The organism is Flavobacterium sharifuzzamanii (genome assembly GCF_003254585.1).
GTDB classification, from domain to species: Bacteria; Bacteroidota; Bacteroidia; order Flavobacteriales; family Flavobacteriaceae; genus Flavobacterium; species Flavobacterium sharifuzzamanii.
The window spans coordinates 115,343-173,013 of record NZ_QJGZ01000039.1; the positions used below are offsets into that span (position 1 = coordinate 115,343).

A 57,671-nucleotide genomic window follows, 5' to 3' on the forward strand; every position below is an offset into this window, starting at 1 on the left:
AGCATTGGTATGATTTCTTTTGGAATAACTCTTCAGGATTTCTTTTATTACTCATCATCAGAAGCAAACTAAAAATTTGGTTCAAAAAAAAGCACATTACAAATTTGAAAGTAATGTGCCAAGCTCCTAAAACAAGTAATTTTGTTCCATACTCATCTCAAATTAATAGTGAGGCACATTCTTTCCTCCAAATAAAAATGTAGAAAAGAAGTCATAAAATCTTTCGAATAACTTTTTCATAATAGTGTACTTTTAATTATTATTAAATAAACACCAATAAAAAGAGTAAATCTGAAAGCTATAATAGACGTGGGATTAGTTTTACTAAGTTACAAAATTCTATTGAAGTCAAAAAGACTTTAAGATAATTTTATTAACAAATAATCTGTTTATCAACACATTAATCCGATTAAAGGCGATTATACTTTATATTTTCCATAATTTCGACCAGTTCTTCCTGAACAGAAATTCCTTTATCAGCCAGATACCATAACTGTAGATCTGTTTTTATTTTTTCGTCGATAGCACCGACTTCTCTTTTATGTTTTTCCATTAATTCGGTTGCTCCTTTCGGTCTTGGTCCCCAATCGGCACGAACGATTCCTGCTTCTTTACAAATGACGATTATTTTTGGAATTGCTCTTCCGCCATTTGTTAAATAATGGCTCATCAAATCATCATTTTCATCTCGAAATGCAATTCTCAAATCGATTTTTTTATGAGAAGCCAAAGCCATTTTATTTAAAATTGGAAGTATCTGCGCTGCATCTCCGCACCAGCCTTCAGAAAGCACCAACCAGATGTAATGATTATCTAAGTGTTGAAGTTTCTCGGCAATAGCGTCTGAAATAGTTATCGTTTTTTCCAGCCTATTCATTCTGGCTTCATTCAATTTAGAATAATTGGTAAGACTTTCAGATTGTTCGTTTCCTGTAGATTTTCCTTCGGTCAATAAATCAGTAACAATTTTTCTGTATTCAGCATAAGAATGACTATTGAATAACGCTTTGGCTACGATGCTTTTCATTTTGTTTCATTTTTAGAATACAATAAAAATACAAAATTTAGGAAGACGGAGAAAATGACATTTGTCACATCTCCGAATTTAAAATTTCATCATACATATTTCCTGTTTCTACAGAATTCCAATTCTCACCATACTTCTCAAAAACCTCAACTAATGCAAGAAGAGATAAAGGGTTAAAAGCAGAAACGGTTACATTATTATTTTTTGCTACCCAAAAAAGTATTTCGTCTTTTGCATCATTCATTTCCAATGACACATAAAATCCTTTATTTTTAATTGTGAATAATGCAATGTCATATGTATTCATCGCTTCTGTTATTTTCATTGATTATATTTTATATTAAAGTATCAATAATTTCATTTACCTAAAAAACAAGATTACTACTCATTTACTTAAATATTAATTTACCAAGAAGCTGATTTATCCAAATACTTTTTTGCTTCTGACTTTATCCAACCTTTTTCAGAATTTATAATGCTTTTCATTTTTTCATCAAAACCTTTAATTTTTAATTTTCTTAAAGAAATAATTAAATGACCATAAATATCTTTATCACTTAAAAGCATTTTAATATCGTCTTTCATTAAATCACATTTTAATTCGCCAATCAATAATGCAAAAGTTTGTCTTCCTTTGCCATATTTATCATTTTTCAGAATATCAATAATTGTATCTTGAATTAACATTGATTTTTTAAAGCCCTTTTTCTTCTTTAAAAGAAGCCTCAAATCTTCTCCTAATCTCCAAATCCTATGTTCAAAAGAATACCAAATTGGATTTGAATAAATTGAATTTCCAGATTTCTCATGCTTAAACCAATATTCACACAGTTCATTTATTAAATTACTTAAATCTTCGTCTTTAAGATTATTAATAAATTCTTCGTTTTCAATTTTACTATATTCATTTAAGAATTTCATTTGATATTTTTTAAACGATCGAAGTTCTTATAATTGTTATTTTTTCCTACAAAATTAAAAAATTTAATTAATCGACGCTTCTCAAAATAATTTTGCCAACATTATTTTTAAAAATCAGAATATGTCTATATTTGCACAAATTAACGCAACACACACATGAAATATAAAAGAATTCTTCTTAAACTTAGCGGAGAAGCCCTAATGGGTGATTTACAATACGGTATTGATCCGAAAAGATTAGGCGAATATGCAGATGAAATCAAGCAGATTCACGACAAAGGAGTAGAAATTGCTATTGTTATTGGAGGAGGAAATATTTTTAGAGGCGTTGCCGGAGCAAGCTCAGGAATGGACAGAGTGCAAGGAGATTATATGGGAATGCTTGCAACTGTTATTAACGGAATGGCTTTGCAAGGCGCTCTTGAAGATAAAGGAATGAAAACGCGTCTGCAGACTGCTTTGAAAATGGAATCTATTGCAGAACCATACATTAAAAGAAGAGCTGACCGCCACCTTGAAAAAGGTAGAATCGTAATTTTTGGTGCAGGAACTGGAAATCCATATTTTACAACTGATACTGCTGCAGTTTTAAGAGGTATCGAAATCAATGCTGATGTCATCTTAAAAGGAACTCGCGTTGATGGTGTTTACGACTCTGATCCAGAAAAAAATGCTTCGGCTGTAAAATTTGACTTCATTTCTTTTGATGATGTTCTTAAAAAAGGATTAAATGTAATGGACACTACTGCGTTTACATTAAGTCAAGAAAACAAATTGCCAATCGTTGTTTTTGATATGAATAAAATCGGAAACCTTTTGAAAATCTGCGAAGGCGAAAACATCGGAACTGTAGTAAATATATAGACTGCTTAGATTGTTATAATTTTAGATTTTCTAAATTCGTGACAACCAATAGCAATCAAAAAACAAATAATATTAGTTAGTAAATTAGAAGAAAACATTTTTAAAGTCTAAAGATCTAATCTTCTAAGAATCTAAAAATCTAAACAAAATGACTGAAGAAATAGACTTTATTTTAGAAAGTACTGAGGAATCAATGAATGGTACTATTGCACACTTAGAGAAAGAATTTCTTAATATTCGTGCAGGAAAAGCTTCTCCAGCTATGCTTGGAGGTGTTTTTGTAGATTATTACGGATCTGCAACGCCGCTTTCTCAAGTATCTAAAATTAGTGTTCCAGATGCTAGAACAATTACATTACAGCCATTTGAAAAAAATATGCTGCAAGCAATTGAGAAAGCAATCTTAATCGCTAACATTGGTTTTAACCCAATGAATAATGGAGATATGGTAATCATTAGCGTACCGCCATTAACAGAAGAGCGTCGTCGTGATTTAGCAAAACAAGCAAAATCTGAAGCTGAAGATGCTAAAATTGGTATTCGTAACTCTCGTAAAGATGCTAATACTGATATCAAAAAATTAGAAAAAGAAGGAACTTCAGAAGATATCTGTAAATCGGCAGAAGAAGAAGTTCAGAACTTAACAAATGCTTACATTAAAAAAATTGATGAGTTATTGGCTGCAAAAGAAGCCGAAATCATGAAAGTATAAGTAAGATTTGGTTATAAAATAAAAATCCGTCTGGTTTATTGTACCAGACGGATTTTTTTATTGCTATTTTTGCATACGAAAATTAATTTCTTTTCGTTTTTGAAACTATATCATTCTGTATGAAGCTATTTTGTTTTTTGACTTTGTTTTTTACGCTTACTCTTCAGGCGCAAATTCAAATAAACGGAATCGTAACCGATTCAAACAACAAACCCCTTCCGTTTGCAACCATTACCACTTCAGAAAACAATAACACGATTACAGACGTTGACGGAAAATTTATTTTTAAAATTAGTTCCTCTGCAACATCACTTACGGTTTCTTATATAGGTTTTCAGTCAAAAACTATTGCTTTAATCAACAGCAAAACCTTTTATTCAATCTCACTTTTACAACAAACTGACGATTTAAAAGAAGTTGTGGTTTCTAATGAAAATCCTGCTTTAACTATTATCAAAAAAGTTATTGCCAGTAAAGCAACAAACGATCCTCAGAAAAAGCTCAATAATTTTGAATACAAAACCTATAACAAACTTATTGTAACGGCAAATCCAGATTCGATTGATGGTCGCATTGACACTTCTGCCGCTTATAAAGATTTAAATAAAAAAATCATCAACATCGATTCTTCTGATTATAAGTTTAAAGAAATTGTAAGCAAACAGCACTTATTTCAAACCGAAAAAGTCTCTCAATATCAATTCGGAAACAACAAACTGAAGGAAACGGTTTTAGGAACAAAAATAGCTGGTTTCAAACAGCCTATTTACGAAGTTCTCGCCTTCAACCTCCAATCTATTTCGATTTATGATTCTAATTATGAATTGTTCGAAACCAAGTACGAAAATCCGATTTCTAAAAATGCTCCTTCAAGTTATAACTACAAACTTTTAGATACTGTTAGCATACGAGGCCGTGATGCTTACATGATTTATTTCAAAAACAAATCAAAACACAGAACAACTGGGTTAGAAGGAGTTTTATATATTGACAAAGAAAATTACGCTGTCGCGAAAGCGGTAATGCGAATAAAAGGCGTTTTAGATATTAGTGGCATTCATGAATTTGAATATATTCCGAAGGAAAAAATCTGGTTTCAGAGCAATACCACTTTTAAAATCGTAAAAGGAAAAAATGATGATGATATTCGTATTTTAGGCGGTACCATTCAATTTGATGGAGATGTTAAGGATAATTTCGAACGAAGAAAAAAAGTGGCTTCAGACTTTACTTATCTACTTTCTGAAAGCAATAGTTTTGATATTCGCGTAAATACTGACACCCCAATAAAAAGCCCTTCGCTTTATATCGAAATTAAAGACGATGCGGCCAAAAAACCTGAAAGTTTCTGGGAAGCTTACCGAAAAGAAAATCTCGACTTAAAAAGCCAAAAAACATACTTATTATTAGACAGTCTTTCTGTTCGAAACAGAATTGAAAAACGCTTAGGAATTGGTCGAAAAATCATTAACGGCTTCTACCCTATTGGCCCTGTTGATTTAGATTTAAAAAAGATCATAAGTTATAACAATTACGAAGGCTTTCGTCTTGGTATAGGCGGTATTACAAATGATCGTTTGTCCAAATATTTCCGCGTTGAAGGCTACGGTGCTTACGGAACAAAAGATGGTGTTTTTAAATACAGTGTTGGCGGAGGCGTTTTATTAGACAAACATACCAACACTTGGCTTAATGGTTATTATACTGATGATGTTCGAGAGATAGCGAGTACTGTTTTTAGCGTTGATAAACGCGTTTTTAAAATTTATGATCCGCGTCCCATCAACATTAGTACTTTTTATGAATATGTAGGATGGCGTGCTAATGTTCAAACCAAATTTATTCCAAAAACCGAAGCTGTTTTAGAGCTTTCAAGAAATTATATCGAACCAAAATTTGATTATCTTTTTAATCTAAACGGAAAACTGTATTCTAATTATATTATGACCACAGCAATGCTTTCTATTGTCTGGGCGCCATTCAGTAATTATATGCAGACTCCAACTGGAAGAAACGAAAGCGATAAAAAATTTCCGAGGTTTACTTTTCAGTATACTCAGTCTCTGCCGAATGTTTTTGAAAATGATTTTACTTTTAGCAAAATAGATTTTAAAGCTGAATACGAAAAACAATACTTAAATCGCCAGAAAACAGGTTTACTTTTACAAGCTGGTTTGGCAATGGGAGATGTTCCTATTACGCATTTATACAATACAGCGCCGAATAACTTAACCAAAGAAACTGTTGTTCAGCGTATCACTTTTGCAGGTAGAAATTCTTTTGAAACTATGTTTTTTAACGAGTTTTTCTCAAGCCAATATCTAATGTTTCAAATTAAACATGGTTTTGACCGACTTACCCTTTTCAAAAAAGTAAGACCATCTCTAGTTTTAGTTACAAGAATGGCTTGGGGAAGCATGGAAAAACCAGAACAGCACGTTGGCCCAGCTTACAAAACTTTGGATAAAGGTTATTATGAATCGGGATTAGAATTGAACAGAATTTTTAAAGGTTTTGGTTTAGGCGGATTCTATAGATACGGACCAAATCAGTTAATGAGGTTTGAGGATAATATTGCGGTTAAGATTTCTTATGTTCTTGATCTTGGGCTATAAAAGTTTAAATTTCACAACTCGTTTGTCATCCTGAGGAACGAAGGATCGCACTAGAAATTCCGTGCTGTCATTCCAAAAAGAAAATCGCCAATCTTTGTCGAGTTACGAGTGTGATCCTTCGTTCCTCAGGATGACAAAATCACATTTGTTACTTTACAAATCCGTTTTTCAAAATAAAAAAATCCCAAACTCCAATAAGTAAAATTGGAATTTGGGATTTTAAAATTTTAGAATTTCAATTTTTATGGTTTCAGAATCAAAACTGATGGAGAATTATTTAGCCAAATACTTTGAGATTCTATCAGTTTTTTCCAGCTTTCCAGACTGATAATCATCAAATCTTGGCTTTCTAAAAACTCTTTCTTCAAGGTTCTGTCATTCATAATCATGATGTGATTTGGGGCAATCTGTTCAATCGAACGAATGGTTTCTTGAATTTCTCTTGTATTTTTCACTTCTCCACCAGCATCTAAAACTGTAATCTGAGAACCGTTATTATTGATTAGTTTTTTAGCATAATCAATTAAAAAAGCATCCTCTTTATTAAAAACAGGTATAAAAACCTGATTGACTTCTTCTAGATCTTTTTCAATAAAAATTCCAACTGGCATTTTAGCTTTAGCAATAATGTGTCGTGTTCTTTCATCAAATGGAGAATTTTCAAACAATCCTTCTTTTCCGGTAAACTTATCAATCAAACGATCTGGATTTACAATTCTGGTTGTAAAACCAAGAATTTTTCCAAGCAGCGTTCCCTCAAAAATAGACTGTCCTAAACCAATTAGCAGTAAATCATATTCGCCTTGATTTGCAGTATCAATAATATCCGAATCAATATCATTAGAAACTTTAAACAAACTCACGACATTCTGATTCAAACGTTGTGATTCCTCAATTACAGGAACCAGCATTTTACGTTCGTGTTCTTTAATATCAAAAGAATGCACTTCTGTACTTAAAGACAAATGCATTGCTGTCACAATAGAATTGTCTCCTTGTTTTTTGACTAAACTATTTGCAATTTGAAGCAATTTTTTACCTCTTTCTGGAGTGGCAAATGAAAGCAGAATCTTATACTTGCTTTTGGTTCCAATCTCTTCTGGAACGGCTGTCGCTTTATCTTTAAAAATAAATCCGATAAAATCTAATGCAGGACCTGTCATAAAAGTAGTCACCAGTGCCATAATTACCATCATAGTAAAAATCTCAGTAGATAATACTCCCAAATCATAACCAATATTCAAGACCACCAATTCCATTAAACCTCTTGTGTTCATCAAGGCTCCAATTGACAAACTATCTTTCCAGTTCTGTCCCATGAATTTCGCAGTCAACGCGCTACCGAAGAATTTACCAACTACCGCGACCAAAATGATCAAACCAGTAATTTTCCATAATTCAGGATCATTCAATAATCCGATCTGTGTACGCAAACCAGTAAACACAAAGAACAATGGCAACAAAACAATAATCGAAACGTCTTCAACTTTTTCAATAAATATATTTCTGAATTTGTTGTTTTCTGGCATAATTGCTCCAGCCAAAAAAGCTCCAAATAAAGCATGAATTCCGATTAATTCTGATGCATAAGCAGAAATTAAAAGTGTAATAAAGAAAATCGCAACAACAGGTTTGTTCAAACTTTCGCGTGTTGCATTCAAATCACCCACTCTTTTTAAGAACGGACGAACGATTTTAAGCATTATAATGACATACAAAATCGCCATTCCAATTACATACAATGAACTCGCAAGCGAACCTGCTTTTACAATTGCAATAACAACTGCCAAAATACACCAAGCCGTAATATCATCTGCCGCAGCACAAGTAATGGCAATAGTTCCAAGTCTAGTTTTCTGCATGCCTCGTTCTTGGACAATTCTTGCCAGAACAGGAAAAGCCGTGATACTCATGGCAATACCCATAAATAATCCGAAAGAAGAAAATTCTACTCCCATTGGAGCATATATTTCGTAAATAAAATAAGCCAATGATAATCCTAAAGCAAACGGAATTACAATACTAGCGTGACTGATAACAACAGCATCGTGCGCTTTATTTTTAAGAACTTTCAAATCCAATTCCATCCCGATAACAAACATGAAAAGGATTAAACCAATCTGGCTTAAGAACTGTAAATTGCCTAAAGATTCTTTTGGAAATAAAGTTGCTGAAAACTCTGGAAAATACATTCCGACCAAAGATGGTCCTAAAACAATTCCGGCGATCATTTCACCGATTACAGAAGGCTGCCCTATTTTTCTAAAAAACCATCCAAATAAACGTGCGACTAAAATTATGGTAATAATTTGCGCCAATAAAATGGCCAAAGGATGTTGTAAATTATCAACCATAGAATGAAGAAAGTCTTTCCAATGATTGCTTTCAACACTCTTCTTTACAATATTGCGTCCCACTTCTAATGAAACGCCTTTCGAAATCACCCAATATATTAGCGCTGTAAAACCACCAATAATTGTTACGTAGAATAAAGAGTTCTTAATGTTATTCATAACTCGTTCTTTAAATTTATTGCAGCAAATATCAGAACTGAGTTTTAAGTGAAAAAGCAAATTTCCAGCTAATTTTCAATGTATGTAACAAGTCGGAAAAACTTTGTAATAACTTATAATTTCACCTTTTTCAAAAAATCAGAACGATAGGTTTCGCTCAGAATTAGAGCCGTATTTTTATTATTTTCTTCCAAATGATGAAGCACAATTTCATTATGATTAAAGAATTTTATCGCTTTTACAGCCACAATTTCTTTTTTGTTAATTCGGCAGAAATCGGCATCTGGCAATTCGTTTAAAAGCGTATCGAATTTTACATTTTTCAAATTCAGAAAACTTCCGTCTACAAGCAAAACCGTTTTATCACGACTGTCACTTGATGCTGTTGTGATATATTGGATTTTATTAAAATACAGCAGCGTTTTTCCTTTATCAGTATTAAGCTGAATGAATTTTTTTGAATTATCAGATTTATCGAAACGTTCAAAAGCTTTAGAAACTGCTTTTTGGAGACGTTCTAATTTCACAGGTTTTGTGATATAATCAACTGCATCAATATTAAAAGCTTCTGCCGCATATTCTTTATAGGCCGTACAGAAAATAACCAATTTGCTATCCAACATTTCGGCTAAATGCAAACCATCAATTCCTGGCATTTCGATATCAGAAATTAAGAGATCAAAATCCAGTTCGGGAATATCAGACAAAAGTTTTTCAGGATTATTAAATGTTTTCACGATTTCCAATTCTGGAATTTGCTCGCAAAGCATTTTAAGGTAAGTCAATCCTGGAATTTCATCGTCCAGAAGCAAGCATTTCAGTTTTGTATTCAAGTAAATCTATTTTTAGATGAGCAATATAAACGTCATTTTCTATAAACTTGTCAAGTTTAAAATTATTCTTGTAAATAATTCGCAGTCGATGTTCTAAAGTCGCATGGCCAAAACCGCTTCGTTCTTTTTTCAATACTTTTTTATCTGAGATTTTATTGGAAACCGTCATAAAAAAAGCATTGTTTTTAAATTCAAAAACTACCGAAATAAAAGCATCTGCACTTTGTAAGTCAGCATGTTTAAAAGCATTTTCAATTAAATCAATCGAAATTAAAGGCGCCAGCAGAGGCTGATCATACAATTTGTCTTCCTGATTGATATTGGTTTTAACTTTTAGTTCAAAAAGCGGACTGATTTTAATTTTATTGATTTCGATTAAATTCATCGCAAAATCAATTTCTTCTTTAGCCGTTACAAATTTCTTTTTGCTTTCGTAAAGAATGTAATCCAAAACATTTGCCAGTTTATCTAGAGCAAAATACGTCTGATACGCATGCGACTGAATCGAGTTTAGAATATTCTTAAACAAATGCGGATTCAGTTTTGATTCTAGATTTTCTAATTGCAAATCATTGACTTTTGATTCTAAGGCATAAAAACTTTTTTCTGCATCTTCTTTTGCTTTTTTGGTTTGCATTAATTGATACACCATAAAACAAATGATGACAACTAAAAGCAATAGAATTGCCAGAAAAATAAAAGTGGTTGTATTGTTTTGCTGCATGTTTTTTTAATTTAATTCTTTTCGTAATTGATTTATGAACCTAACTAAATCATCAAAGAAGTTACGCATTAAATTATCTTCAATCATATTTGGCGTTTCCATATTTCCATGTAGAAAATCGATTGTTTCTTCAAAAAACACTTTAAGTATATTAGCATCTTGAACTATTTTAATATAATCTTCTGAGTTAAAATTATATTCAAATAAATGTCCATATCTGACATTAAAAGAGAATAGTAATGAATAAAAGTTTTTAAATAATAAAATTTGTTTATTCAATTCTAACTGCTTTTCTCTTATTAAGTAATCGTCTAGTGGTTTTACTTGCACCTTATCTAATATTGTATTTGCTGATTTTGCAAAATCTAACAAGAACTGGTTGACTTGAGGAAAGAATGCTGTTAATTCGTCATATGCATCCATACGCCTCATCAAAATATTGTTTTTTTTATTTTCAGCATTACTCTGTTCACTTACTAAATAAGTTAAATAGCCTAAAATTATTAAACTAAAAAGTGAAATCAGAGTATTTATTGTTCCTCCCAAATAATCTCCAAACGACGCCCAATCTGAAATATCATTGGATAAAATATTCGAATTAAAATTTAAAATAAAGAAAAACAAAGGTAAAGTCAATAAAGCAACAAAAACAACAATCAAAAAAATTATAACTCTTTTATTCTTTAAAATTATAGACATACTCATTTTAGCTTAAATTCATACAAATATGAGAAAAGCTATCGATTAAATAGTAAAATATAATTGAATTATCTAAATAAGGAGACTTTCAAATTTGTGTTAACGTTAAGTAAAATAGAACGGAATATTTATGATTTCGAGCACTTTTCACTACATTTGCATCCATTTTTAAAGATTTTATGAAAAACACTGTCCAAGTTGGATTTTGGGAAAAACTTGCCCGAATTATACTTAAAAACCGAATTACGATTCTGGTTATACTTTCTGCTTTAACTCTTTTCTTTGGTTATCAGTGGAAGAATCTTTCTATGACTTATACTGAAGCTAACCTGCTTCCGAAAGATCATATTGCAAATAAAGATTATCAAAAATTCTTAGACAAATTTGGCGAAGAAGGAAACTTAATTGTTATTGGTTTTAAAGATCCTAAATTCTTTACACCAAAAAATTATGCTGCTTGGACCGAATTGATGAACGGTTTGAAAAAAGCCAAAGAAGTTGATTTGGTAATTTCTTTGAATGATTTAAAGAAGCTTGAAAAAGATACAGTAAATCAGAAGTTTGTTCTAGCACCATTTATCGAAGAAAGCAAAGCGCTTGACGCTAATTACTTAAAAAGCGTACAATATGATTTGTTTCACAATCTTCCTTTCTACGAAGGATTGTTGTTTAACAAAGAAAGCGGAAGTGTTCGTTCTGCGATTTACATGAACAAAGCCTTAGTAAATACGGCTGAAAGAAAGACTTTTATCTTAAATGATTTGGTTCCTAAAATCGATAAATTCGAAAAAACAACTGGAATCGATCTTAAAGTTTCGGGAATGCCGTACATCCGTACAATCAATGCGGATAATATGAAAGGCGAAATCGGACTTTTTATTGGAGCATCTTTATTGACTGTTTCTCTGATTTTCTTTTTCTTCTTCCGTTCGTTTAGAGCTACTTTTATTTCGATTTGCATTTTAATTGTCGGAGTAACTTGGTCGTTTGGAACGCTTGGATTATTTGGTTATAAAATCACGATTTTAACAGCAATTATTCCACCGCTGATTATCGTAATCGGAATTACAAACTGTATTTTCCTGATTAATAAATATCAGCAGGAAATAAAACTGCATAACAATCAGGCAAAAGCATTACAGCGTGTGATTTCAAAAATTGGATCTTCGACTTTGATGACCAATTTGACGGCTGCGATTGGTTTTGCAACTTTGATGATTACAGGAAACGAACTTCTTTTTGAGTTCGGATTAGTAACTTCTATCAATGTACTTTCTGTTTATACTTTGACACTTTTTATCGTGCCAATTATCTACAGTTTTATGCCATTGCCAAAAGAAAAGCACTTATATCACTTAGACAAAACTTACATTTCGACACTTTTAAATACAGTTACAACTATAGTTAAAGGCAAAAAAACAATTGTTTATTGCATTTACGCTGTTCTATTTTTTGTGAGTTTGAATGGAGTAAGACAAATGAAAGTGTCGGGAAGTTTGATTGGCGAAATGCCGAAAAGCGCTTCTTTCTTTAAAGATATTTTATTTTACGAAAAAGAATTCAACGGTGTAATGCCGCTTGAAATTATGATTGACACCAAAAAGAAAAAAGGTGTTATGAAACCGTCAACCATTCGTAAAATGGACGAATTGCAGAATACCATTTCTGAAATTCCAGAATTGGCAAAACCTGTTTCGGTTGTAAACTTGGTTAAATATGCAAAACAGGCTTTCTACAACGGAAACCCTGAATATTACCAATTGCCAACTTCTCAGGAACAGACTTTTATTTTGGGTTATGCTAAAAATGCAACTAAAAACAGCAAAGAAAACTTAATGAAAGCTTACGTTGATTCGACTGGACAATATGCCAGAATCACAACTTTCATGAAAGATATTGGAACAGATGAAATGGCAAAAGTAGAAGGAAAACTTCGCAAGAAAATTGACGAAATTTTCCCGAAAGACCGTTATGAAGTTACGATTACAGGAAAAGCATTGGTTTTCCAGAAAGGAACAACTTATTTGGCGCATAACTTAATCGAGTCATTATTGTTTGCGATTTTAACTATTGCAATCTTAATGCTGTATTTATTCCGTTCGTTCAAAATGGTAGCAGCTTCTTTGATTACGAATATTTTACCGCTTTGTATTACTTCTGGTTTAATGGGTTATTTCGGAATTCCATTAAAACCATCAACGATTTTGGTATTCAGTATCGCTTTCGGAATCTCGGTAGATAATGCCATTCAGTTTATGGCGAAATACAAACATGATCTGATGCAAAATAAAGGAAAAGTGAAGAAATCTGTTTTCAGCGCTTTAAGAGAAACTGGAGTAAGTACTTTCTATACTTCTGTGGTTTTAATTTTAGGTTTTGCGACTTTTACATTATCAAGCTTCAGCGGAACTATTGCTTTAGGAGGATTAATTTCTTGTACTTTGGTTTTTGCGATGTTTGCTAATTTGGTTGTATTGCCTTCATTGGTTTTGACTTTCGAGAAGAAGAAAACAAGGAAAGAGGAATTGGAGAGTTTGGAGAAGTAGTTTTCGTTTGCCACGAATTTCACTAATTGACACGAATTCAAAAAATATTAATCTTTGTCAAAGTTTTGACCTTTGACAAAGATTAACACACAGTTTGTCATTCCGAGGAACGAGGAATCGCACTCGAAGCTCGACAAAGATTTGCCACAATCTTGTCATTTCGACGAAGGAGAAATCTCCGCAAGTAGCTCCGCACAGTAATTCCTAGCTTTGTCGAGTTTCTTACGGAGATTTCTCCTTCGTCGAAATGACAAAAATGGACATAAAACAAACCTATAAAAAATTCAACTTCCCAAATTAATTATTATCGATTATATTTGCAGTTGTTCAAAACGAATATTATTTAATATCAATTATATATAAAAATGAAACACACAAAAGTTAGAGACTTATTAAACAGTACGACGACGTTACAGGAAGTGAATGCAAAAGGTTGGGTGAGAACTTTTAGAAATAATCAGTTCATCGCTTTAAATGACGGTTCTACAATTAATAATATTCAATGTGTTGTTGATTTTGAAAATACACCAGAAGAGACTTTAAAAAGAATCACAACTGGAGCAGCGGTTTCTGTAATTGGAACTTTGGTTGAAAGTAAAGGTGCAGGTCAGAAATACGAAATTCAGGTGAACAAACTTGAAATTCTTGGAGATTCTGATGCTGAGAAATTCCCAATGCAGCCTAAAAAACACTCTTTAGAATTTTTACGTGAAAACGCTCACTTGCGCGTACGTACAAATGCTTTTGGTGCAATTATGCGTGTGCGTTCAGTATTGTCTTATGCAGTTCACAAATATTTCCAAGATAAAGGTTTCGTTTATGTAAACACGCCAATTATCACTGGAGCTGATGCTGAAGGTGCTGGAGAAATGTTCCAAGTTACTTCTTTGCCATTGGATAATCTTCCTAAAAACGAAGAAGGAAACATTGATTTCAAAAAAGATTTCTTTGGAAAACATACCAACTTAACGGTTTCTGGACAATTAGAAGGAGAAACTTTTGCAATGGCTTTGGGACAGATTTATACTTTTGGACCAACGTTTAGAGCAGAAAACTCAAACACTTCTCGTCACTTGGCAGAATTCTGGATGATCGAGCCTGAAGTTGCTTTCAACGACCTTGACGACAACATGGATTTGGCTGAAGATTTTATTCAGTATGTAATTAAATATGCTTTAGACAACTGTAAAGACGATTTGAAATTCTTAGAAGGAAGACTTTTAGAAGAAGAAAAATCAAAACCACAGGCTGAAAGAAGCGAAATGGCATTGTTAGAGAAATTGAACTTTGTTTTAGAAAACAACTTCAAACGCGTTTCTTATACAGAAGCAATTGATATTTTAAGAGATTCAACTCCAAATAAAAAGAAGAAATTCCAATATTTAATCAACGAATGGGGAGCTGATTTACAGTCAGAACACGAGCGTTTCTTGGTTGAAAAACACTTTAAATGTCCAGTAATTTTATACGATTACCCAGCAAACATTAAAGCGTTTTACATGCGTTTGAATGACAATACTGAACCAGGAAGAGAAACTGTACGTGCAATGGATATCCTTTTCCCTGGAATTGGAGAAATCGTTGGTGGTTCTGAAAGAGAAGAGCGTTACGACGTTCTGGTTGAGAAAATGGAAAAACTAGGAATTGACAAAGAAGAATTATACTGGTATTTAGACACCAGAAGATTCGGTTCTGCAACTCACGCAGGTTTCGGTTTAGGATTTGAGCGTTTGGTATTGTTTGTAACTGGAATGACAAATATTAGAGACGTAATTCCTTTCCCAAGAACTCCTGGAAGTGCAGAATTTTAATCTGAGGTACTGAGGTACTGAGGTACTAAGATTCTAAGGTTTTAACATATAATAAAATTTGTTTCAGGTTTCAAGTTTCAAGTTGTGGCACGTTCTTCAACCTGAAACTTGAAACTTGAAACTTTTAACAAAATCAAATGCTAAAGCAATTTTTAAATTTAAAATTATCCCAAAAATTATCTCCACAGCAAATTCAGCTGATGAAGTTAATTCAATTGCCTACGCAAGCTTTTGAACAGCGTTTATTAGAAGAAATGAACGAAAATCCGGCTCTAGAAGCTGGAAAAGAAGACGATTACGAAGCTGATGAATACGCTAATGAAGACTACGACGATTATGATGATGCAGAATCTGACAGAATCGAAGCAGACGACATTAATATTGACGAATATCTAAGCGACGACGATACGCCTGATTACAAAACTCAGGTAAACAATTACAGTGATGACGAGGAACGCGAAACGCCATTTGCGGCTCCGATAAGTTTCCATCAGGATTTAATCAATCAGCTGAATACTTTTATTCTGAACGATGAAGAACGCGAAATCGCTGAATTCCTTGTTGGAAGTATTGATGATATGGGCTACATCCGCAGAAGTATTCCAGACATTGTAGACGACATGGCTTTCACTCAGGGAATTTACACTGATGAAGCAATGGTCGAAAAAATGTTGACGGTAATTCACGAACTTGAACCTTCAGGAGTTGGTGCACGTGATTTACAGGAATGTTTACTGCTTCAACTAAAACATAAAACGCCAACTGAATATGTTGATTTAGCAATCGATATTATCGAAAATCAGTTTGATGCTTTTACAAAAAAACATTACGATAAGCTTTTACAGAAATACAGTATTTCAAACGAACAGCTTAAAAAAGCAATTCACGAAATTGAAAGATTAAACCCAAAACCGGGTGGTTCTTTTGCTGGAAACAATAAAGTAACAGAAAACATTGTTCCCGACTTTGCCATCAGAATTGTTGACGGCGAACTGGAACTGACTTTAAACGGAAGAAATGCTCCTTCTCTGCACGTTTCTAAAGATTATCAGGAAATGATGCAGACGTACAAAGAATCTCGTGATAAATCGACTGCACAGAAAGATGCCGTTCAATTTATCAAGCAAAAACTAGATTCTGCAAAATGGTTTATTGATGCAATTAGACAGCGTCAGGAAACTCTTTTTGTGACCATGAATGCCATCATGCATTATCAGGAAGAATATTTCTTAGATGGTGACGAAACCAAACTAAAACCAATGATCTTAAAAGACATTGCAGATATGGTTGGTTTAGATATCTCGACCATTTCGCGTGTAGCAAATAGCAAATATGTAGAAACACCATACGGAACTAAACTGATTAAAGAGTTTTTCTCTGAAGCGATGAAAAATGATCAGGGAGAAGATGTTTCAACTTTAGAAATTAAAAAAATTCTTCAAAACACGATTGAAGAAGAAGATAAAAGAAAACCGCTTCCAGATGATCAATTGGCCGAAATCTTAAAAGAAAAAGGATATCCGATTGCAAGAAGAACTATTGCTAAATATCGTGAACAATTGGATATTCCGGTAGCTAGAATGAGAAAGAAGATTTAATATTTTCTTTTTAATCATATAAGAAATAGAAGTTCATTTAAATAGCAAACCCGACAGGTTTTGAAAACCTGTCGGGTTTAATTATAATATCTATAAACCTTTATTTATACTCGTCTGGCAATATTTTCACATCAAACAAAAAAACTTTCTTTTTGTCACTATAGCTATAAACCAAAGTATAATCGTTTTCTCTAAAAACCTTAAGCCCTGGATTTGCTTTTGCAGTACTTAAAAGACTTTTCTTGATTTCTTCTTGAATTATATTTACCTCAGCAGTTTCTTTAACAACATTCAGCAATGTCAAATTGTACTGAACTGTCTTTTCTTCATGCAAACTTACACTGTCTAACCGAATACCTTCCTGAATATTTAGAGGACAACTTTTATTATATTTTGCAATTAATTCTACTACTTCAGTGTTTACTTCATCTTCTTTTTCGCCTAGATAAAATTGAAAATAAACTACAAAAGCGACAGCAATTCCAATTAATACTAACAATAAAACAGTCGATTTTCTCATATTTTTTAATGTTTTTGTCATGGCTTATATTAAGTAAAACAATCTATTTCCCCTGATTCTTTTTCATTGCTTTAAAATACGCTGCACGGCTAAGCGGCTCGTATTCTTCTGTTTCTCCAAGCATCACCAATTTATCGTTATCGGTTTTTCTAAAACTATAATTGGCTAAATTTCCTGTTCTGGTACAAACGGCATGCACTTTCGTCACATACTCAGCAGTTGCCATAAGTCCAGGCATTGGTCCAAACGGATTTCCTTTAAAATCCATATCCAAACCAGCCACAATTACACGAATTCCTTGATTCGCCAAATCATTGCAGACCGTAATAATTTCATCGTCAAAAAACTGCGCTTCGTCAATACCAATCACATCACAGCCTTGCGCCAAAATCAAAATATTGGCAGCTGCAGGAACTGGAGTTGAGCGAATTTCGTTGGCATCATGAGACACCACCATTTCGTCATGATAGCGGGTATCAATAGCAGGTTTAAAGATTTCTACTCTTTGTTTGGCAAATTGGGCGCGCTTTAATCTTCGGATCAGCTCTTCGGTTTTACCCGAAAACATTGATCCACAAATAACTTCAATCCAACCAAATTGTTCTTTGTGATTTACTGTATTTTCGAGAAACATTTTGTATTTTTCTACCTTTAAAAATGAATAGTTTTTATTACTTTGTACTGGCAATAAATTGATGTAAAAATGTACTGTTTTACATTTTTTCAAAAGTAGAAAATTTTTAGCAAACCTTAGATTCGCGAAAGCGTATTAACAGAAATAAAAAATTATCTTTTGAATTTCCTTGAGAATAGAGACATTCAGACATCAAATACACTAAAATACCTTATTCACTATAATTTTCAACAGTTATGAAAAAAAAATTGGAAGCTGATTTAATTAGCATTGCACATCGAATTTTAAAGCTTAAAAATAAATCCGATATCAATCAATTGTATCTTGAAACTCAGAAATTATACGAGAAATTAGCGGTATTAAAATTTGTAGAAGAGAACTTCGACGCAGCAAAACCAACAATCGGACAAAATGATATTGTAGCCGAATTGGAAACTATTTTTGAAAAAGAAGAAGAGACGATTCCTGCTATAATTGAACTTGAAGCGCCAGCAGAAGAAAAAGTTATCGCACTTGAAGAACCTTATGAACCTGAAATTTCAGAGGAAAAACCAGCAGAAATTGTTGAAGTTGCTGAACCAATCGCTGAAGTTGAAGAACCAATAATCGAGGAAACTGTTGAACCTATCGTAACAGAAATTGAAGAGCCAGTTGTTGAAGAAATTGCTGAGCCAATTGCTGAAAAGATAGAAGAAGCAGAAAAAGCTATTGATGATCTTTCCTTCACGACTATAAATGAGTTGAAACCAATTCCAGATTTCAAACCAGCTTTCGAATTGGAAACGGAACCGATTATAGAAGATGTTAAAGAAGAACCAAAGAAAGAAACTCCTTCACAGCCAACTATTCAATTTGAAGATTTCGGAATTAATTATGCCGATGCGCAATTTGTTAAAGTAGATAGTTTTGAAGCCGTTCCTTCTGTTCAAGCTCCTTCTATCAATGATTTCAAAGAAGAGAAAAAAGTTGAAACTGCAATTCTTGAAACTCCTGCACAGCCAAAATCAGTAAGTTTGAATGAGAAGTTGGCGAGAGGTTTTCATATTGATTTGAATGATAGAATTGCCTTTACCAAAAATCTCTTTGGAAACAGCACTGAAGATTACAGCCGTGTTTTAAACCAATTGATGACTTTTGATTCTTATAGCGAAGCAAAAGATTTTATCGAAGACATGGTAAAACCAGACTATAATAATTGGGAAGGAAAAGACGATTACGCAGAGCGTTTCATGGGAATTATTGAGAAAAAATTCTCTTAAAGACTTTTTCACATCTCACATTTTACATTTCACGAATAAACAATTATGTCAAAATTATATATCGTTCCAACGCCAATTGGCAATCTTGAAGACATGACTTTTAGAGCCATTCGGGTTTTGAAAGAAGTCGATTTGATTTTGGCGGAAGACACACGCACAAGCGGAAAACTTCTAAAGCATTTTGAAATTGGCACGCACATGCACAGCCATCACATGCACAATGAACACAAAACCACCGAAAACTTAATTGCGCGTTTGAAAGCTGGCGAAACTATTGCTTTGATTTCAGATGCTGGAACTCCAGCGATTTCAGATCCTGGTTTTTTATTGACTCGCGCTTGTGTTGAAAATAAAATCGAAGTCGAATGTCTTCCTGGCGCAACTGCTTTTGTTCCGGCATTGGTAAACAGCGGACTTCCAAATGATAAATTTGTTTTTGAAGGTTTCTTGCCTGATAAAAAAGGACGTCAGACCAGATTTTTGGCTTTAGCCGAAGAAACCCGAACAATGATTTTATACGTTTCTCCGCATAAACTCGTTAAGACTTTAGCAGAATTCGTGCAATATTTTGGAGAAGACAGACAAGTTTGCGTTTCGAGGGAATTATCAAAATTACATGAAGAAAATGTACGCGGAACGGCAAAAGAAGTTTTAACGCATTTTGAAAAAACAGCACCGCGAGGCGAAATCGTCGTTGTTGTTGCTGGAAAAACAATAACCAAAGAACCTAAGAAAAGTAAGTTTTCTAAGGACGAAGAATAATTATCTATGCCACAGATTAAAAAGATTTAAAAGAATTATTTTTCCGCCACGAATTACTCGAATTTCCACTAATTTAATTCGTGCTAATTCGAGTAATTCGTGGCAAACTTTTATTAATCTGTGTTAATCTTTTTAATCTGTGGCAAAAAAAATCAAATTATAATCATGAGCATTCAAGCCTTTTTAGAAAAAGTAAAACAAACTCCAACACAAATCACATTTCCTGAAACTATTGCAGTAATTGAAGAAAATTACAATTTTACTCCAACAGCTTTTCAAAACGGAACACAACATAATGCTGCAGGCGAAAATTCAGGTTCTTGCAAATTATTTTCTTTCGCAAAACTGCAAAACTTAAGCAAAGAAGAAACATTAGCGTGTTTTGGAGCTTTTTATTTTGAAGAAGTTTTAGGAGATCCAAACGGAACGAATCACCAAAACATTAGAAATTTCATCAACTTAGGTTGGGACGGAATTCAGTTTGAAGGAAATGCTTTAGAAGCGAAATAGCATTGTCAGGCTGAGCGAAGTCGAAGCCTTCTAAATACAAGATATTTTGCCACAGATTAAAATGATTAACACAGATTAAAAAATCATTATAATCCTTTTAATCTGTGGCAAAAAAAATTACCAATCAGATTAAACGATTTCAGAAATCTACAATCTAAAATCAATAATCTAAAATCTAATATCAACCCACCCATGCGTTGGACCTTAAAACCAAAACCTTCTGAAGATAAAATCAAACATCTGGCGCAAGCCTTAAATGTAGAAGATTTTGTAGCAACTCTTTTGATTCAGCGTGGCATTGAAACTTTTGAAGAGGCAAAGAATTTCTTTCGTCCATCTTTAGAACATCTTCATGATCCTTATCTAATGAAAGATATGGATAAAGCTGTTGCCAGAATCGAACAAGCCATTCAAAACGAAGAAAACATTTTAGTTTTTGGTGATTACGATGTTGATGGAACAACAGCGGTTTCTTTAGTTTCTTCTTATTTAAAATCACATTATCCTCATATTGCCACTTATATTCCAGATCGTTACGACGAAGGTTACGGAATCTCATACAAAGGAATCGATTATGCAGACGATAACGGAATTTCTTTAATTATCGCTCTCGACTGCGGAATCAAATCGATTGATCATATCGCTTACGCGAAAGCAAGAAACATCGACTTTATTGTCTGCGATCACCACCGTCCTGGAGAATTTCTTCCAGATGCGGTTGCTGTTTTAGATCCAAAAAGAGAAGACTGCTCCTACCCTTACGATGAATTGTGCGGTTGCGGAGTTGGTTTTAAATTGATTCAAGCTTTAGGGCAAAATCGAAATGAAACGATAGAAGATTTAGTTCCGTATTTAGATTTGGTTGCTACAGCAATTGCAGCAGATATTGTTCCGATAACAGGAGAAAATCGTGTTTTGGCTTACTTTGGATTAAAGGTGATCAATAGCGAACCAAGACCCGGAATTAAAGCTTTAACGCATCAAGTAAAAAAGAAAGTTCTCGATATTACTGACGTTGTTTTTATAATTTCCCCACGAATTAATGCAGCAGGGAGAATCAAACACGGAAATCATGCTGTCGAATTATTGACCGAGTTCAATTTTGAACAAGCACAGCAATTCGCTTCAGAAATTGAACAATACAACGCCGACCGAAAAGATTTAGATAAAAAAATCACTAAAGAAGCTTTTCAGCAGATTATAGAAAACAAAGAAGAAGAACGTTTTTCGACTGTTGTTTTTCAAGAAGATTGGCACAAAGGCGTAATCGGAATTGTCGCTTCGAGATTAATAGAGACCTATTATCGCCCAACTTTAGTTTTCACTAAAAGTGGAGATAAATATGCAGCCTCTGCCCGATCTGTTAAAGGATTTGATGTTTATAATGCATTAGACGCCTGCGCCGAGCATTTGGAACAATTTGGAGGCCACATGTACGCTGCGGGAATGACTTTAAAAGCAGAAAACTATCAAACTTTTAAAGATGCTTTCGAGAAACAGGTTTCTGAAACGATCTTACCCGAAATGCTTACGCCAGAAATTGAGATTGATGCCGAAATCAATTTCTCTGATATAACTCCCAAATTAATTCGAATTTTAAAACAGTTCGAACCTTTTGGCCCTCAGAATATGACGCCTGTATTTATGACTGAAAATGCGATTGATACAGGTTACGCAAAAACTTTGGGTTCAGAAGATGAACATTTAAGGCTTTTTGCCAAACAAAACAACTCCGATGGAATTGCAGCAATAGGTTTTGGATTAGGAAAAAAATTAAATATTGTAAAAAATCAAAATCCGTTTCAGCTGGCGTATACAATTGCCGAAAATGAATGGAACGGTACAATTTCAACTCAGCTTATGCTGAAAGACATTAGAACAGATGGAAGAAATTAAATCCAACAAGCCAGATCCATATCAGGCACTGCGTTATAGAGAATTCAACGTGTTTTTATTATTGCGTTTTGCGATGGTTTTTGCCTGGTCAATGCAATTTATTGTAATCGAATGGGAAGTTTACAGCTTAACTAAAAATCCGCTTTCACTAGGAATTATTGGTTTAATGGAAGTTATCCCAGCTGTCGGAATGGCTTTATTTGCTGGACATATTGTAGATCAAAGAGAAAAGAAAGGATTATTGGTAAAATGTATTTTAGGATTTTCAGTAATTAGTTTTGGGCTATTTTTGCTGACTTGGCCAAAAGTAGTTGGCGGTTGGTCTTCAAACGTAATCTTGTATTCAATTTACGCTTTAGTATTTTTTGGAGGATTGGTTCGTGCTTTTATGGGACCAACTATCTTCTCACTTTTATCCTTAATTATTCCTAAAAAAGTATACCCAAATGCGGCAACTTGGAGCAGTTCGGTTTGGCAAATTGGAGCCGTTATGGGACCGGCATTAGCAGGATTTTCAATCAACTGGATTGGCGTTCACTGGTCAATGTGTTTGGTTTTCGGATTCTCAATTCTTTCTTTAATCGCATTATCACAAATCAGTGCAAAACCAATCATCAATCCAAAAATTGGAGAATCAATAAAAGATAGTCTTACAGAAGGTTTAACTTTTGTATTTAAAAACAAAATTGTTTTGGGTGCATTATCACTTGATATGATTGCAGTACTTTTTGGAGGTGCCGTGGCATTATTGCCCGTTTTTGCACAAGATATTTTAAAAGTAGGTTCTGAAGGTTTCGGAATTTTAAGAGCCGCTCCTGCTGTGGGTGCTTTTATCACGATGATTGTTTCGGCTTATGTACCTTTATATAAAAATGCAGGAAAGAAACTTTTAATCGCCATATTTGTCTTCGGATTATCGATTATCTTATTTGGACTTTCTACTTATTTCTGGCTTTCAGTTTTTGCTTTATTCTTAAGCGGATTGGCTGACGGAATTTCAGTAGTGATCCGCCAAACGATTTTACAGCTTAAAACTCCAGATCATATGCGTGGACGTGTTGGTGCCGTAAACTCAATTTTTGTTGGATCTTCAAACGAATTAGGTGCTTTTGAAAGTGGTGCTACAGCCAAAATGATGGGCGCTGTAACATCAGTTGTTTTTGGAGGAAGTGTTACGCTCGTAACTGTAGTTTTCACTGCATTGAAATCGCCTACCTTTAGAAACTTAGATTTGAAAAGAGATATGGATGAACATCATAAATTGGAATAGATGAAGTCATTTCTTCTTTCTTTTTTTCTTGTATTTTCCTTTTTCACCAAAGGGCAAAATCTCTATATCAAAACTTACGGAATTGAAAAGAACAAACCCTTAATTTTCATTCACGGAGGTCCAAGTGGCAATGCAACATTATTTGAAGGAACAACGGCTCAAAAACTAGCCGATCAAGGTTTTTATGTTATTGCTTATGACCGAAGAGGAGAAGGAAGATCTGCAGATCCTAGTGCAAAATTCACTTATGAAGAAGCTTTTCAAGATTTGAATTCCCTTTATAAAAAATATAATTTAAAGAAAGCTATTATTTTAGGCCATAGTTTTGGCGGTTTGGTGGCGACACTATATACTAATAAATATCCGCAAAATGTAAGTGCTTTGGTTTTGGCTGGTGCTTTGTTTTCTCAACAGGAAACTTACGATCACATTTTAAATACGCTGAAGAAAAAGTACAGCAACGATTCTGAACAATTAAAAAAAATCAGCATTGTTGAGAATCTAAATAAAAATTCAGCCGAATACAGAAAAGGATGTTATGAACTTGCTGGCGAAAATGGCTTTTTTAAAATGCCAAATCCAACTGCAGCATCTAAAAAATTATATGCCGATTATGAAGCTGGTGAATTTTATAAAACTAATATTCGAAATAAAAATGCTCCGATTCTCTTCTATCAAAACGAAAAACAAAACAACATTGATAGTAGACCTTTTTTAAAGAAAATCAAAACCGCTGGAGTTCCTATTTATGGAATTTACGGAAAAGATGATGGAATTTTTTCATCAGATCAAATCAATTCTCTAAAGGCAATAACTGGAGAAAAACATTTCGCTTTTCTTGACAATTGCTCTCATTATTTATTTGTTGACCAACAGGCAGCATTTATTTCTAAGCTAAAAAATTGGCTGAAATAATCTTATAATGAGATAGAATTCCATAAGAAAACAAAATCACGAACACTTTATAAATAGCTAAAAATCAAATAGTCATATTGGTTTTTAGCTTTTTTTTATGCTTTTCTTAGTCAAGTATTAATACAAACAGTTCGTACCTTTGTGTCCTAAAAAATTTGTCATGAAAGACATCGAGCAGATATACAGAAACGATTTTGGAATTTCATTTTATTGGAAAGAAGGCAACGAAATTATATCAGATAAAGTTCAGCTACTTTTTAAACAAATGGGATTTTATTTTTCAGTTGAGGAATTAAATGAATTTCACGATTTAATTGAAGACTGCGTCACAGACCATAATAACTACGATACACGTGGCGTAAAACGCGCCTTCGATAAATTTTTATTAAAGACACCCTATGTTGCTATAGATTTAGAAATATCACCAATGGAATTAAACTCTATAAAAGACTTGGTTGATGGTTCCTTATTTCGCCTTAATCTTAATGAATATATCTATGGTTCGGGTATGAACTAAAGCGCGCTCAAAAAATATTTTTTCAAATTTTTATGATTTTTTTATTTAGAATTAATATAAATAATATTTATATTTGTTGAAATAAAAGGATTTACGATGAGAGAAATTGAGCAGATATATCACAACAACTTTGGAATAGCTTTTTACTGGAAAGATCACAATACTACGATTTCCGACAAAGTGCAATTGGTTTTTAAAGAAACTGGCTTTTATTTTACAGTTCAGGAATTAAATCATTTTTGCGATTTGATTGAAGACAGCATGATCGAAAATGCTTGTTGCGAAGCTTGCGAAATGAAATATTCCTGCCATAAGTTTTTATTGAAAACACCTTGCAATTCTATAGATCTTGCTGTAAACATGACCGAATTAAAATCGATTAAAGATTTGGTTGAAGGTTCTTTATTTAAAATAGAACTGGATGAATATGTTTACGGAGTTGGCATGAATTAAGAAGCATTCTAAATATTTTAACAGCATTTTTTCATTATTGAAATATATTTTGATTCAATTCAAAAAAAAGTATATTTACAGCAATGAAAAAAGCTGCATTTCTACTTACCATAACCGTTCTGGCACTTCTTTTTGCCAGCTGCAACAATAAATCAGAGGAATACATTGATCCGCGTGGGACTGATTATGCGGGTTCAGAAAGTTGCATACAATGTCATAAAGTACAATCTGATATGGCATTCAAAAGTTCGCACTTTAAAGCAACCTCTCCAGCAATTTTAGGAAATGTTTCTGGCGATTTCGATTCTAAAAATCATACTTTCATTTATGACAAAGACACCAAATTGGTAATGGAAAAACGTGGAGATAGCTTATATCAAGTTGTTTACAAAAACGGCAAAGAAACGGCTAAATACAAATTTGAAATTGTTTTTGGAACCAAACACGCTCAAACTTCAGTTTACTGGAAAGACAACAATACATACGAATTGCCAGTTTCTTTTTATCACTCTATAAACAATTGGGCAACAAGTCCAGGCTTTCCTGCAGACAAACCCTATTTTGATCGAATGGTGGTTAAAGATTGCTATTCGTGCCACGCCTCAAATGCCAGCAGCCGAAGTGTGAATCAAAATTCTGAACAAAGAAATATGATGTCTATGGATGTTGAAGATATTATCCGAAAAGAAACAATTGTTTACGGAATTGACTGTGAGCGCTGCCATGGTCCAGCCAAAAAACATGTTGAATTTCATCTCAAAAATCCAAACGTAAAAGTTGCCAATAGTATTACAAGTTTTAAAACCTTAAACAGACAACAAAAGCTAGATGCTTGCGCTTTATGTCATGCAGGAAATGATGGCATGAAATTAAAATCTCGTTTTGATTTTAAACCTGGAGATAATTTGTCAGAATTCTTTCGTGAGACTAAAAGTATAACCGATACAGCAAATTTTGATGTTCACGGCAATCAATATCGATTGATGGCGCAGAGCAAATGTTTTATGAAAAGCGATAAAATGGATTGTATTACCTGCCATAATCCGCATGAAAATGCTTCCAAAAATATGGCTTCATATTCTAAAATCTGTATGAGCTGTCATCAAGGCTTAAAGCACAAAGAAACTACCTTAAAAATAATGCCTGAGAAGTTATTGGCCAGCAATTGTGTAGAATGCCATATGCCGAAAAAAGCCTCTGGAGCAATTAAGTTTCAGCTTTCAAACAGCAAACAGCTTTCAGAATATATTCTACGAACGCACAAAATTGGCATTTACCCGACGAGCGCAAAATAAAAATTTTGTTTTAAAATTTTTGACAAAGTACGTTGAATTAAGTTCAACAATAATATTTGCCCTTTTCCACTTTCGACTTTTGACTTTCGACTAAACTACTTTTCAAATTTTTTAAGCTCGAATTTTTCGCCATCAAAAACACCGTAAGTAAAATATCCGATCCAATCGCCAAGATTGACATACTCGGAGTTTTCTCCAACCGGAATAATCATTGGTAAATGGCGGTGTCCGAAAATGAAATAATTGTAATGTTTGGTTTCTAGTTTTCGTTTGGCATATAAAACAAGCCATTCGTTTTCTTCACCTAAAAACTTCACATCTTCGTCACCAGAAATCAATTTATTTTTTACTGATAAATATTGAGCCAAACTTACGCCAACATCTGGATGTAACCAGCGGAAAAGCCATTTTGAAAACGGATTTGTAAATACCTTTTTCATTCTTTTATAACCTTTATCGCCAGGACCTTTTCCGTCTCCGTGACCAATCAGGAATGTTTTTCCGTTAAATGTAAACTCTTTGTTATCATGATAAACCGGAATATTCAATTCGGTTTCAAAATAATCATTCATCCATAAATCATGATTTCCAACAAAAAAGTAGATTGGAATTCCGCTGTCGCGAATTTCAGCTAGTTTGCCTAAAATTCGAACAAAACCTTTCGGGACAACCGTTTTATATTCAAACCAAAAATCAAATAAATCTCCCAATAAAAAAATTGCTTCGGCATCTTCCTTAACCTCATCAAGCCAAGCCACGAATTTCTTTTCACGCGGTAAACTCAATTCTGGAGTTGGCGCACCAAAATGCTGATCTGAAGCAAAATATATTTTTTTCATTTAAATTGTTAGATTGTTAGACTTCTTAGAATTTTAGACAACTAAGAAAAAATCTTTTGACTTTTGACTTTTGACTTTTGACTTTTTTACAAATTATCCGATGCGTACCATTCTGCAAAAGACGACTCTGTTTCCTGAAGTTTTAATGAGAAAAGAGAAATTCCTTCTGGAAGCCTTGCCACGATTCTTTCTGCAAAATCAACCACCATGTTTTCGCTTGTTGGCTGATAATCTACTAAGATAACGTGATGCCCACGGTTTTTCAATTCATTTGCCAATTCGATATGCGGAGTTGTCTGATTGAAAACAGTTGCATGATCAAATTGATCGACGATTTCTTCTTTTACAATTTTCTTTAGATCAGAAAAGTCAATCACCATTCCGAACTTTACATTCGATCGATCAGTAATTGGCGAACCAATAACCGTTACCGATAATTTATAACTGTGTCCGTGAACGTTCTTGCATTTTCCGTCGTAACCGTACAAAGCGTGACCGGTTTCGAAACTAAATTGTTTTGTAATTCTGATATTACTCATCGATTTTTAATTTTAAGCTTGCAAATTTACAAATTAATTGCCGTTTTTAGCTCTTTTTTTAGCACGAGTATACATCCACAAAGCAATTCCGCCCAAAACTAGAAACGGAATGAAAGATCCAATGACAACGCCAATTTGATAACCGCTATCTGGAGCATCTTTAATTTTCTCTGCAATGTCAACTTTTTGCATTAACGAAATAATAGTCATGTTCAATAATTTATATAGTGAAAATTTGATTTTAAAACATTTTTCAAAGCTATGCTCCCATTTTTCTAAAATCAATGACTTATATCATACCTATTTTTTAAACTGCAGCAAAGCATTTTTAGTGAAATCAGACAAAACCAATTTACCCGTAATGGCAGCACGTTCAAATAAAAGTGATTCCCATATTTCAGTTCCTTCCCAAATAATCTTCTTCATTTCATAAAGCGCTTCAGGATTATAAGAACTGAGTTTTTGAGCAAAACTTTCAACCTTAGTATCCAGATTTTCAGCTTCACATAAAACAGAAAAAAGTCCTTTTTCAAAAGCCCAGTCAGCCGATTTCCATTCGTGAGCCGCTAATGTCATTTCAGTCATTGCTGTTTTTCCTATTTTTCGAGAAACGGCTGGTTCTATTACAAAAGGACCAATTCCGATCGCTAATTCAGATAATTTAATATCGCTTTGGGAAGTCGCAAAAACATAATCGCAAGCCGAAATAATTCCGACACCGCCACCAACAGCTTTTCCTTGTACACGTCCAATTATAATTTTGTTGCAATTTCGCATAGCATTCAGCAGATGTGCAAAACCCGAAAAAAATTCTACACCCTGTTCTTCATTTTCAACTTTCAAAAGTTCATCAAAAGAAGCTCCTGAACAAAACGTTCTTTCTCCTTCACTTTTTAAAATAATAACCGAAACATCTTCATTTCTGCTTAAAGAATTAATTTCAGCTGTAAGTCTGTTTAACAATTCACGCGGAAAAGAATTACTTGCTGGATGACCAAATTGCACAGTCGCAATAGTATTTTGAAAAGAAGTTTCTAAGCTTCCGTTTGTATTTTCTAGGCTCATAAAAATTACATTTAAAGGTAAAGTTACGCTTTTGAAAATAATTCATCCGAAACTTCTGGAAATTTGTTTTTTGAGAATTAATTGACTTTATTTGTTAACACTTTGGGGGATTAGCTCATTTGGCTAGAGTACTTGCCTGGCAGGCAAGGGGTGACCGGTTCGAATCCGGTATTCTCCACTATAAAGATAAAACCCTTGTCAATTTAGGTTTACAAGGGTTTTGTTTTTTCTATAATTCGCAATCTTGTCATTTCGAGGAACGAGAAATCGCACTCGGAATTTCGCTAATCTTTGTCGAGTTACTAGTGTGATTTCTCGTTCCTCGAAATGACAAAAAAACTATTTCTCATTTGCCACATCATCTGCGTCAACATCTGTTTTTTCAGCTTTTTTAAAATCGTTGTTTAGCAATTTTTCCAATTTCTTTTTTTCTCGCTGATTTTTTCTGATTGTTAGCACAACAAGAATAATTACCAATATTGCTACAACCGCTATTATGTTCCAATTGATATCCATAATTAAAATTTTAATTAAAAGTAACTATTTAAAAATATCTTTCATGTTATCAAACAGTTAAGTGTTTTATTTCTTAATAAATCTTATTCTGACACAACTAAATCTTTTGAAAGATATTTCTTTAAAATTGTTTCTTATTTTTGTAGGCCTTAAAATATTCTAAAAAGAATACTGATAATAATTGCAAATCTTTCAAAATGAATCAAACCTTAAAACACAAAATATTCTCGTTCATAAAGAAACCTCTTATAATTGCAATTATACTTTTCGTTTTTACTTTAGTAGAAATCTATTGGGCAATGGGTAGTTTTTCTAATAAACTATCGAGCGCCTGTTTGGATTGTTCTTTTTTTGACGACGCTTATTTAATGACTTTATTTTCTACCGTTTTCTTATCAATCGTTTTTCTACCTTTTTCTCTAATTAAAAACAGATATTTAAAAGTTGTACTTCAATTACTATTGTTAATCTTAGTATGGTTTTTCTGGAATTATATCATTTTTGTAGACCGTGAGTCTGCATGGAGCACTTATCTTTTTAAAGAAGAAGTAATGTATACACTTCATTTTTCTTTCTTCCCTATTTTAATACTTTCTATCGTTACGGTATTTACTTTAAACTATATCTTAAGAAAAATATGAGTTCAGGCAAAAAATTACTTTTACAAATCTATTTCATTATCTGTGCACTTTTTGTACTGGACTGCCTTTTATATTACTTTAACGAAATTAGTCTTCGCGGTTATTATAGTGATGTAATTTTATCATGGCTTTGGCTGATAAGCAATTTTGTAGTTATTATTGTTTTTTGGAAAAAACTCTTAGCAAAACTTCTTTTGGTAGCAATAACAATAACATTTGCAATAAGCATTATGGCCATGATGATGCCTTTTTTCGCCTTATTGCTTTCAAGTACATCTTTAGGCTTGTACCAAAACAAAGATTTGAATAAAAATTACAGAGCACAAATTGTGGGTTATAGCGCGATGGGTCGTCCATGGCTGGAAGTAATTGAGAAAAAAGGATTATTTGAAAAAAGGATTGTCAAATTCACCGATTCTCAGCTTATGAATGATAATTTGGATATCAAAATCAGAACCGCAAAAGATATTATTTTTAGAAGTGAAACTAATAGCACACTAACTTTAACACTCTTCTACGGGGGACCGAACAGAACCATTACTTTTGATAAAAGCACGGGAAATATTATCGCAATAAAGGAATTGTAACAAATACTCGCTCTTAAATTTCTACACACGTCAAATGGTAAAAAAAACACTTTTTTATTTGTAAGAAAAAAGACATAAATAACTTTTAAAACTTATCAAGTCCTTAAACTTTTGATTTTCAAATTCGAACAATTTAAAGTACTTTCGTACATAACGAAACCCAAAATCAAATTTAAATAATGACAACAAGATCGTTCTTTTTAGCGACCTCTTTTTTAATTCTATTATCTGCCTGCAATAAAAAAGAAAATACCTCAACAGCCACACTTCCTGAAGTAACAGAACACACAGAAATTGAAACCGATACTCTTCAAACTGAAGAAGTCTCAAAAAAAGAAAGCATTTATCTATTTAATGTTATACCAAAAGACAGCAGCGATGTTGCATTTGTTTCTCTTTCGGATATTTATCCTGTTAATGACGAAAAAGATACGCTCGTTTTGCCCAACATAGAAAAAATAGGAAAATATGAAGCGCAATATTTTACATTCGATAAAAACTACAGAAAAAGATTTTTGTCTAAAACCAATATCTCAGAAACCGATTCATTGTTTGTTTACGATTATGCCAAAAACAAACTGATTTCTTTTGCCGTAAAAAGCCTAAAAACCGCCGCAATGTTAAACGGATATTCTTCTGAAGAAGACTGGCCATATCATAATTATGATTTTATGATTGGTTTCGAAATCAACAAAAAATATTTAAACGGATTCAGTGAATATTACAGAGATGCTTTAGTCTATGTAGGCAAAGAAAATCCGTTTTCGAAAGAACGTATGAAACCCATTTCATGGAAAAAAATTGCGAAAAAGGATTATCCGTCAAAACCATTAAAAAATGACGACCGTGTTTTGCTAAAGAACACAATAGCAGGCAATACGTATTTTTACAAAACAGATAGTTATGAGTATTTTTTACAAGACTACCTAGACAGCAATAAAACAATTTATGGCAGACGTCTTTTGGTTGTTGATCCTAAAACCAAAAATGTTATAATAGAAAAACTTTTCAGCCAAAGTGAAGGCACATCTCCTTCTCCTTTAAATTATGAAAATGGAGAGAATTCTATTGACCAATGGACAGGAAAACTTTTTAAAAATAAACCCGAAGTTGTATTTGGTTTCGAATATGTTTCTTTTGGCTGTCCAAGTATTTCTGTAATCGACAAATCAAATGAAGAAATTAATATTCAATGCGACAATCGTCATTAAAATCAATCTTCGAAATTTAAAATTTTCGAAGAGAAAATAAGCCTTTCAATTTATTATAACGAAAAAGCCGTTTCTGTTTTCCGGAAATGGCTTTTTTGTTACAAAATTGATCAATATTTTCAATCAGAGTACTAAAAATTTGAATTGATGTACCGCTAGAACGATAAAAGTCAAGAAATATATTGGTATCAATGAGTATTTTCATTTATTATTCTTTTCATTCAATCAGAAAAAATAAGCAATTTCTTTTAAAAATATCATTTGTTTTTATTCCTATCAATAAGTAAAAAAACTGATGCCAAAAGCAAACTTACTAAAAGAATAAGTATTCTAATTGATACAAGTTTTATATCTGTATAACCTCTAAAATATCTAATTTGAAAGGCATTAGTATTAATAAATTGCACCATACAATAAATAAAAAAAAATGCAAAAATTAAGGATAATATTTTATATATAAATCGACTCATACTCCCAGATATGGTTATTATTTAAGCAAAAACCCCATTCTAATAGACCCATAAAAATATCCCGAATTAGTATCAATTCCAGGATCATTCAATTCTCTTCCTCGATAAAGGAAAGAATAAGATATGTTGAAGTTGTTGTGTCGATATTTTAAACCAGCTTCGGCGTTGAAACGAAGCGGTTCTAAATCAAAAGTTACTGGACTTGTATCATTAAACATACTTCCCTCAATTGTGGCATCGTAAAACTGATAATTGACACTTGGAGACGCGTAGAAATAAAATTCTCTAATGTCTGGTTGAACCTGTGCACTTACAGAAGCATTATACATGTTAGAATCGTAAATTGGAAGAAGTTTTTTAAATCCAAATCTTGCCATAAATCCTGTTGAAACTCCTGAAAAAATAGTTCCTAGATTTCCTTCTGACTGCCAATGAAGATCTATAAAATCATTGTGTTTTGATTGAAACATTTTTTTAGAGTAAATAGCATGCGCCTGAACACCGAAAGCATTATGCAACTGGTTCTCCCAACCATAAACTTTTTTATAACCTATAATTTTATGAAAACCAACCTGAGTTTCTTCTCCCAAAGCATTTGGTCCCATAAAACCCAATTGAAAATCGGTTTTTAAAACCGATTCGCTTTGATAAAAAAAACTTTTTCCTGCTTCTGCAAAAAGATAAGCTGTAAAAGGACGGTCATTTACTGTAACTGCTTCTTTGTTTAAAAATCGTGGATTGTAAATATATTGCCCAATACGAAATTCGGTAATTTTTTTATTGATTTTTGGATTATCGTTTTTTGATAAAAACCTGCAAAAAAGTTCCAAACCATTGGTATAATACATATCGTACTTAGAGGACGTGTACAAATCATTATCTGATATAAAACCAATTTCTGTTGTTTTTCCTTGTCCAAAAGTTAACGTTACGGTCAATATTAGAAAAGCAAAAAGCAGTTTTTTACTTTTTCTTTTCTTCTTTTCCATCATAATTGATTTTTCCAACGTAACGCATTTCGCGTACAATTCGTTCTTTTCTTCTGTTGATATAACTCGAAGAGCCTGTAGCTTTAAATTTTCTCGGATTTGGAAGAATCGCAGCAATTCCCGCAGCTTGCATTGGCGTTAAACTTGAAGCATCTCTGCGATACCAATGTTCTGTTGCCGCATAAGCACCATAAACTCCGTCTCCCATTTCGATGCTGTTCAAATACACTTCCATAATGCGTTCTTTGCCCCAGATAATTTCAATTAAAACGGTAAAATATGCCTCAAGTCCTTTGCGGAAATAGCTTTTCCCTTGCCATAAAAAAACATTTTTGGCTGTTTGCTGCGAAATGGTGCTACCGCCACGAATTCTGCGTCCGCGCTCGTTACTTTTATATGCTTTTTGAAGTGCTTTAAAATCGAAACCATTATGCGTAAGGAAAGTTCCGTCTTCACTTGCGATTACAGCTTTTTGCAAATTCATTGAGATTTTATCAATTGGTTCCCAATCGTGGTCAAAATAAACTTCCTTGCCTGCCATTTTATTTTCAATGGCACGAATAAGCATTAATGGCGTAAACGGCACAGGAACATATTTAAAAAATATAACCGACCCGATTGAGATTCCAAAAAACCATAGAGCCGCTTTGATAAAAAACCATTTTATTTTTTCTCCAAAAGAACGATTTGATTTTTTTGAAGATGAAGTCTTCGGTTTTGGTTTGTTTGTAGTTGATTTTGGTGCCGGTTTTTTGGTTGCTGCCATTATATTAAATCTGCTAATTCTGTTCCTATTAAACTTCCTATTGCTACGCCCATACCGCCTAAACGCACTCCACAGAACACATTTTCGGAAAGTTGAGTAACGACAGGATTCTTACTATTTCCGATTCCCATAATGCCACTCCATCGGCGCGCAATCTGAAAATCCTGATTTGGTAAAATTACATTTTTCAGTAAATCTTCCAATCTATTTTGAATAATTTTCGTCTGTCCAAATTCAGTAGTTGTTTCTCCTTCAAAATCAAGATTTCGTCCGCCACCCAATAAAATACGATCATTAATATTTCTGAAATAATAATAGCCTTTGTCTAAATGAAACGTTCCTTTAATATCTAAATTATGAATAGGCTCTGTAATAAGCACTTGCGCTCTTGCAGGTTTTACAGCTCCTTTTGTTAGTTCGCTCGCAAAACCATTTGTTGCAAAAAGTAGTTTTTGAGTTTTAAAACTGAAATCGTTTAAAACCACTTCAACATGATTTCCAGCATCTAAATATGAAGTTACCGTTTGCTGATTTAAGATTAAAATATCTGCTGAAATTGTTTGTTTCAACAATTCCTGCATCATATTTCCAGTATCAATCTGCGCTTCAAACGGATTGAAAATTAAATACTCGTGAATATTTTGAAATCCAAAACGATCTACTTCTTTAGAAAAAACATCGGCTTTAAAAAGCGGCTTCAAAACTTCATTAATAAACGGAATTTTAGAAATGCATTCGTTAAAACCAAATTCATCCTCTTTCAAAAACAATTCATATCCGCCATGAGGCTTAAAATCGATTGCCGAATCTCCTAGCCTTTTTCGAAGCAATTGCAAACCTTTCCAGCGTTTATCAATTAAACTCACAACATCGTCTTCTGAATGCGTTTTTAAATCATCCATAATTTCAGAAAGACTTCCGAAACAGGCAAAACCAGCATTTTTTGTACTCGCTCCTTGCGGCAACATTCCTCTTTCGAGAATGAGAATTTTGGCTGCAGGAAATCTTTCGCGTAAGCGTAATGCTGTATGCAGACCAACGATTCCGCTTCCTACAATAGTGTAATCTACATTCGTGAACCAATTTTTTAGTTCCCAATAGCTTAGTTCCATAACTTTATTAAACTTCAAGTTTTAAAATCCAAATTCCAATCTTGGGTTAAATTACAAAACTAAATGAAATTCCAAATATAAAATCCCAAATTACAAAGAGCAAAACCGCACAACTTTGGAATTTGGAATTTCTGAGGCTTGGAATTTTAACATTTTTTGGGAATTGGATTTTAACAACTTGGATTTTAAATGTTGTATTTTTAGCGTCACAAAAAATAGAATAATTTAATTATGAAAAAAGTAGTATTAACAACCTTAATAATGATGAGTTTAAATGCTATCGGGCAGAATGTAATGTCCCCAGAATTGTTATGGAAATTAGGAAGAGTAACTCCTCTTGGCATTTCTAAAGATGCAAAAAATGTTGTTTTTAAAGTTTCTACGCCTTCAGTAGAAGAAAATAAATCGACTTCTAAAATCTACACGATTCCTGTAAACGGAGGAACTGCAACCGAAATTAAAGACACTAAAGAAATTTTGGCTGATAAAAACATTTCGCCAGACGGAAAATTTATCGTTTACAATGAAGAAGTAAAAATCGATAAAGTTTTAGGTAAAGATTTCTACCCAAGCCTAACAAAATCTGATGCTCAAATTTATGACGGATTAGATTATCGTCACTGGGATACTTGGAACGAAGGAAAATTTAATCACGTTTTTTATAAAGAAAACAAAGACGGCGCAAAAGGAATTGACATCTTAAAAGGTGAAACTTTTGATTCTCCGCAAAAACCTTTTGGCGGTGACGAAGATTATATCTGGTCGCCAGACAGCAAAAGCATTTTTTACGTTTGCAAGAAAAAAGCAGGAACTGCTTATGCGATTTCTACAAACACAGATATTTATGAGTACAATTTAGAAACTCAAAAAACAACCAATAAAACTGAAGGTAATTTAGGTTACGATACAGCACCGCAATTTTCTCCAACAGGAAATTTAACTTGGTTGCAAATGAAACGTGACGGTTACGAGTCTGATAAAAACGACATTATTGTTGAATTTAAAGGAATCAAAACTAACTTAACAGCAAACTGGGACGGAACTGTAGATAATTTCATCTGGAGTAAAGACGGAAGAACAGTATTTTTTGTGGCGCCTATTGATGGAACAAAACAACTTTTCTCAGTTAATTTTCCTGGTTTGACTAAAATCGCAATCAATGTTCGTCAATTGACAAATGGAGATTTTGATGTAAATGATTTAATTGGTTTTTCTGGAGATGATATTATCGTTACAAGAACAGACATGAATCATGCTGGTGAAATTTTTTCTTTCAATTTGAAGAAAAACACTTGGAAACAATTATCAAATGTAAATACAGATACTTATAAAACTTTAGCATTAAGTAAAACTGAAAAACGTTACGTTACAACAACTGACGGTAAAAAAATGTTGGTTTGGGTAATTCTTCCTCCAAACTTTGATGCTTCTAAAAAATATCCAACTTTATTATTCTGCCAAGGTGGACCACAAAGTGCATTGACACAATCGTACTCTTTCCGTTGGAATTTCTCTTTAATGGCTGCTAAAGGCTATGTAGTTGTTGCACCAAACCGTCGCGGAATGCCAGGACATGGAGTTGAGTGGAACGAGCAAATCAGTAAAGATTGGGGCGGACAAGTTATGGACGATTACCTTTCTGCAATTGACGATGTTGCAAAAGAAAGCTATGTTGACAAAAGCCGTTTAGGTTGTGTTGGCGCTAGTTACGGTGGATATTCTGTATTTTATTTAGCTGGAATTCACAAAAACCGTTTCAAAACTTTTATTGCTCATGACGGAGTTTTCAATACCGTTTCGATGTTAGGAACTACTGAAGAAGTTTTCTTTAACAATTGGGATTTTGGCGGACCTTACTGGGAAAAAGATAATGCAGTAGCGCAAAAAGCGTATACAACTTTCAACCCTGCAACTTTGGTTCAGAACTGGAATAAGCCAATTTTGATTTTCCAAGGAGGAAAAGATTTCCGTGTGCCAATCGGGCAAGGACAAGAGGCTTTTCAAGCTGCTCAATTAAGAGGAATCAAAAGTAGATTTGTGTATTTCCCAGATGAAAATCACTGGGTTTTAAAACCACAAAATGCTCAAGTTTGGCAAGGTGAATTTTTCAAATGGCTAGATGAGACTTTATAACGTCTAAAACAATATTTTACAGCCGTAGATTTACATAATCTACGGCTGTTTTTGTTTACACACCTTACAATTATGTAACATATTGAGTAGATTTACTTTTCTTAAAACAGATTTTTTTAGATAAATTGCAATGTTTTAATAATCCCGAATTCCTAAATCTTTCAAGCAAAATATGGAGACCAAAAGAAGTTACACCGCAATCAAAGTTTTATTCAGCTATGTTGCATTACTGGCTTTGGTTGTTACAGTTGGATGGTTTCTGTATTCTGAAAATGTGGTTTACAACAAACTGGAAGATAAGATTGCTTTAGAAAAAATCAAAATTCTTAGAGTCAGCCGACTTTATTCGAATGTATATAAAACTGAGAGTTTAGCCAGACAGACGATTCAGAATAATTCGGAGAAAGATTTCAAAAACTATTTAATTGAAACCGATTCGCTTCGCAAAAGAATCGACACTTTAAAACAAATCGTTACTACAGAATACCAAAAAAAACTTTTGGATAGTGTTACCTATTTCTTAGCTGAAAAGACAGAAAACATTAAGCAGTTAAGAGAAATAAAAAACAAAGCTGATGATGAAACTTCGGTAAATAATGCGATTGATGAAATCACTAAAATGGAGTTTAACCTTAGAAAACTGGAACTTCAGGATTTCACCAAAAATCCAAATCAGTTAGGAAGCTATCAGCGAAGTGTCTTACAGCGTTATGTCGATTATTTAAATTCAAATATTCCTGATGACAGCACCAATACGCTGAGCAAAAAAGCTTCAGATTCTATTTTGGCAAATTCTAAAAAGCTTTTGAGTTCTGTAAAAATAAAAGCTGAAAAAAAGAAAGAATCTTTAAATTTTGAAGAAAATAAACTGCTTCAAAATGAAATTGCGATTTCGGATCAACTTAGAAAAATACTTCGAATTATTGAAAGAGAAATCATCATCAATTCGATAAAAAACAATTCATTAAAAGAAAAATCATTAAAAAGAGTCAACGAAATTGTCACGGCCTCTGCTGTTATTGGCTTATTACTGACTGTCTTTTTCTCCATTCTAATTGTCAGCGATTATTCAAAATCTCAATTGTATAAGAAACAGCTTGAAATCGCCAATTTCAAAACCAAAAATCTCCTGAAAAGCCGTGAACAATTAATTTCGACGGTTAGTCACGATTTGAAAACGCCTTTAAGCACTATTGTGGGTTATTCTGAACTTTTAGGCAATTCAGATGTTAATACCAAGCAGTCGTATTTCGTTAAAAACATAAAAAATTCGTCTGAATATATTACGCAGCTCGTTCAGGATTTACTGGATTTTTCACAGATCGAAGCAGGAAAAATTTCTATAGAAAAAGTTCCGTTTTCATTACCAGAAATCATTGAAGATGTTGCGAGAAATATTCAGACCGTTTACAAACAAAAAGATATTGATCTCATAATTAATGTTGATGAAAAATTTCAGAAACGTATTGTTGGAGATCCATTTCGTTTAAAACAAATTTTGACCAATATTGTTGGTAATGCATATAAATTTACAGAAGAAGGTCATATTCGAATTGCCGCTTACGCGAATGACGACCAGTTCTTTACAATTTCGATTCAAGACACTGGAATTGGAATTGAAAAAGAGAATCAGAAATTGGTTTTTGAAGAATTTGCGCAAGCGAATGAAGGCATTGAAAAGAAATACGGCGGTACTGGCTTAGGACTTTCAATCTGCCAAAAGATTATTTCTATTTTGGGCGGAAGCTTAAGTTTGGACAGTATTTTTGGAAAAGGAAGCACATTTATTATTCAGCTGCCATTATTATTTGATAGTAGCCAAGGAAATATGGCTTTAAACGAAATCAAAAGCAAACCATCTAAAAACACTAAAAAACAAACTTTTATTGTTGTTGATGACGATATCAATCTTTTGAATCTGACAAGTGGCGTTTTAAAACAGGAACAGCATCAAGTATTTTCGTTTACAAATCCGGCGAAAGCTTTAGAAACAATCAAAAGTACACCTTTCGATTTTGTCATTACTGATATCCAAATGCCAGAAATTGACGGTTTTCTGTTTTTAGAAAGACTTCGCGAACTTCCAGAAACGGTCTTTAAAAACCAGCCTGTAATTGCACTTACTGGAAGAACAGATTTGGATCTTTCGGTTTATAAGAATGCTGGTTTTACAACAGTTGTAAAGAAACCTTATTCTCCAAAAATTTTATTGGAAACGATTCAGCATATTTTGGATCATGAAGAAGTTCTTGTAGCAGAATCTACAGAAACTGTGAACAAAAGCGATTCTCAATTGTATTCTTTAGAAACTTTAAAAGATTTTTTAGGACAAGATGAATCTGCTTTGAAAGAAGTATTAAAATCTTTTATAGAAACTACTATAGAAAATATCGAGGTTTTAAAAACTGCTATTAAAGAGCAAAATCACGACGAAATAAAATCTATTGCACATCGTATTGCTCCCATGTTCAAACAAATTCAATCGAACGAAATTGGTGAACTTTTAAAAGATCTAGAAAAAGAAGATTTAAACACAATTGATCTAAAAACTACATTTTCAGATTTAGAAGGAAAAATAAAAATTCTTTTTAAGGAATTGAAGCAAGAAATTTAAAATACTGCTTTCTAGAAAAGTACTTTTTTACTCAATATTATATTGTTTCAATTTATTGTAAAGTGTTTTTCTGGTAATTTTAAGCAGTTTTGCCGCTTCAGATTTATTATTCTGTGTTTTTGATAACGCATGAATAATGGTTTCTTTTTCATTTTCAGACAATGAAAAAACTTCATTTGCTGAAGGCTGCTGTTTTTGAATCTGAAAGAATTCTGCCGGAAGCACATCGCTTTCTATAAATTCACCACGAGTTAAAAGAGTTGCACGTTTTACGCAATTTTGCAATTCTCGTAAATTTCCTGGCCAGCTGTAATTCTGAAAAATAGAAACTACTTCTGGAGAAAATCCGATTACATCTTTATCTAATTGCTGATTGGCTTTTTCTAGGAAATAATCGGCAAAAACCATTAAATCTTCACCACGATCTTTTAGAGATGGTGACTGAATCGAAAACTCATTGATTCTATGGTATAAATCTTCTCTAAAATCGCCGTTTTTTACTGCCTCGCGTAAATCTTCATTTGTAGCTGTAATGATGCGTATATCGACGTTTATTTCCTTATTGCTTCCTACGGGTTTAATTTTTCTTTCTTGAAGCGCTCTTAACAATTGAATTTGATTCTCGTACGAAAGATTTCCAATTTCATCCAAAAACAAAGTTCCGCCATTTGCTGCTTCAAAATAACCTTTTTTATCGTTGATTGCTCCAGTAAAAGACCCTTTTAAGTGACCAAAAAATTCACTTGCAGCCAATTCTTTCGGAATCGCCCCGCAATCTACCGCAATAAAATTGTTGTCTTTTCTCCTACTCTGCTGGTGAATGCTTTTGGCTATAATTTCTTTTCCAGTTCCGCTTTCGCCAATAATCAAAACCGACATATCTGTTGGGCTTACCAATTGAATATGATCTAAAAGTTTTTTGGATGCAACAGAAATTCCCTTTACAAATTCGTTCTCAGCTGTTGCAGTCTTTTTAACCGTTTTTTTCTTTTTTTCTGGAGTTTCCGATTGTTCTTCGACTTCGGCTTTTGGAGCCTGCAGCGCATTGGTGATAACCAGAAGAACCTCATCTGGATTAAAGGGTTTAGAAATATAATCTGCTGCTCCGTTTTTAATGGCTTTAACAGCAGTATTTACATCAGAATAGCCTGTCATTAAAATAACTGGAATATGCGGGTGAGAATTTTTAAATTCAGACATAAGCCCAATACCATCAGAATCAGGTAGGCGAAGATCTGTCAAAATCAAATCGAAAGATTCATTTTTAACTGCTTCACGTGCTTCTGCTGCAGAGAAAGCTATCGTTACATCGTACGCTTTTTTGATTAGAAATTTTTCTAATAATTTACAAAACGCAATATCATCTTCTATTACTAATATCTTCGGCATCTGCTTTTAGGGACTTTTTGCTAAAATAATATTATTAAACTTGTTATTTCATAAAATTATGTAAAATATGTAAAAAAAAAGAGATTGCACGACGCAATCTCTTTTTCACCAAAAACATAAATCTAAATTCACCTAATTTATATCTTCAACCAGTTCCCATTGACATCTGAGTATACAGTAGCCTTTTGGTCTCCAACTGATATTTCGAGTTTATACTCTTTTTTTTCGTTTACAAATGCTTTGTCCAGTTTTGCTCCCGGATAAGCCGTCTGCAAGGCTGTTTTTACAGCTGCAGGAACAGCATCTACTGTAACTTCGGTATATTCTGCTTGAATAGTTACAGTCGCTTTAGCATTTTCTGAAACGGGCCATACATTTGCATGCATAGACATAGTTCCAAAAACCACTATTGCTGATAAGATTAATTTTTTCATGATGCTGATTTTTAATTATTTCTTGATGATGTTACCAGAAGCATCTGTAAAAATAGTATACTTCTTGTCTCCACTTGAAATTTCAAGTTTATACTCGTTTTTATCGTTTTTATAAGCTTTTTCTAGCTTAGTGTTTGGAAACGATTTTTCAACTGTAGACTTCACAGCTGCCGGTATTTGGTCTGCTGCTACTTCTGTAAATGCATCTTGAAAAATTACTGATTGAGTAATTGAGATTGCTGGAAGAACTGCAGCATTTACTGAAAGGCTTCCTAAAACAATCGCTGCTGATAAAACTAACTTTTTCATAATATTTGTGGTTTAAATTATTTTTTAAGAATATTACCAGAAGCATCTGTGTAAACGATCGATTTTTCTCCTCGAACGGTTATCTCAATTTTATACTCCTTTTTATCATTTACCCATGCTTTTTCAAGCACTACACCAGGATAAGCTTCATCTAAGCCTTTCTTTACAGCTGCCGGAACTCCGTCTACTTCTTTATATCCATCCTGATCATTAACTGTCTGTACCATTGGGCTAGTTACAGCAGTGGTTTCTGCATGCATCGACAAACTGCCTAAAACAATTGCTGCCGATAAGATTAACTTTTTCATAGTTATAGTTTAAGGGTTAGACTTAATTATTTTTTAATCCAAGTTCCATCTGCATTAGCAAAAAGATTTCCTGTTTTATCTCCAACAGTTACTTCAAGCTTATATTCAGATTTTGTGTTTTTAAACGCTTTAGAAAGCACAGCATCTGGATATGCTTTTTTCAGAGCGTCTGTTACAGCTGTTGGAAGCTCTTCCAATTTAATTTCTGTATAATCATCTTGGATAGAGATTGTTTTTACGATTGTATTTGAAATTGGAGAAGTTGAAGCAAATGATGTTAAACCTCCCAAAACGATTGCGGCTGATAAAAATAAATTTTTCATGATAGTTGTTTTTTAATATAGTTAATTTGATCTTAGTATTCTTGATCCGGATTTTCACAAGACCTTAGTTTAAGATTATTGTTTAATCCAAGTTCCGTCTGCATTTGCAAAAAGGTTACCCACCTTGTCACCAACAGTTACATCAAGTTTATACTGAGCTTTTTCGTTTTTGTATGCTTTAGTAATTACCGCTTCTGGATATGCTTTTTTCAAAGCGTCAGTAATCGCTGCTGGTAATTCTTCTAATTTGATTTCTGTGTATTCGTCTTCAATAGAAATCGTTTTTACAGTAGTATTTGCTACTTGTGTAGTTGAAGCGAATGAAGTTAAACTTCCTAAAACAATTGCGGCTGATAAAAATAAATTTTTCATAACGTATATATTTTAATTAATAGTTGTTTACGTTTGAAGTAATGAAATTATTATGCCGTAAAGAAAAAGAGCCGTGCCAAAGATCATAAAATCCTGTATTTAAAGACTTTATGTCAAATATACCAAAAAAAGAAATACAGTGAAAGGTGTGTAAAAGAGAAAATAAGTGTGTAATAAGTAAACACTTAAAGTGTAACCTTGGTAGAAATTCCAATTTTTTAAATTCCAAATTCCAAAGCTTAGATTAATGCTCTACGTTTCAAGTTCCACGTTTAAGGTTTTAACATTGGAATTTGGGATTTGTTTTATTGGAATTTAAATAAAGGAGATCTTAAAACAAAAAAGGCTTCCAAATTTGGAAGCCTTTTTGATTATTCTGGACTATTCATTTTAAATGTTTCCATAAATGCAGTTGTATAATCTCCTGCAATATATTTTGGATCATCCATTAATTGTCTGTGGAAAGGGATTGTAGTTTTCACACCCTCGATTACGAACTCATCCAAAGCTCTTCGCATTTTGCTGATAGCTTCTTCACGAGATTGTGCAGTTGTAATTAACTTAGCAATCATAGAATCGTAATTTGGCGGAATGCTATATCCTGAGTAAACGTGAGTATCTAAACGAACTCCGTGTCCTCCTGGCATATGAAGCGTAGTAATTTTTCCTGGTGAAGGACGAAAATCGTTATAAGGATCTTCTGCATTAATACGAACCTCAATAGCGTGTAATTGTGGAAGGTAGTTTTTACCAGAAATTGGAATTCCAGCAGCAACCATAATCTGCTCACGGATCAAATCGTAATCGATAACTTGTTCTGTGATCGGGTGCTCCACCTGAATACGAGTATTCATTTCCATGAAGTAGAAATTTCTGTGTTTGTCAACCAAAAATTCCACAGTTCCAGCTCCTTCATATTTAATGAATTCAGCAGCTTTTACAGCAGCCTCTCCCATTCTTGTACGAAGATCGTCTGTCATGAAAGGTGAAGGTGTTTCTTCAGTTAATTTTTGGTGACGACGTTGAACAGAGCAATCTCTTTCAGAAAGGTGACATGCTTTTCCATAAGAATCTCCAACAACTTGAATTTCAATATGACGTGGCTCTTCAATAAGCTTCTCCATATACATTCCGTCATTTCCAAATGCTGCAGCAGCTTCTTGACGTGCACTTTCCCAAGCTTTTTGAAGCTCTTCTTCTTTCCAGATGGCACGCATACCTTTTCCACCACCACCAGCAGTAGCTTTCATCATAACTGGATAACCAATTTCTTTAGCTACTTTTTGTGCATGTTCGTAAGATTCTAATAATCCGTCAGAACCTGGCACACAAGGAACTCCTGCCGCTTTCATTGTAGCTTTTGCAGAAGCTTTATCTCCCATACGGTCGATCATTTCTGGAGCAGCACCGATAAATTTAATTCCGTGCTCTTGACAGATTTTTGAGAATTTAGCATTCTCAGAAAGAAATCCATAACCTGGATGAATTGCATCTGCATTTGTAATTTCTGCAGCTGCAATAATATTTGACATTTTCAAATACGATAAGTTACTCGGAGGAGGGCCAATACAAACCGCTTCGTCTGCAAATTTAACATGCAAACTTTCTGCATCGGCTGTAGAGTAAACTGCAACAGTTTTGATTCCCATTTCCTTACATGTACGAATTACACGAAGTGCAATTTCTCCTCTATTCGCAATTAATATTTTTTTAAACATCTTATTTTAATTAGATAATTAGACAATTTGATAATTAGATAATTTTAGATGATTAACAAAACTTTTTTCGAACCATTCTAAAATCTAAAATCTAAAATCTAAATTTATTTATGATGGATCTACTAAGAATAAAGGTTGATCAAATTCTACTGGAGACATATCGTCTACAAGAATTTTTACAATTTTACCAGAAACTTCAGATTCGATTTCGTTGAATAATTTCATTGCTTCAATTACACAAAGAACATCACCTTTAGATACAGTGCTTCCTACTTCTGTGAAAACAGGTTTGTCTGGAGATGGTTTTCTATAGAATGTTCCAATGATTGGAGATTTTATAGTAATATATTTAGAATCGTTAGCAGCTGGTGCTTCTGGAGTTACACTTACAACTGTTGGAGCTGTAACTTGTGGAACTGCCGCTTGAGGTAAAGCTGCCTGAGCAGGTAATTGCTGTACGTAAGTTGCTTCAGTTACATTAGTTTCTAAAGTTGTTCTGATCGTGATTTTTACATCATCCATTTCTAACTTCACTTCTGCAACGCCCGAATTTGCAACAAATTTGATTAGGTTTTGAATTTCTTTTAAATCCATAATGATTCGTTTTTAGTTTTAATTTATTTCTTATCGTAAGCCCACTTTAAATAGATAGATCCCCAAGTGAATCCACCACCAAAAGCGGCAAAGATAATGTTATCTCCCTTTTTAAGTTTACTTTCAAAATCAGCCAATACTAATGGCAAAGTTCCAGAAGTAGTATTACCGTATCTTTCGATGTTTACTAGAACTTTAGATTCGTCTAATTCCAATCTTCCAGCAGTAGCATCAATAATACGTTTATTAGCTTGGTGTGGCACTAACCAGTCAACATCTTGATTTGTCAAATTATTTCTTTGCAAAATCAATTCGCTGGCATCTGCCATATTAGTCACAGCATATTTGAAAACAGTTTTACCGTCTTGCATAATATTGTGCTGTCTGTTTTTTATAGTTTCTTCTGAAGGTGGAATTAAAGAACCTCCTGCTGGGATTTTAAGAAAATCTCTCCCTACACCGTCACTTCTTAAATACTCATCCTGCAATCCTAAACCTTCATAATTTGGTTCAAAAAGAACTGCACCAGCTCCATCTCCAAAAATAATACAAGTTGCTCTGTCTGTATAGTCTACAATTGATGACATTTTATCGGCACCAATTAAAAGCACTTTTTTGTAACGTCCTGACTGAACATACGCTGCAGCGGTTGACATTCCGTACAAGAAACTTGAACATGCAGCTTGCAAATCATATGAAAATGCATTTGTTGCTCCAATTTCTGTTGCAACATAGACTCCTGTAGAAGCCACCATCATATCTGGTGTTGCAGTTGCCATTATAATCATATCAATCTCAAGCGGATCAATATTAGCTTTTGCAATCAAATCCTTTGCAGCTTGTATCGCAAGGTACGATGTACCTTTATCAGCATCTTTAAGAATTCTTCTTTCTTTAATTCCTGTTCGAGCGGTAATCCACTCATCATTGGTATCAACCATTGTTTCTAATACTTGGTTCGAAAGAACGAAGTCAGGAACATAAGCTCCAACAGCGGTAATTGCGGCTGTGATTGTATTCATTATATTCTATTATTTTCTTTTCAAATTGTGATTAATTTGAAAAATTTTTAAAAGACCCGAAAATTACAAAAAAAAACGTAACGAATTTGTCTATATTTTCCTAAAAAACGAAAATTATAACCAACAAAAAAAACTCTCACTATGTGAGAGTTCTAGTATAATTTACAAAAACGTATTAAGCAACCGCTTCAGATTTATCGATAACAACTTGCCCTCTGTAGTACATTTTACCTTCATGCCAGTAAGCTCTGTGGTATAAATGTGCCTCACCTGTAATAGGACATGTAGCGATTTGAGCTACAGTAGCTTTGTAATGTGTTCTTCTCTTATCTCTTCTTGTTTTCGAGGTCTTTCTCTTAGGATGTGCCATTTTACTATATTATTTATCCGTTAATAGTTTCTTTAATTTTTCCCAACGCGGGTCAATATCTTCTTCTTTGTTACTCTCTTCTTTTTGTTCTTTTACACTTAATTCATTCAGTTTTGTCAAAGCTTCTGTTTGCAGACTTCCGTCTTTAACACCTGGATGAATTCTCTTCTGCGGAACAGAAAGCGCGATCATTTCATAAATATATTGTGCAATATCTATTTCATGTTCACCATGTGGTAAAATCAACAACTCTTCATTATCATCATTAAATTCTTCTCCAAAGCGAACAATCAGTTTCATTTTCCCTTTTATAGGTAAATCAAAATCTTCGCCAGTTAAATCACAAGGCACATTTACCGTTCCTTTGTGTTTGAATTCTAACTCTAACATATTACTCTTCTTATCGAAAAGCAAATTGACTTTAATATCTGAACTTTGAAACTCATCGTACTCAAAGTCCTTAAAGAACGTGTTATTTATTTGATACTCAAAATGGTGTTTTCCTAGTTTTAATCCTACGAAAGGAATTAAAAATTCTTTTGTTTTGCTCATTTCAACATCAATTTGATCAATTCAATTCTAAAACTAGATATCTGAATTGGGGTGCAAAGATATAAAATTATTACAAATCTAATAATCTTATTCACCTTTTTTTGTTTATAACTGTTTTTCTTTTATTTTAAGAGGTTTTTGGCTAATCTCCTCATACTGATTACGCGAGCGAAAAATATCGATCGCAAGATAGACTGCTTCCTTAAATGAATTGTAATCTGCCATGTCTTTTCCTGCTATATCATAAGCTGTGCCATGGTCTGGAGAAGTTCTAACCTTATTTAAACCTGCCGTATAATTCACTCCTTTTCCAAAAGAAAGCGTCTTAAATGGGATTAATCCTTGATCGTGATACATTGCCACGATAGCATCATATTTTTCATATTGAGAACTTCCAAAAAAACCATCTGCAGGAAATGGCCCAAAAACCATAGTTCCAGAATCGAATAATTTTTTAAGAACAGGTTTTAAAACCAACTCATCTTCTTTTCCAATCACACCACCATCACCAGCATGCGGATTTAATCCTAAAACTGCAATTTTTGGCTTAACTATACTAAAATCCTGAATTAAAGATTTTCTAATAGTTTCTATTTTTTTAGTAATCAATTCCTCTGTCAAATGAGAAGCGACCTCGTTTAATGGCACATGATCTGTAATCAAACCCACTCGCAAATTGTCTTGAACCATCATCATCAAAGCATCTCCTTCTAGTTCCTGATTCAAATAATCGGTGTGGCCAGGAAATTTAAAATCTTCAGACTGTATATTATATTTATTAATAGGAGCCGTAACCAGAACATCTATTTCACCATCTTTCAACGCTTTTGTTCCCGCTACAAAAGATTTAATTGCATATTCACCGATTTTAGGATCATTTACTCCAAAATTTATATCAACACCTTCTCTCCAAAGATTCAGAACATTTACCTTTCCTGGAATAATCTGATCTAATTTATCAACTCCGTGAAATTGAATTGTCGATGTAAAACTTTTTCTAACGAAGGAAAGAATTTTAGCATTTGCAAAAATAACCGGCGTACACAATTCCAACATACGAGAATCTTCGAATGTTTTCAGTATAACTTCGCTTCCAATACCGTTTAAATCTCCAACTGAAATTCCAACAATTATATTTTCTGCTTTTTTATTCATGAGCTCAGTTTATTTATTACTAATTTTGATGTGCAAATTTAGTAAAATAAAACCACAATGTTCACAGGAATTATAGAAACACTCGGTAAGGTTCACGAAATCAAAAAAGATCAAAACAATCTTCACATAACAGTTGACGCATCAATAACCCACGAATTAAAAATAGATCAGAGCGTTTCTCATAACGGAATATGCCTTACGGTTGTAGCGATTAAAGATTCTCTTTATACTGTAACCGCAATTGATGAAACTATTTCAAAAACCAATATCGGCGATTGGAAAACTGGTGATATTGTTAATTTGGAAAGAGGAATGAAGCTTGGAGACCGCTTAGACGGCCATATCGTTCAAGGTCACGTAGACCAAACGGGAACTTGCATTAAAATTGAAGAAGCAAACGGAAGCTGGAATTATACTTTTGAGTATGATAAAAACCAAAACAATATCACAATCGAGAAAGGCTCAATTACAGTAAACGGAGTTAGTCTTACGGTTGTAAATTCTAAAACTAATGAATTTAGTGTTTCAATTATTCCGTATACTTATGAGAATACCAACTTCAAAGATTTCAAAGTTGGAACAAAAATCAACCTTGAATTTGATGTAGTAGGAAAATACATTTCTAGACTTTATTCTATAAACAAATAACATCCAAATATTTTTTCCATAAAAAAAGCTTCAATATTAAATTGAAGCTTTTTTTATTTTATTTTTATATATGGCAACAGCACCTAAAGCTAAGCCTCCTATAAGAAGAAAACTTATATTTTGATTTATTGGAAACTGTTCTGGACATCCAAAACAAGGATCTTCAGCAGTTTTGCTGGCATTACCAGGTTCAGGAAGCTGTTCATTTGCTGTAACCAATGAAACATTTAACAATAATAAGGCAATTACTAAAAATGGGGCTTTTAGATTTTTCATAATTTCAAGCTATTATAAACAGCAAGTCTAATAATTATTTACAAAATATTCCTCGATAGAAATTACCTACAAGTAATCTACCATCTCAAAAATCTAAGACAAAAGTATAAGTTTTTTGCTCAAAAGCAACTTTTAAATTAAAAAAGACGAAACAAATTTTAACATTTTTATTTCCACTCTCTATTAATCCTTTTCAGAAAACACTCTCAGAGATGACCGCTTTTTTTATTCCCGCCTATAAGAATCACAAGCTTATAGGAATTTCCTGATTTTAACAAAACTGCTTTTTTCTTAGAAAAACTATTACATTTAATTTACACAAGAAAAGAACTTTATATTCATTTCTAACCACATATATAGAATATACCCAATTTAATATATTTGCACAATTCAAACCTATTACAACCAGAATCACGCACATGAAAAACAAATACACAGTCGGAAGTTTATATGCAGGTGTAGGCGGTATCTGTTTAGGTTTTGAAAACGCTGGATTTAAATTAGAATGGGCAAATGAGTTTGACAAAAAAGCATGTGTAACTTATAGAAATAATTTTGAACACAAACTTATTGAAGGCGATGTAATGCAGCTTGATGTGAAAAAGCTCAACAAAATAGACATTCTTACCGCTGGATTTCCGTGTCAGCCTTTTTCTCTTGCTGGCCATCGAAAAGGTTTTAACGACAGCAGAGGAAATCATTTCTTTAAAATATTAGACTTTATTGATGAAATGCGACCTAAAGTGGTTTTCCTTGAAAATGTCAAAAATCTTAAAGGACACGACAAAGGAAACACCATGAAAGTAATTCAGCGCGAAATCAAAAAGCGCAATTATACTTTTGACAGCGCCATACTGAACACCAAAGATTTTGGAAACATTCCGCACAATCGGGAACGTATTTTTATGGTTGCTTTTGACAAAAATTTCGTCAAAAAAGGTTTTAAATTCAATTTTCCGGAAAAAGAAGAATTAACGCAAAAAGTTACCGATTTAATCACAAAAGAAAAAGTCGATAAAAAATTCTATTATACCGAAGATAAATATATGTACAACATGCTGAAAGAAGCAGTTGTGAGAGAAGACAGAATTTATCAGTTTAGGAGACAGTATGTACGAGAAAACAAAAAAGAAGTTTGCCCTACTTTAACAGCCAATATGGGAACTGGCGGCCATAATGTCCCAATTATTACAACTGAATTCGGCTTTAGAAAACTAACCCCAAGAGAATGTTTTCGTTTTCAAGGTTTTCCTGACAGTTACAAATTACCTAAAATTTCCAATTCTAGCCTTTACAAGCAAGCAGGAAATTCGGTAAGTATGCCCGTTATCGAAAGACTTGCCTCAGAAATATTCAAATGCATTGAAAAAATCGAAGCCAAACAATTAAAAGCAGAAAAGGTCTAAATACTCAAAAGCATTATTGTTCCTTCAATTCTAGCGAGACAAACTTCTAGATTCTTCTCAATTTCTTTACTCCAAAACCTCAAAATCGTCCAATTTTCAGAAATAAGAAAAGCATTAACCTCTTCATCTCGCTCTATATTTCTTTGAATTTTTGGAATCCAGTATTCGCGATTTGTTTTAATTCTTAACTGTTCAGTTTCCCAATCTTTTCCATGAAAAAATTCACTGTCAACAAAAATGGCAATTTTATATTTGGCAAAAGTAAGATCAGGCCTTCCAAATACTTTCTTATTGTTTTTTCGGTATCTGTGACCCAATTTCCACAAAGCTTTTGCAAGCCTTACTTCGCCTTTTGTAGCAGTGCTTTTTATCGCCTGCATAGTTTTCCTCCTCTGTTCGGGAGTTAATCTATCCATCTGAAGATTAAATTTGTTTTGGATGGATAAAGTTAAGAGATTTTAGGAAAAGTAAAGTTTAATTTTTGATGTGGAAAATTTCAATTTTCACATTTACAAAGCGTCAAAAAACAAAAAAGCCTGTACATTTCTGCAAAGGCTTTGTGAATAAGGATTATCCCTAAATTATTTATTTGATTAGCTTTTCAAGCTTTTGCATCATTTCATCTTTCTCTTTCAGCATGCGCTCATACAAAGCAATTTTTTCTTCGTGAAGTTTTAAAATTTCTTGTAATGGATTAACATTGTAAGTGCCACCAGAATTACCGATGAATGCTTCATTGTGAAAAGTATTAGAAATAACATTTATCGCTTGCTCCTCATCAAAATTCTGAAAAGCTTCAACAGGAATTTTTAATACAGCAGAGATTTGTTTCAGCAAGCTTTCTTCAATTACATCTTTCTGCTCCAGCATAGAAATCTTCTTTTGATTCCATTCTTCTCCCAAATCATAAGCCAATGCCTCTTGCTTTATATTAAGCATTTCTCTGAAACGTTTTACGTTTCTTCCTTGATGTATTTTTTGTTCCATAATGAATATTAATTTTTCTAAAGCCCTAAATACAAAGCCTCGCGAATTAAAAATCTGATTTTCAAAGATAGAAAAATATCCTTTAAAACATTCTTTTGTCAGATATTATCGATATTTTGGAAAGATTTTTCTTTTAAAGAATTGAGGCAGATGCACATATTTTTTTTGTAGTAAGAAAACAAAAAAGCCTTTACATTTCTGTAAAGGCTTTTATTCTAAAAGAGTGGTCCCACCTGGGCTCGAACCAGGGACCACCTGATTATGAGTCAGGTGCTCTAACCAGCTGAGCTATAGGACCGGTTTAGAGGATGCAATATTACTACTATTTTTCATTCACTCCAAATATTTTAAGACATCATTTTAATTTAATTTTAAAACTTTTGTCGAATTTCAAAAACGAAATTGATTTTCAACATCTTATTTAAAAATTAAAATGACATTTTTTTATTTAATTTCTTGGCAAAGCTCGACCAAAACGCCATTTGTGTTCTTCGGATGCAGAAAAACGACCAATTTATTATCGGCTCCTTTCTTGGAAACTTCATTAATCAAGACAAAACCTTCACTTTTTAAACGTACAATTTCAGCTTCGATATCATCAACATCAAAAGCGATGTGATGAATTCCTTCTCCTTTTTTCTCCAAAAATTTAGCAATCGGACTTTCTGGATTTGTTGCCACCAAAAGTTCGATTTTATTATTTCCTGTCTGAAAGAAAGAGGTTAACACGCCCTCGCTTTCTACAGCTTCCATTTTATAAGACGGAACACCAAGCATTTTTTCGAACAAAATATTGGCATCTTCCATGTTTTTTACTGCAATCCCGATATGCTCTATTTTATTTACCATTTCTCTTATCTTGATTGATTTATATAAGTATTAAAGTAACCACACTCTGCAATTACATCTTGATAATATTTCGTATCAGAATAATCTTTTCTTAAAGCTTTGAATGAGTTCCAAGCAATAAAATTAACTTTATCATCTTGAATTTCCCAGTAGCTATTTACGGTATTGTATTTTTTATTGTAATAATCATTTCTTTCACATTTCGAAATCAAGTACAAACATTTTGCTTTTTGTTCTTTGTTTGAAGCCGCTTCAAAAGCCTTTTGGTAATACATTTTAGAAACTGAATTATTTGTAATCATTTCTTTCATTGAATCTCTAAAGGAATATGGACTTGACCCGTAACCTACAATACTCATTTCATAAAAAGTTCTTCCGTTTCCAAAATGAGAAATATTATAAAAGGCATTCCCTAACAAAAGACTGTTCGTGTAAACATCTTCTTTCTGAGCCAGTTTATCCTGCATTTCTTTTATTGTAGTTAAGAAATCCATGAAAGTATATTTTCTTTTCTGGTACGCCGCATGCTCACAGTCGTGGCAATCTTTAATATTTCCGTTAAACGGGTTTCCTAAGAATTTAACATACTGAACAGAATCGGTTTGTTTCATAAATTCAATCGCTTCTGGAATTTTATTTTTAAATGTCGCCTGAACCGCCTGAAAGTTATTAATATCTTTCAATTTCAAACTATAAATTCCTGCGCCAATTTTTTCGATTTCAGATTTATTAGATTTTTCTAAAAAGCTTTTTATTGCCAGCAAATTCTTTTCATTGTCATAATAAGCATTTCCGTCATTCCAATAACTATAGCGTGATTCTCCATAAATCTCAGCCATAACCTGATCTCCTTTTTCTTTATACAAATGCGACAAATAGCTTCTGCTCCATGAAGAAGCATTTTGATAACGAAATTCGCTTCCTTTATAACTTTTAGGAAGTTCATAATACAGCCAATTTAAATCAGCTAAAATAGTTTTCTCATTTTTATCTGTCAGCTTATCAATCTTGCTTAAGTTGTTTACAAAACGCAATAAACGAAGCTGCATTCCTGCCAATTCTGTTTTCGGAAGTGTTTTTTCAGCTTTCGTATAATTCTTATCTGCATTGGCATAATCGCCTTTTAGCGTTTGAAGATATCCAAGTGCAATATCCCATAAATATGGTTTATCGGTATTCCCTGCAGCAGAAATTTTTGCAATTAAATCAACTGCGCTATTATCAACCTTTGTTTTATTTTCAGTTTTATTTTCGGCAACAGTCTGCGGTTTTGGTTTCTGATTCTCTCCTTGCCCATCAATCTGAAACGAATTATTTATTTTTTGCTCTAGCGAATTAACCAATCTTGTTCCTAAATAATTTAGATGTTCGCTCTTTGGATCTAATTCATAGATTTTTTCAATCGCTTGTTTTTCATCTTTATAATATCCGTGAATTGCCCAAAGTGCTGCTTTTTCTTTGTTCGTTTTGGCCATTGCCAAAGCCTTAGTCCAATCTGACTCATTTTTCGGCTTGAAACTATAAGCTGTAACGACTCTTAATTCTGGACATTTATCAAAAACCTGAGCATATAAATAGTTTGAAGTTGCATATTTTTTCTGCTTATAATTAATTCCTGCAACATACGCCAAAGCACGATAATACAAAGTATTCTTTGCAACAGAACTTTCGGTTTTATTAAAAAAGTCAATCGCTTTTTGCTTGTCGTTACTATAAAAACGCGCTTTCATAGTCAGGAACCAATATCTGTTTTTCAAAAACGGATCCGACAAAGTATTGTATACATTTTCGATAGATTGGATCATTTTAGCGTCATTGAAAGTTTTTGCCACAACAGGATCATAACTCCAATAATCATCTCCAATCGAAACCGTTTCTATCTTTTGAGCCAAATACAAAAATTCGATAAAGTTTTTTACTTTCTCATCTTTCAAATTCAACTTTTTGCCCCATTTCTGAGAGCTTTTATTTTCCTTTTTTGTTTTATAATAAACATGCAAACCCTCAATTTCTTCTTTGTTTTTGATAGCATCTTTTTCATCAGAATAATATCTTGGCTTTTCATCTCCAATCAAAAAATAATTAACGGTTGTTGTATCTGCTTTTCCTTTAAGATAATCTGCCCAATCTGATTTTATTTTTTTATTGAAACGAGAATTGTGCTGAGTATCAAAACCAATTCCATAAAAAATTCCGCCCGATAAAAACAAAGGCGAGTATGATTTGTCAGCAAAAGTTTCTGGAGTAAAATTTGAATTATAAGCACCGAAATAATCCCAATCTCCGTCTGCACAGGCATAAATTATTCCGCAGGCAAAAAGGAATGCGGCACTAAAACCAAGAAACAACTTGCTTAAAAATATTCTTTTCATAATTATTTAAATTGAATTCGTCTAAATCGTAAAATATAATTTCGTTTGGCTTTTCGACAAGATTATCTTGCAAATCTTCTGCCATTTCTTTTAAATCTTCTGTTTTAATTTCCTCTATTTTCAGAAGATCATTTTCTTCATAAAAAACACCATTTTTATAATTGGAATGTTTTGCCCTAAAAAAAATCGGACTTGTTTTTTCAAAATTGGAATCCTTTTCTAATGCTGCAATGCTCATTTTAGAACGAAGCCCAATTACTTTATTCTCTCTTATGTGAACTCCCCAAGAATAAATTGGAAATGCAAAATCGAGATGCAGCGGATATTTCTTTAAACTTTTAAGATATCGCTCTGCTACTTTCTGATCGTAAATAGAATTTAAGGAATCTGGAGCAATCGATCCCATATTGTAATACATCAGAACTCCAGAATCTACATTTGGGATTTTTGTTTTTTTGAAGTATTTCACCTGATGCAAACGAATGGTAGCTGAAAGTTTCTTTTTCGAAAGTTTTTTAAAAACCTCTATAAACTTCAAATAATTGTCTTTGCTTTTTAATGTCCAATCGCAGTCTATTTGAATTTCCTGACAAGGAATTTTATTTTTTGAATTGATTTGTTCTATAAAATCAAACGTTTTTTGAGCCAGATCTTTTACATCAAGATTGGGTTGCAACATGACTTTGTTCTGAATAAAAACCACGGGAACAATCGTATATTCTTTTGGATTTTCTTCAAAACGAACGGGACTTATAGGAATAGGAAAGTTTGATTCTGGATGAAGTCCAATATCAAAATATCTTACGTAGAGTTTTTGGACATTGTTTTCTTTCAGCGCTTCTTTTTCTGTTTCAGAAAATTTAAACACTGTTTTCCAGTAATAAAAAGAGATTACAGGTTTTTCATTTTTAGTGCATGACAACATTAAAAAGAGAAACAAAACTGGAAAAAGTCGCTTGAACAAAACTTAGGAAAATTATATTTTAGTTCAAAAGTAAGAAATTATGTCATTTTAAAATATTGAAAACACTAAAATTTTAAAAGATTCACAAAAACTGCAAATCCTAATAAATGGATAAAAAATTTCAATTAAAGCAAATATAATCGTTATTTTGTGCAATCAAATTGAAAAACCGTTATGTTGAAAAACACCCTTAAATATATTGCATTTATAATTTTAATATCAATGATAAGCTGTGCCAAAAGAGGCAGCATTACCGGCGGTTTAAAAGACACACTTGCTCCTGTTTTAATTTCGAGTTTTCCTGAAAACTACAGTACAAATTTCAAAGGGAAGACCATCACTTTGAATTTTGACGAATATATCAAACTGAAAAACACCAATAAACAATTAATCATTTCTCCTCCGTTTAAAAACGAGCCATTAATCACACCTCAGAGTGTTAGTAAATTTATAAAGATTGAAATTCGAGATACTTTACAGCCAAACACTACTTACAGTTTAAATTTCGGGCAAGCAATTCAGGATAATAACGAAGGAAATGCTTTAAATCAATTTAAATATGTGTTTTCTACAGGAGCTTATATTGATTCGCTTAAATTGAGCGGAAGAATAAAAGATTCTTACGGAAAATATGTTGACAATTTTGTTTCTGTAATGCTGTACGAAGTAAATGATAAATTTAAAGATTCTACCATTTACAAAGAGTTTCCGCGATATATTACCAACACTTTGGATAGTATGCGAACTTTTCAGTTTGAAAATTTAAAAGAAGGAAAATATCTTTTGGTTGCTTTAAAAGACAAAGGATCAAACAATAAATTTAATCCAAAAGATGACAAAATCGGATTTTTAAAAAGCTATATCACAATTCCAACAGATACTGTTTACGAGTTAGAATTGTTTAAAGAAACGCTTCCGCTAAAAACTTTCAAACCAATTCAGGCTTCTGGAAACCGTTTGTATCTTCCGTATGAAGGGAAACAGAATTTCAAGAATTCAAAACCAAAAATTACACTAAAAAATGGCAATGAAGTTTTAGAAACTATTGTAACTCAATTTCCTAAAAAAGATTCGCTTCAAGTTTGGTATAAACCTGTTAAAGCCGACTCGTTATCAATGGAAGTCGAAAAAGGAAGCTATAACAAAAAGTTTTCTTTCAAAATTAAAGCTCTAAAAAAGGACACTTTAAACATTAAAGCAGTACAAAATGGCCAGCTTAATTTTAGAGAGCGTTTTACATTAGAGAG

At 33.1% G+C, this 57,671-nt stretch carries 59 protein-coding genes and 2 tRNA genes (2 of these 61 running past the window's edge); 25 read left to right on the forward strand and 36 right to left on the reverse strand.

Features of this window, described 5'->3' with window-relative positions:
- On the forward strand, positions 1-72 hold the 3' end of the coding sequence (locus DMA14_RS13315) for a hypothetical protein (protein ID WP_111425126.1). 492 nt of this gene lie to the left of the window's left edge; only the last 72 of its 564 coding nucleotides appear in the window; the start codon falls outside the window, past its left edge; its stop codon occupies positions 70-72.
- A 337-nt stretch (positions 73-409) separates the two neighbouring features.
- Here DMA14_RS13315 and DMA14_RS13320 read toward each other — a convergent pair whose 3' ends face one another.
- The 3 genes from DMA14_RS13320 to DMA14_RS13330 form a co-directional block, all read right to left on the reverse strand.
- Positions 410-1,027 (reverse strand): thioredoxin family protein, encoded by a 618-nt coding sequence (locus tag DMA14_RS13320; RefSeq protein WP_111425127.1) that lies wholly within the window; start codon positions 1,025-1,027, stop codon positions 410-412.
- Between the two features lie 64 nt (positions 1,028-1,091).
- Complete coding sequence (locus DMA14_RS13325; protein WP_111425128.1) at positions 1,092-1,352, reverse strand: hypothetical protein; 261 nt, start codon at positions 1,350-1,352, stop codon at positions 1,092-1,094.
- Between the two features lie 80 nt (positions 1,353-1,432).
- Positions 1,433-1,948 carry a hypothetical protein gene (locus DMA14_RS13330; RefSeq protein ID WP_111425129.1) on the reverse strand — a complete coding sequence of 172 codons (516 nt, stop codon included), beginning with the start codon at positions 1,946-1,948 and terminating at the stop codon, positions 1,433-1,435.
- A gap of 156 nt (positions 1,949-2,104) precedes the next feature.
- On the opposite strand from DMA14_RS13330, the gene pyrH reads away from it, so the two are divergent.
- The 3 genes from pyrH (at position 2,105) to DMA14_RS13345 (ending at position 6,139) form a co-directional block, all read left to right on the forward strand.
- A complete protein-coding gene (pyrH, locus tag DMA14_RS13335; protein WP_111425130.1) occupies positions 2,105-2,812 on the forward strand; it encodes a UMP kinase in 708 nt (235 codons plus the stop codon).
- Positions 2,813-2,960: 148 nt separating this feature from the next.
- Positions 2,961-3,524: a ribosome recycling factor gene (gene frr / locus DMA14_RS13340; protein WP_111425131.1), complete on the forward strand. Its 564-nt coding sequence runs from the start codon at positions 2,961-2,963 to the stop codon at positions 3,522-3,524.
- 119 nt (positions 3,525-3,643) lie between these two features.
- Complete coding sequence (locus DMA14_RS13345; RefSeq protein ID WP_111425132.1) at positions 3,644-6,139, forward strand: DUF5686 family protein; 2,496 nt, start codon at positions 3,644-3,646, stop codon at positions 6,137-6,139.
- A 242-nt stretch (positions 6,140-6,381) separates the two neighbouring features.
- On the opposite strand, the gene DMA14_RS13350 is transcribed toward DMA14_RS13345, so the two are convergent.
- The 4 genes from DMA14_RS13350 to DMA14_RS13365 form a co-directional block, all read right to left on the reverse strand.
- Positions 6,382-8,652, reverse strand: coding sequence for a cation:proton antiporter (locus tag DMA14_RS13350; protein ID WP_111425133.1), 2,271 nt, complete (start codon positions 8,650-8,652; stop codon positions 6,382-6,384).
- A gap of 113 nt (positions 8,653-8,765) precedes the next feature.
- Positions 8,766-9,485, reverse strand: a complete 720-nt coding sequence (locus DMA14_RS13355; RefSeq protein WP_111425134.1) for a LytR/AlgR family response regulator transcription factor — start codon at positions 9,483-9,485, stop codon at positions 8,766-8,768.
- On the reverse strand, positions 9,448-10,209 hold the full coding sequence (locus DMA14_RS13360; RefSeq protein ID WP_111425135.1) for a sensor histidine kinase: 762 nt from the start codon (positions 10,207-10,209) through the stop codon (positions 9,448-9,450). Before DMA14_RS13360 ends, DMA14_RS13355 begins: the two co-directional genes overlap by 38 nt.
- A 6-nt stretch (positions 10,210-10,215) precedes the next feature.
- On the reverse strand, positions 10,216-10,908 hold the full coding sequence (locus DMA14_RS13365; protein ID WP_111425136.1) for a hypothetical protein: 693 nt from the start codon (positions 10,906-10,908) through the stop codon (positions 10,216-10,218).
- 179 nt (positions 10,909-11,087) lie between these two features.
- Between DMA14_RS13365 and DMA14_RS13370 the strand changes: the two genes are divergently transcribed.
- The 3 genes from DMA14_RS13370 (at position 11,088) to rpoN (ending at position 16,863) form a co-directional block, all read left to right on the forward strand.
- A complete protein-coding gene (locus DMA14_RS13370; protein WP_111425137.1) occupies positions 11,088-13,454 on the forward strand; it encodes an efflux RND transporter permease subunit in 2,367 nt (788 codons plus the stop codon).
- Positions 13,455-13,819: 365 nt separating this feature from the next.
- On the forward strand, positions 13,820-15,265 hold the full coding sequence (gene asnS / locus DMA14_RS13375; RefSeq protein WP_111377431.1) for an asparagine--tRNA ligase: 1,446 nt from the start codon (positions 13,820-13,822) through the stop codon (positions 15,263-15,265).
- A gap of 137 nt (positions 15,266-15,402) precedes the next feature.
- Positions 15,403-16,863, forward strand: a complete 1,461-nt coding sequence (gene rpoN, locus DMA14_RS13380; protein WP_111377432.1) for an RNA polymerase factor sigma-54 — start codon at positions 15,403-15,405, stop codon at positions 16,861-16,863.
- 100 nt (positions 16,864-16,963) lie between these two features.
- Here the strand turns inward: rpoN and DMA14_RS13385 are convergent, their stop codons facing one another.
- Both DMA14_RS13385 and DMA14_RS13390 read right to left on the reverse strand, forming a co-directional pair.
- Positions 16,964-17,383: a hypothetical protein gene (locus DMA14_RS13385; RefSeq protein ID WP_111425443.1), complete on the reverse strand. Its 420-nt coding sequence runs from the start codon at positions 17,381-17,383 to the stop codon at positions 16,964-16,966.
- 43 nt (positions 17,384-17,426) lie between these two features.
- Positions 17,427-18,017, reverse strand: coding sequence for a thymidine kinase (locus DMA14_RS13390; protein WP_111377595.1), 591 nt, complete (start codon positions 18,015-18,017; stop codon positions 17,427-17,429).
- Between the two features lie 236 nt (positions 18,018-18,253).
- On the opposite strand from DMA14_RS13390, the gene DMA14_RS13395 reads away from it, so the two are divergent.
- The 9 genes from DMA14_RS13395 (at position 18,254) to DMA14_RS13435 (ending at position 26,894) form a co-directional block, all read left to right on the forward strand.
- Entirely contained in the window at positions 18,254-19,276 is a 1,023-nt protein-coding gene (locus DMA14_RS13395) for a hypothetical protein (protein ID WP_111425138.1), read from the forward strand.
- Positions 19,277-19,321: 45 nt separating this feature from the next.
- Entirely contained in the window at positions 19,322-20,038 is a 717-nt protein-coding gene (rsmI, locus tag DMA14_RS13400; RefSeq protein WP_111425139.1) for a 16S rRNA (cytidine(1402)-2'-O)-methyltransferase, read from the forward strand.
- 165 nt (positions 20,039-20,203) lie between these two features.
- Positions 20,204-20,548 (forward strand): HopJ type III effector protein, encoded by a 345-nt coding sequence (locus DMA14_RS13405; RefSeq protein ID WP_008465164.1) that lies wholly within the window; start codon positions 20,204-20,206, stop codon positions 20,546-20,548.
- Positions 20,549-20,740: 192 nt separating this feature from the next.
- Positions 20,741-22,444, forward strand: coding sequence for a single-stranded-DNA-specific exonuclease RecJ (gene recJ / locus DMA14_RS13410; protein ID WP_111425140.1), 1,704 nt, complete (start codon positions 20,741-20,743; stop codon positions 22,442-22,444).
- Positions 22,431-23,714 carry an MFS transporter gene (locus tag DMA14_RS13415; protein WP_111425141.1) on the forward strand — a complete coding sequence of 428 codons (1,284 nt, stop codon included), beginning with the start codon at positions 22,431-22,433 and terminating at the stop codon, positions 23,712-23,714. The genes recJ and DMA14_RS13415 overlap by 14 nt, the downstream gene beginning before the upstream one ends.
- Positions 23,715-24,629: an alpha/beta fold hydrolase gene (locus tag DMA14_RS13420; RefSeq protein WP_111425142.1), complete on the forward strand. Its 915-nt coding sequence runs from the start codon at positions 23,715-23,717 to the stop codon at positions 24,627-24,629.
- Positions 24,630-24,789: 160 nt separating this feature from the next.
- Positions 24,790-25,146, forward strand: a complete 357-nt coding sequence (locus DMA14_RS13425) for a hypothetical protein (protein WP_111425143.1) — start codon at positions 24,790-24,792, stop codon at positions 25,144-25,146.
- A gap of 96 nt (positions 25,147-25,242) precedes the next feature.
- Positions 25,243-25,599 carry a hypothetical protein gene (locus DMA14_RS13430; protein WP_111425144.1) on the forward strand — a complete coding sequence of 119 codons (357 nt, stop codon included), beginning with the start codon at positions 25,243-25,245 and terminating at the stop codon, positions 25,597-25,599.
- An 83-nt stretch (positions 25,600-25,682) separates the two neighbouring features.
- Positions 25,683-26,894, forward strand: coding sequence for a cytochrome c3 family protein (locus DMA14_RS13435; protein ID WP_111425145.1), 1,212 nt, complete (start codon positions 25,683-25,685; stop codon positions 26,892-26,894).
- Positions 26,895-26,989: 95 nt separating this feature from the next.
- Here the strand turns inward: DMA14_RS13435 and DMA14_RS13440 are convergent, their stop codons facing one another.
- From DMA14_RS13440 to DMA14_RS13455, 4 genes are all read right to left on the reverse strand, one after another.
- Positions 26,990-27,733, reverse strand: a complete 744-nt coding sequence (locus DMA14_RS13440; protein WP_095928326.1) for a UDP-2,3-diacylglucosamine diphosphatase — start codon at positions 27,731-27,733, stop codon at positions 26,990-26,992.
- A gap of 86 nt (positions 27,734-27,819) precedes the next feature.
- Positions 27,820-28,272: a 6-pyruvoyl trahydropterin synthase family protein gene (locus DMA14_RS13445; RefSeq protein WP_111365769.1), complete on the reverse strand. Its 453-nt coding sequence runs from the start codon at positions 28,270-28,272 to the stop codon at positions 27,820-27,822.
- A gap of 33 nt (positions 28,273-28,305) precedes the next feature.
- Positions 28,306-28,482, reverse strand: a complete 177-nt coding sequence (locus tag DMA14_RS22920) for a hypothetical protein (RefSeq protein ID WP_008465178.1) — start codon at positions 28,480-28,482, stop codon at positions 28,306-28,308.
- A 90-nt stretch (positions 28,483-28,572) separates the two neighbouring features.
- Positions 28,573-29,337 (reverse strand): enoyl-CoA hydratase/isomerase family protein, encoded by a 765-nt coding sequence (locus tag DMA14_RS13455; protein WP_111425147.1) that lies wholly within the window; start codon positions 29,335-29,337, stop codon positions 28,573-28,575.
- Positions 29,338-29,441: 104 nt separating this feature from the next.
- On the opposite strand from DMA14_RS13455, the gene DMA14_RS13460 reads away from it, so the two are divergent.
- Positions 29,442-29,515 (forward strand) — tRNA-Ala (locus DMA14_RS13460).
- 161 nt (positions 29,516-29,676) lie between these two features.
- Here DMA14_RS13460 and DMA14_RS22925 read toward each other — a convergent pair.
- A complete protein-coding gene (locus tag DMA14_RS22925; protein WP_203418302.1) occupies positions 29,677-29,853 on the reverse strand; it encodes a hypothetical protein in 177 nt (58 codons plus the stop codon).
- A gap of 197 nt (positions 29,854-30,050) precedes the next feature.
- Here DMA14_RS22925 and DMA14_RS13465 point away from each other — a divergent pair, with 197 nt between their 5' ends.
- From DMA14_RS13465 to DMA14_RS13475, 3 genes are all read left to right on the forward strand, one after another.
- A complete protein-coding gene (locus tag DMA14_RS13465; protein WP_111425148.1) occupies positions 30,051-30,494 on the forward strand; it encodes a hypothetical protein in 444 nt (147 codons plus the stop codon).
- Positions 30,491-31,081, forward strand: a complete 591-nt coding sequence (locus tag DMA14_RS13470; RefSeq protein ID WP_111425149.1) for a hypothetical protein — start codon at positions 30,491-30,493, stop codon at positions 31,079-31,081. Before DMA14_RS13465 ends, DMA14_RS13470 begins: the two co-directional genes overlap by 4 nt.
- A gap of 179 nt (positions 31,082-31,260) precedes the next feature.
- A complete protein-coding gene (locus DMA14_RS13475; protein ID WP_111425150.1) occupies positions 31,261-32,292 on the forward strand; it encodes an oxidoreductase in 1,032 nt (343 codons plus the stop codon).
- A 487-nt stretch (positions 32,293-32,779) separates the two neighbouring features.
- Here the strand turns inward: DMA14_RS13475 and DMA14_RS13480 are convergent, their stop codons facing one another.
- Genes DMA14_RS13480 through DMA14_RS13490 form a run of 3 tightly spaced genes read right to left on the reverse strand, consistent with a single transcriptional unit; the run spans position 32,780 to position 35,629 of the window.
- Positions 32,780-33,751 carry a lipid A deacylase LpxR family protein gene (locus DMA14_RS13480; RefSeq protein WP_111425151.1) on the reverse strand — a complete coding sequence of 324 codons (972 nt, stop codon included), beginning with the start codon at positions 33,749-33,751 and terminating at the stop codon, positions 32,780-32,782.
- Complete coding sequence (gene mtgA / locus DMA14_RS13485) at positions 33,726-34,517, reverse strand: monofunctional biosynthetic peptidoglycan transglycosylase (RefSeq protein ID WP_111425152.1); 792 nt, start codon at positions 34,515-34,517, stop codon at positions 33,726-33,728. Before mtgA ends, DMA14_RS13480 begins: the two co-directional genes overlap by 26 nt.
- Positions 34,517-35,629, reverse strand: a complete 1,113-nt coding sequence (locus DMA14_RS13490; RefSeq protein ID WP_111425153.1) for an NAD(P)/FAD-dependent oxidoreductase — start codon at positions 35,627-35,629, stop codon at positions 34,517-34,519. The genes mtgA and DMA14_RS13490 overlap by 1 nt, the downstream gene beginning before the upstream one ends.
- Positions 35,630-35,860: 231 nt before the next feature.
- Between DMA14_RS13490 and DMA14_RS13495 the strand changes: the two genes are divergently transcribed.
- A complete protein-coding gene (locus DMA14_RS13495) occupies positions 35,861-37,762 on the forward strand; it encodes a S9 family peptidase (RefSeq protein ID WP_111425154.1) in 1,902 nt (633 codons plus the stop codon).
- A gap of 172 nt (positions 37,763-37,934) precedes the next feature.
- Entirely contained in the window at positions 37,935-40,376 is a 2,442-nt protein-coding gene (locus DMA14_RS13500) for a hybrid sensor histidine kinase/response regulator (RefSeq protein WP_111425155.1), read from the forward strand.
- Between the two features lie 27 nt (positions 40,377-40,403).
- On the opposite strand, the gene DMA14_RS13505 is transcribed toward DMA14_RS13500, so the two are convergent.
- The 12 genes from DMA14_RS13505 to pdxA form a co-directional block, all read right to left on the reverse strand.
- Positions 40,404-41,765, reverse strand: a complete 1,362-nt coding sequence (locus DMA14_RS13505) for a sigma-54-dependent transcriptional regulator (RefSeq protein WP_111425156.1) — start codon at positions 41,763-41,765, stop codon at positions 40,404-40,406.
- 137 nt (positions 41,766-41,902) lie between these two features.
- Complete coding sequence (locus tag DMA14_RS13510) at positions 41,903-42,199, reverse strand: hypothetical protein (protein WP_111425157.1); 297 nt, start codon at positions 42,197-42,199, stop codon at positions 41,903-41,905.
- A gap of 15 nt (positions 42,200-42,214) precedes the next feature.
- On the reverse strand, positions 42,215-42,508 hold the full coding sequence (locus DMA14_RS13515) for a PepSY-like domain-containing protein (RefSeq protein ID WP_111365742.1): 294 nt from the start codon (positions 42,506-42,508) through the stop codon (positions 42,215-42,217).
- A gap of 17 nt (positions 42,509-42,525) precedes the next feature.
- Positions 42,526-42,816 carry a hypothetical protein gene (locus DMA14_RS13520; RefSeq protein WP_111425158.1) on the reverse strand — a complete coding sequence of 97 codons (291 nt, stop codon included), beginning with the start codon at positions 42,814-42,816 and terminating at the stop codon, positions 42,526-42,528.
- A gap of 26 nt (positions 42,817-42,842) precedes the next feature.
- Positions 42,843-43,139, reverse strand: coding sequence for a hypothetical protein (locus DMA14_RS13525; RefSeq protein ID WP_111365738.1), 297 nt, complete (start codon positions 43,137-43,139; stop codon positions 42,843-42,845).
- Positions 43,140-43,214: 75 nt separating this feature from the next.
- Positions 43,215-43,511 (reverse strand): hypothetical protein, encoded by a 297-nt coding sequence (locus tag DMA14_RS13530; RefSeq protein ID WP_111425159.1) that lies wholly within the window; start codon positions 43,509-43,511, stop codon positions 43,215-43,217.
- A 371-nt stretch (positions 43,512-43,882) separates the two neighbouring features.
- Complete coding sequence (gene accC, locus DMA14_RS13535; RefSeq protein WP_111425160.1) at positions 43,883-45,229, reverse strand: acetyl-CoA carboxylase biotin carboxylase subunit; 1,347 nt, start codon at positions 45,227-45,229, stop codon at positions 43,883-43,885.
- Positions 45,230-45,337: 108 nt separating this feature from the next.
- Complete coding sequence (gene accB / locus DMA14_RS13540) at positions 45,338-45,823, reverse strand: acetyl-CoA carboxylase biotin carboxyl carrier protein (protein WP_095928350.1); 486 nt, start codon at positions 45,821-45,823, stop codon at positions 45,338-45,340.
- Positions 45,824-45,846: 23 nt separating this feature from the next.
- Positions 45,847-46,845 carry a beta-ketoacyl-ACP synthase III gene (locus DMA14_RS13545; protein ID WP_111377464.1) on the reverse strand — a complete coding sequence of 333 codons (999 nt, stop codon included), beginning with the start codon at positions 46,843-46,845 and terminating at the stop codon, positions 45,847-45,849.
- Positions 46,846-47,020: 175 nt separating this feature from the next.
- Positions 47,021-47,215, reverse strand: coding sequence for a 50S ribosomal protein L32 (rpmF, locus tag DMA14_RS13550; protein WP_008465217.1), 195 nt, complete (start codon positions 47,213-47,215; stop codon positions 47,021-47,023).
- A 9-nt stretch (positions 47,216-47,224) separates the two neighbouring features.
- A complete protein-coding gene (locus DMA14_RS13555; protein WP_111425161.1) occupies positions 47,225-47,767 on the reverse strand; it encodes a YceD family protein in 543 nt (180 codons plus the stop codon).
- A 105-nt stretch (positions 47,768-47,872) separates the two neighbouring features.
- Positions 47,873-48,922 (reverse strand): 4-hydroxythreonine-4-phosphate dehydrogenase PdxA, encoded by a 1,050-nt coding sequence (pdxA, locus tag DMA14_RS13560; protein WP_111425162.1) that lies wholly within the window; start codon positions 48,920-48,922, stop codon positions 47,873-47,875.
- A gap of 57 nt (positions 48,923-48,979) precedes the next feature.
- Here pdxA and DMA14_RS13565 point away from each other — a divergent pair, with 57 nt between their 5' ends.
- Positions 48,980-49,570, forward strand: a complete 591-nt coding sequence (locus DMA14_RS13565) for a riboflavin synthase (protein WP_111425163.1) — start codon at positions 48,980-48,982, stop codon at positions 49,568-49,570.
- Between the two features lie 36 nt (positions 49,571-49,606).
- On the opposite strand, the gene DMA14_RS13570 is transcribed toward DMA14_RS13565, so the two are convergent.
- On the reverse strand, positions 49,607-49,846 hold the full coding sequence (locus DMA14_RS13570) for a hypothetical protein (RefSeq protein WP_111425164.1): 240 nt from the start codon (positions 49,844-49,846) through the stop codon (positions 49,607-49,609).
- A gap of 419 nt (positions 49,847-50,265) precedes the next feature.
- Here DMA14_RS13570 and DMA14_RS13575 point away from each other — a divergent pair, with 419 nt between their 5' ends.
- Entirely contained in the window at positions 50,266-51,252 is a 987-nt protein-coding gene (locus tag DMA14_RS13575) for a DNA cytosine methyltransferase (RefSeq protein WP_111425165.1), read from the forward strand.
- Here DMA14_RS13575 and DMA14_RS13580 read toward each other — a convergent pair.
- The 6 genes from DMA14_RS13580 to DMA14_RS13605 form a co-directional block, all read right to left on the reverse strand.
- On the reverse strand, positions 51,249-51,668 hold the full coding sequence (locus tag DMA14_RS13580; RefSeq protein WP_111425166.1) for a very short patch repair endonuclease: 420 nt from the start codon (positions 51,666-51,668) through the stop codon (positions 51,249-51,251). The two genes, DMA14_RS13575 and DMA14_RS13580, sit on opposite strands and share 4 nt — an antisense overlap.
- Before the next feature lie 169 nt (positions 51,669-51,837).
- Positions 51,838-52,239 carry a helix-turn-helix domain-containing protein gene (locus tag DMA14_RS13585; protein WP_111425167.1) on the reverse strand — a complete coding sequence of 134 codons (402 nt, stop codon included), beginning with the start codon at positions 52,237-52,239 and terminating at the stop codon, positions 51,838-51,840.
- A gap of 224 nt (positions 52,240-52,463) precedes the next feature.
- A tRNA-Ile gene (locus tag DMA14_RS13590) sits at positions 52,464-52,537 on the reverse strand.
- 146 nt (positions 52,538-52,683) lie between these two features.
- The gene (gene mce, locus DMA14_RS13595) at positions 52,684-53,088 is read right to left on the reverse strand and encodes a methylmalonyl-CoA epimerase (protein ID WP_111425168.1); all 405 of its coding nucleotides are present in this window, start codon (positions 53,086-53,088) and stop codon (positions 52,684-52,686) included.
- 5 nt (positions 53,089-53,093) lie between these two features.
- Positions 53,094-55,460: a hypothetical protein gene (locus tag DMA14_RS13600; RefSeq protein ID WP_111425169.1), complete on the reverse strand. Its 2,367-nt coding sequence runs from the start codon at positions 55,458-55,460 to the stop codon at positions 53,094-53,096.
- Entirely contained in the window at positions 55,420-56,328 is a 909-nt protein-coding gene (locus tag DMA14_RS13605; RefSeq protein ID WP_111425444.1) for a hypothetical protein, read from the reverse strand. Before DMA14_RS13605 ends, DMA14_RS13600 begins: the two co-directional genes overlap by 41 nt.
- Before the next feature lie 270 nt (positions 56,329-56,598).
- On the opposite strand from DMA14_RS13605, the gene DMA14_RS13610 reads away from it, so the two are divergent.
- Positions 56,599-57,671: the 5' portion of an Ig-like domain-containing protein gene (locus DMA14_RS13610; RefSeq protein ID WP_111425170.1), read on the forward strand. Its footprint extends 616 nt past the window's final position; only the first 1,073 of its 1,689 coding nucleotides appear in the window; its start codon is at positions 56,599-56,601; the stop codon falls past the right edge of the window.

Bases quoted from the DNA above. Each gene is read 5' to 3' on its own strand.
- DMA14_RS13320 (WP_111425127.1), bottom strand. From the start codon at position 1,027: ATGAAAAGCATCGTAGCCAAAGCGTTATTCAATAGTCATTCTTATGCT.
- DMA14_RS13325 (WP_111425128.1), bottom strand. From the start codon at position 1,352: ATGAAAATAACAGAAGCGATGAATACATATGACATTGCATTATTCACA.
- DMA14_RS13330 (WP_111425129.1), bottom strand. From the start codon at position 1,948: ATGAAATTCTTAAATGAATATAGTAAAATTGAAAACGAAGAATTTATT.
- pyrH (WP_111425130.1), top strand. From the start codon at position 2,105: ATGAAATATAAAAGAATTCTTCTTAAACTTAGCGGAGAAGCCCTAATG.
- frr (WP_111425131.1), top strand. From the start codon at position 2,961: ATGACTGAAGAAATAGACTTTATTTTAGAAAGTACTGAGGAATCAATG.
- DMA14_RS13345 (WP_111425132.1), top strand. From the start codon at position 3,644: ATGAAGCTATTTTGTTTTTTGACTTTGTTTTTTACGCTTACTCTTCAG.
- DMA14_RS13350 (WP_111425133.1), bottom strand. From the start codon at position 8,652: ATGAATAACATTAAGAACTCTTTATTCTACGTAACAATTATTGGTGGT.
- DMA14_RS13360 (WP_111425135.1), bottom strand. From the start codon at position 10,209: ATGCAGCAAAACAATACAACCACTTTTATTTTTCTGGCAATTCTATTG.
- DMA14_RS13365 (WP_111425136.1), bottom strand. From the start codon at position 10,908: ATGTCTATAATTTTAAAGAATAAAAGAGTTATAATTTTTTTGATTGTT.
- DMA14_RS13370 (WP_111425137.1), top strand. From the start codon at position 11,088: ATGAAAAACACTGTCCAAGTTGGATTTTGGGAAAAACTTGCCCGAATT.
- asnS (WP_111377431.1), top strand. From the start codon at position 13,820: ATGAAACACACAAAAGTTAGAGACTTATTAAACAGTACGACGACGTTA.
- rpoN (WP_111377432.1), top strand. From the start codon at position 15,403: ATGCTAAAGCAATTTTTAAATTTAAAATTATCCCAAAAATTATCTCCA.
- DMA14_RS13385 (WP_111425443.1), bottom strand. From the start codon at position 17,383: ATGAGAAAATCGACTGTTTTATTGTTAGTATTAATTGGAATTGCTGTC.
- DMA14_RS13390 (WP_111377595.1), bottom strand. From the start codon at position 18,017: ATGTTTCTCGAAAATACAGTAAATCACAAAGAACAATTTGGTTGGATT.
- DMA14_RS13395 (WP_111425138.1), top strand. From the start codon at position 18,254: ATGAAAAAAAAATTGGAAGCTGATTTAATTAGCATTGCACATCGAATT.
- rsmI (WP_111425139.1), top strand. From the start codon at position 19,322: ATGTCAAAATTATATATCGTTCCAACGCCAATTGGCAATCTTGAAGAC.
- DMA14_RS13405 (WP_008465164.1), top strand. From the start codon at position 20,204: ATGAGCATTCAAGCCTTTTTAGAAAAAGTAAAACAAACTCCAACACAA.
- recJ (WP_111425140.1), top strand. From the start codon at position 20,741: ATGCGTTGGACCTTAAAACCAAAACCTTCTGAAGATAAAATCAAACAT.
- DMA14_RS13415 (WP_111425141.1), top strand. From the start codon at position 22,431: ATGGAAGAAATTAAATCCAACAAGCCAGATCCATATCAGGCACTGCGT.
- DMA14_RS13420 (WP_111425142.1), top strand. From the start codon at position 23,715: ATGAAGTCATTTCTTCTTTCTTTTTTTCTTGTATTTTCCTTTTTCACC.
- DMA14_RS13425 (WP_111425143.1), top strand. From the start codon at position 24,790: ATGAAAGACATCGAGCAGATATACAGAAACGATTTTGGAATTTCATTT.
- DMA14_RS13430 (WP_111425144.1), top strand. From the start codon at position 25,243: ATGAGAGAAATTGAGCAGATATATCACAACAACTTTGGAATAGCTTTT.
- DMA14_RS13435 (WP_111425145.1), top strand. From the start codon at position 25,683: ATGAAAAAAGCTGCATTTCTACTTACCATAACCGTTCTGGCACTTCTT.
- DMA14_RS13440 (WP_095928326.1), bottom strand. From the start codon at position 27,733: ATGAAAAAAATATATTTTGCTTCAGATCAGCATTTTGGTGCGCCAACT.
- DMA14_RS13445 (WP_111365769.1), bottom strand. From the start codon at position 28,272: ATGAGTAATATCAGAATTACAAAACAATTTAGTTTCGAAACCGGTCAC.
- DMA14_RS22920 (WP_008465178.1), bottom strand. From the start codon at position 28,482: ATGACTATTATTTCGTTAATGCAAAAAGTTGACATTGCAGAGAAAATT.
- DMA14_RS13455 (WP_111425147.1), bottom strand. From the start codon at position 29,337: ATGAGCCTAGAAAATACAAACGGAAGCTTAGAAACTTCTTTTCAAAAT.
- DMA14_RS22925 (WP_203418302.1), bottom strand. From the start codon at position 29,853: ATGGATATCAATTGGAACATAATAGCGGTTGTAGCAATATTGGTAATT.
- DMA14_RS13465 (WP_111425148.1), top strand. From the start codon at position 30,051: ATGAATCAAACCTTAAAACACAAAATATTCTCGTTCATAAAGAAACCT.
- DMA14_RS13470 (WP_111425149.1), top strand. From the start codon at position 30,491: ATGAGTTCAGGCAAAAAATTACTTTTACAAATCTATTTCATTATCTGT.
- DMA14_RS13475 (WP_111425150.1), top strand. From the start codon at position 31,261: ATGACAACAAGATCGTTCTTTTTAGCGACCTCTTTTTTAATTCTATTA.
- DMA14_RS13480 (WP_111425151.1), bottom strand. From the start codon at position 33,751: ATGGAAAAGAAGAAAAGAAAAAGTAAAAAACTGCTTTTTGCTTTTCTA.
- mtgA (WP_111425152.1), bottom strand. From the start codon at position 34,517: ATGGCAGCAACCAAAAAACCGGCACCAAAATCAACTACAAACAAACCA.
- DMA14_RS13490 (WP_111425153.1), bottom strand. From the start codon at position 35,629: ATGGAACTAAGCTATTGGGAACTAAAAAATTGGTTCACGAATGTAGAT.
- DMA14_RS13495 (WP_111425154.1), top strand. From the start codon at position 35,861: ATGAAAAAAGTAGTATTAACAACCTTAATAATGATGAGTTTAAATGCT.
- DMA14_RS13500 (WP_111425155.1), top strand. From the start codon at position 37,935: ATGGAGACCAAAAGAAGTTACACCGCAATCAAAGTTTTATTCAGCTAT.
- DMA14_RS13505 (WP_111425156.1), bottom strand. From the start codon at position 41,765: ATGCCGAAGATATTAGTAATAGAAGATGATATTGCGTTTTGTAAATTA.
- DMA14_RS13510 (WP_111425157.1), bottom strand. From the start codon at position 42,199: ATGAAAAAATTAATCTTATCAGCAATAGTGGTTTTTGGAACTATGTCT.
- DMA14_RS13515 (WP_111365742.1), bottom strand. From the start codon at position 42,508: ATGAAAAAGTTAGTTTTATCAGCAGCGATTGTTTTAGGAAGCCTTTCA.
- DMA14_RS13520 (WP_111425158.1), bottom strand. From the start codon at position 42,816: ATGAAAAAGTTAATCTTATCGGCAGCAATTGTTTTAGGCAGTTTGTCG.
- DMA14_RS13525 (WP_111365738.1), bottom strand. From the start codon at position 43,139: ATGAAAAATTTATTTTTATCAGCCGCAATCGTTTTGGGAGGTTTAACA.
- DMA14_RS13530 (WP_111425159.1), bottom strand. From the start codon at position 43,511: ATGAAAAATTTATTTTTATCAGCCGCAATTGTTTTAGGAAGTTTAACT.
- accC (WP_111425160.1), bottom strand. From the start codon at position 45,229: ATGTTTAAAAAAATATTAATTGCGAATAGAGGAGAAATTGCACTTCGT.
- accB (WP_095928350.1), bottom strand. From the start codon at position 45,823: ATGGATTTAAAAGAAATTCAAAACCTAATCAAATTTGTTGCAAATTCG.
- DMA14_RS13545 (WP_111377464.1), bottom strand. From the start codon at position 46,845: ATGAATACAATCACAGCCGCAATTACCGCTGTTGGAGCTTATGTTCCT.
- rpmF (WP_008465217.1), bottom strand. From the start codon at position 47,215: ATGGCACATCCTAAGAGAAAGACCTCGAAAACAAGAAGAGATAAGAGA.
- DMA14_RS13555 (WP_111425161.1), bottom strand. From the start codon at position 47,767: ATGAGCAAAACAAAAGAATTTTTAATTCCTTTCGTAGGATTAAAACTA.
- pdxA (WP_111425162.1), bottom strand. From the start codon at position 48,922: ATGAATAAAAAAGCAGAAAATATAATTGTTGGAATTTCAGTTGGAGAT.
- DMA14_RS13565 (WP_111425163.1), top strand. From the start codon at position 48,980: ATGTTCACAGGAATTATAGAAACACTCGGTAAGGTTCACGAAATCAAA.
- DMA14_RS13570 (WP_111425164.1), bottom strand. From the start codon at position 49,846: ATGAAAAATCTAAAAGCCCCATTTTTAGTAATTGCCTTATTATTGTTA.
- DMA14_RS13575 (WP_111425165.1), top strand. From the start codon at position 50,266: ATGAAAAACAAATACACAGTCGGAAGTTTATATGCAGGTGTAGGCGGT.
- DMA14_RS13580 (WP_111425166.1), bottom strand. From the start codon at position 51,668: ATGGATAGATTAACTCCCGAACAGAGGAGGAAAACTATGCAGGCGATA.
- DMA14_RS13585 (WP_111425167.1), bottom strand. From the start codon at position 52,239: ATGGAACAAAAAATACATCAAGGAAGAAACGTAAAACGTTTCAGAGAA.
- mce (WP_111425168.1), bottom strand. From the start codon at position 53,088: ATGGTAAATAAAATAGAGCATATCGGGATTGCAGTAAAAAACATGGAA.
- DMA14_RS13600 (WP_111425169.1), bottom strand. From the start codon at position 55,460: ATGAAAAGAATATTTTTAAGCAAGTTGTTTCTTGGTTTTAGTGCCGCA.